The sequence below is a fragment of the Tessaracoccus sp. MC1865 genome (assembly GCF_017815535.1).
Taxonomy (GTDB): domain Bacteria; phylum Actinomycetota; class Actinomycetes; order Propionibacteriales; family Propionibacteriaceae; genus Arachnia.
The window spans coordinates 1,655,076-1,708,879 of record NZ_CP072596.1 but is presented as its reverse complement, the minus strand read 5'-3'; the positions used below and the strand labels follow the sequence as shown (position 1 = coordinate 1,708,879).

Sequence of the window (53,804 nt, the reverse complement as noted above, 5' to 3'; positions counted from 1 at the left end):
CACAGCAATGCTCGCGGAACCTGCCACTTCGGTGATGGCTCACCAGTGGTGGACGCCACCTTCACGCTGGTCCAGGAGCCCACCCCGGTGCACTCAGGCTCGCGCCACCTGGTGAGTGCTGAGCACGCCTATGCCGCCGAAGGCTCGTTCGATGCCACGGTGACCTTCTCCGATGGGCGCGTCGTGACCGGCAAGGTCGGCGTTGAGGCCGGGTACGCCGCTCCCGTCGAATGGTCGCCCGACGTGTGCGTCGCTCCGGGCGTCGACGTGCTGAACGCTGAAGCCACGATCCAGGACAACTCGCGCCTGGTCGCGGATCTTTCCGGCCTCACCCCCAACAGCTTGGTGACCATCCAACTCTCGCAGGAGCCCATCACAGCCCCCGCGCCGGGCGCGACCAAGTTCGAGGATGCTTTGATCCAGGGTCGGTTCATGACCGACGCTGACGGCACCGCCCATCTGGTGCTGCCGGTGGTGTATCGCACCCTCGCCGGTAAGCACCTGCGCCGCGTGACCGATGTGGACGGGCGCTTCTCGGAGCAGGTCATCACCGAAAACTCGTCGTGGGCGTCGCTCACCGGCGAGATCATCACCGGCGCGACAGCCGGTGGCCAAGACGCTGTCTGCGGGCAGGGCTGCCACGGACATTGACCTCGATGTGTCGGCGCGTTATGTGCGCATCGTGATCACGGAGAACCACTCCACGACGGATCCGCACGCCACCGTCGGCGAACTGGAGTTCCGCTCCGTGTCGAACGAGCCCCCGTGGTCGTCGATCCGGTGCCGGAGAGTTGTTCGGAGGACCCGAGAAGCGAGGCTGATCCACACCTGAGCCGGGCGTCCGCGCCCGGCCCGGGCGTTCAGCTGATCATTGACTGAAACGGAACCCCGGGCTTCAAAGCAGAACTGCTTGAAGCCCGGGGTTCTTTCGTGCCGTGCCCCCGCCTGCTACTTGGTGGGGCCGCCGAACATGATCTCGTCCCAGCTGGGAACCTTCGCCCGACGGCGACGGCGGCTGGGCTTCTGCTGCTCGTCCTCAGCCTCGACGAGGGCGTCCTGGGTGGGTTCATCCACCTCGGTCACCGGCTCCTCCTCGATCACCGTTGTGACCTCATCCTGCGGTGCCTCCTCGGCCGGGTTCTCGGGGGCGGTGAGGTCTCCAGCCGGTTCATCCACGACGGGTTCCTCGACGTCTTGTGCCTCGGGAGCGAGCACGGGGGCCTCCTCCGGCTGGACAGGGTCCAGGATGCCGGTGTAGATGCGTACCGAGTCTTCGCTGATGCCGCTCAACATGTCATACAGGCTGTCGAGTTCGGAGGTGTCCTCGTTGCTGTCGTGCATCAACTCCGACGAAGGCACCTCGTCGCCGGGGTGGGAAACGGGTTGCGTGGCCCGCACCAGGGCGAGCTCATCGTGGAAGTCGATGGTGTTCTCTTCCTCCGGGGGAGCGTCGCCGCGCGCCTCCTCGCCGATCATCCAGCGGGCGTCGGAGTTGTGGGCCACCGAGAAGCGACCCTTGGGGTCGAACACGAACTCGGCCAACCTTGACTCCGCCTCGACGTTGGATGTGAGGCGGGCGATGATGCGCCACTTGAGGTCTGACTGGCGCCACGCGTCCCACGTGACGTCGTCGGCGTCGATGCTGCGCGTGCGGAGCCTCGTGGCGATCAGTTCGCCGAGACGCCTGTGTGTGCCGGACTCGCCCCGACGGCGCACCGTGGACACCTGGGCCGTCTGGGCGACATGTTCGCGCTCCGCGAGCACTGGGCCGGCGAATGCGTCGATGCGCTCGGCCGGCATTCCGCTCTCCGCAACCAGATCTTCGATGGAGGCACCCGCACGGACACGGGTCTGGATCTCCCGTGGGGTCAGAGAGTGGTCCATTGGGCTCCTCGTACGGCTGGCTACTGTCTGGGACAACTTACCAGCGTACGCCCTCGTCGCGCGGTAGGCAGAGCGCTGGGAGTGCACATTCTCAACCACAGGCGCCGAGCGGGTATCCCACATTTTGGCGGGATGTGGTACACATAGCGCGATCGCGGCAACGAAAGGACATACACGGATGGCAACGGACTACGACGCTCCCCGCAAGACCGACGAGGAGATGAGCGAGGATTCGCTTGAGGAGTTGAAGTCGCGTCGCGCTGACAAGAACTCGGGCAAGGTTGACGAGGACGAGGTCGAGGCGGCCGAATCCTTCGAACTCCCGGGAGCTGACCTCTCCCACGAAGAACTGACCGTGCGCGTCCTGCCGCGGCAGGCGAACGAGTTCACGTGTGCTTCATGCTTCCTCGTGAAGGCCCGCCCGCAGCTCGCGGAGGAACGCAACGGCCAGTACTACTGCGTGGACTGCGTCTGAGAGCTGGGTCAGGTGAGGCGTGAGCGCAGCTTGCCCGGGCCGTTGTGGCTGTAATTGGCCATCCAGCGGCGATGCACGTAGCGGTTCATGACGAGCTGCGCCACTCCCACCCCCAGGCCGCTGGCGGCTGCCCAGATGAGGCCGTTGACCAGCGGGGCCTCCGGGTCATTGGGGTCCGGCGGCGGTTCACCGGTGGCGGCCTCCCAGACCTTCGTGATGGTCTTCTGCACCACCATCGTCGTGACGGCACCTGCAGCTCCCGCATAGAGCTTCCACATGATCTTCTCGGTCATTGCCATGAAGGTTCCTTTCGCCGGCACCAGATCCATGCCCATTATGCCCACGGGTTAAGGTGACTGTCGTGAGCTATTCCGAACGCCTGCACATCCCCTGGTGGTGGATCGTGATCGGCCTCCTGTTCGTGGCAAGTATCGCCGTCGCCGTGCTCGCCTACCTCGAACTGTGGTTGGCCATCAGCGTCGTCGCGTTGACCCTCGTGGGCGTCGGGCTGGGCCTCGTCGCCTACAGCGCCACCCGCCTGAGCGTCAACGGCGAAGCCTTCACCGCGGGGCGCAACAGGCTCGAGCGGGAATACATCGGCGAGGTGACCGCGCTCGAGGGCGAGGCGGCCCGTCAGGCGCTCGGCCCCGGCGCCGACAACCGCGAGTTCCTCTTCACCAGACCCTTCATCGACGGCCTGGTGCGGGTTGAGTTGGCGGACCCGGCAGACCCGCACTCGCGGTGGCTCGTCAGCACCCGGCGCCCCGCAGAACTCGCCGCAGCGCTCAGCGAGATTGCGCGATGAACATCAACACCGTCGCTGCCGACGGGCACCTCCCCAGCTACGCGCACCCGGGCGACGCCGGCGCTGATCTCCGTACGACGGAGGACGTGGTGTTGGCGCCGGGGGAGCGCCGCCTCGTGGGCACTGGAGTCGCGGTGGCCATCCCCGACGGTCACGTCGGGCTGGTCACGCCCCGGTCAGGTCTCGCGGCGCGCGCCGGTCTGAGCATCGTCAACTCACCCGGGGTCATCGACGCCGGCTACCGCGGCGAGATCAAGGTATGCCTCATCAACCTGGACCTGCACAACCCCATCCGGCTCCTCGCCGGGGACCGGGTCGCGCAGTTGCTGATCATGCCTTTCGTGACGGCCTCTTTCACGCCTGTGGACGATCTCGATGAGACTTCGCGCGGGATCGGTGGGTATGGTTCAACTGGTGGTTTCACCACACCCTGAGACCAGAAGGAAGACCTGTGATTTTCGGACGCAAGAAGCGCCCCGCTGAGGCCGAACAGAACCGGTCGGCCACTGAAGTGGTGGACGAGCGCATCGCGGAAGAAGTGGAAGACCGGCCGGCAGAAGCCGAGGCGCGGCCCGAAGTGACGCCGATCGAGGCCCAGGCGGCCCTGTGGGACGCCGAATTCGACCGTGACTGGGGCCCCTTCGACATCGAAGAGGTGGACCTTGAGGCCGACGCCGACGAGGTGCAGCGCCTGGATCTGGGCACGCTCGTGCTCACGCCCTTCGAAGGCATGTCCCTGCAGCTGCAGGTCAACAAGGACACCAACACTGTGCAGTCCCTGCTCGTGGGCGACGGTAACCAGTCGGCGCTTGAGGTGGCGGTCTTCGCCGGCCCCGGAAAGTCGTCGATGGTGCCTGAGATCCGCTCCGAGATCATCCGCGCCACCCAGCAGCAGAAGGGGCGCATCGAACTGGTCGAGGGTCCCTTCGGTGCCGAGGTCCGCCGGTCGCTGCCGATGACAGACCCGAACGGCAATCCCGCCATGCACGTGTCGCGCACCTGGTTGGTGCCCGGCCCCGGATGGGTGCTCCGGGGTGTTCTCCTGGGGAAGGCAACGTTCGAGCCCAACAATGAAGACATCCAGGTGGCGCTGCGGGAGTTCTTCAGCGCCCTCGTCGTCCGTCGCGGCACCGCGCCGGCAGCACCTGGCAGCCTGCTCCCCATGACGGTGCCGCAGCAGGCCCAGCAGCAGGCGGCGCAGGAGGACTGAGAAATGACTCGTACGTCGCTCCGAGAGCGGCTGCGGCGCTGGGTGACCCCGATCGAAGAGTTGGAGGCCACTGAGCTGATCCAGCGCGCCGAGGACAGCGGGGCACAGCAACTGGTACGGTGCGAGCCGCGCAGCCGTGTGAAGCTCCGCGGCGAGATCGTCTCCATCACCTCTGATGCCGAGAACGGTTGGCTCGAGGCGGAGGTCAACGACGGCTCCGGCACCGTCCGCCTCATCTGGATGGGCCGCAGCCGGCTCGAATGCCTCATGCCTGGGCGCCACATCCGCGTCGCGGGCAGGCTCGCCGACGAGGACGGAAATCCGGTGATCTACAACCCGGACTTCGAGATCATCCCCTAGCTTTCCTCAGGCTCGGATTCCGGGTCGAACAGCTCGGCCAGGTCCGGCTCCGATTCCTGGGTGACCAGGAACAGCAGTTCATCGCTCGCCTCGAAGGCACGGTCGCGTTCGGGCGTCAGCGGCGCCCCGTCGCGGATGATCGCGACGAGCACGGCATCGCCGGGCAGTTGGATGTCGCGGATGCGGTGGCCGATGAAGCGCGAACCCACGGGAAGCCGGATCTCAGAGAGATGCGTCGTCGACTTGGTGAAGGTGAGCAGCCGCACCAGGTCGCCGGTGGAGACGGCCTCCTCGACGAGGGCCGACATCAGGCGGGGGGTGGAGACGGAGACGTCGACGCCCCACTGGTCGTCGAACATCCATTCGTTGCCCGGGTGGTTGACCCGGCCCACGGTGCGGGGCACGCCGAATTCGGTCTTGGCGAGCAGGGAGTGGACGAGGTTGGCCTTGTCATCACCGGTGGCCGCGATGGCCACGTCGTAGCGGTCCAGCTCCGCCTCCTCGAGCGAGCTGAGCTCGCAGGCGTCAGCCTCGAGCCAGGTGGCACCGGGCACAGCCCCGCGGTGAATGGCGGAGCGGTCCTTCTCGATCAGTAGGACCTGGTGGCCGTTGGCGATCAGTTCACGGGCGATGGAGCGGCCCACGTTGCCTGCTCCCGCGATGGCGACGCGCATCTCGTCCTCCTAGTTCCGGCCGGGGGCGTTGGCGAAGAGCGTCTCGAGTTCATCGACCCGCTCGGTGTAGCAGGCGACGAAGATGAGGTCGCCGTCCTGATAGATCGTGTCGCGGTCCGGGACCAGGCCGCGTCCCACCCGCAGGAGGAACGGGATGGGCGCGTCGGCGGCCGCCGACAGCTCGCTGACCCGTCGGCCCACCCAGCCGTTGTGCACGTGGATCTGCATGAGGCGGGCGTCCCCGGTGGGGTCTGACCACACCGGCTGGCTGCCCGCGGGGAGCAGCCGGCGGAGCATCTGGGTCACGGTCCACTTGACCGTCGCGACAGTGGGGATGCCCAATCGTTCGAACACCTCGGCGCGGCCCTGATCGTAGATGCGGGCCACCACGTTGTCGACGTGGTAGTTCTCCCGCACCACGCGGGCCGAGAGGATGTTGGAGTTGTCGCCGGAGCTGACCGCAGCGAAGGCGTCTGCCCGCCGGATGCCGGCGGCCTCCAGCACCTCGCGGTCGAACCCGATACCTTCCACGGTGAGTCCCTTGAAGTCGTTGCCCAGCCGGCGGAACGCTTCAGGGTTCTGGTCGATGACCCCCACGCTGTGGCCCCGCTTCTCGAGACCCGTGGCGAGCATGGCCCCCACGCGGCCGCAGCCCATGATGACGATATGCACCCTTGTCTCCTCCGACGGTCGGGATGAGCACCCGTGTGTTCAGAACATAGCACCAGGGTGCGCCGATGACATTTGGGGGGAACAGGTCTACGTTGAGCGTTGTGAACGTGATCTCGGCGCTCAAGCGCATGGTGGTGGGACGACGTCTGGCCAACGCCCAGATGGGCGAGACGCTGCTGCCGAAACGCATCGCGCTGCCCGTGTTCGCCTCCGACGCGCTGAGCTCCGTGGCGTATGCGCCCGACGAGATCCTCATCACGCTGTCACTGGCAGGCATGGCGGGTTTCCTCTTCTCCTGGGAGATCGGCCTGCTGGTAGCCATCGTCGTGGCGGTGGTAGTCGCGTCGTATAGGCAGACCGTCCACGCCTATCCCGGCGGCGGCGGAGACTATGAAGTGGCGCGCGAGAACCTCGGCCGGCATGCCGCGCTGACGGTCGCGTCGGCCCTCATGGTGGATTACGTGCTGACCGTCGCGGTGTCGGTCTCCGCCGGCGTGATCAACGCCAAGGCTATGGCGCCGTTCCTGCAGGGCTACGAAGCCTGGACGGCGGTGGGCGTGATCGCGTTCCTCACCCTGGTGAACCTGCGCGGCGTGCGAGAGTCCGGCAGCGCGTTCGCGGTCCCCACCTACGTCTTCATGGTCTCCATGCTTTCGATGATCGCCATCGGTCTCCTGCGCATCTTCGTCCTGGGCCACGACCTCAAGTCGGAGACCGCAGACCTGATCGTCGTGCGGCCCGACGGCGCGGCCGACCTGGCCGGCTGGGCCCTGATCGCCATCCTCGCCCGCGCCTTCTCTTCGGGTTGCGCGGCGCTGACCGGCGTGGAGGCCATCAGCAACGGGGTGCCGGCGTTCCGGCCGCCCAAGAGCCGCAACGCCGCCACGGTGCTGGCGCTGCTGGGCCTCATGGCCATCACCATGCTGGTGGGCATCATCTCGCTGGCCAACCTCACCAAGGTGCACCTCATCGACGAGCTGACCGGCACCCACTACGTCGACGCCGCGGGCAACACCATCCACAGCGCCGCCACCACGGTGACGGGGCAGTTGGCCCGTGTGGTGTTCATGGACTGGTTCCAGCCCGGCTTCTACATCATGATCACGGCCACCATGCTGATCCTGTTCCTCGCGGCCAACACCGCCTTCAACGGGTTCCCCTCCCTGGCGTCGATCCTGGCCAAGGACGGGTACCTCCCACGCCAGCTGCACTCGCGCGGTGACCGGCTGGCGTACTCCAACGGCATCGTGATGCTGTCGCTGGGCGCCATCGCCCTGGTCCTGGCCTTCAACGCCTCGGTCACGGCCCTCATCCAGCTGTACGTCGTCGGGGTGTTCATCTCCTTCACGGTGGGGCAAGTTGGGATGGTGCGGCACTGGACCGTCGCGCTGCGTACCGAACACGACCCCGAGGCGCGCCGCCAGATGGTGCGGAGCCGGGTGATCAACTTCATCGGCGCCTCCCTCACCGGGATCGTGCTGCTCGTGGTGCTGATCTCCAAGTTCACGCACGGTGCGTACCTCGCCCTCGTCGCGATGGGCGCGATGTTCCTCGTCATGCTCGCCATCTCGAACCACTACAAGGCGGTGTCGAGGGAACTGGCCCTCACTCCGGAATCCGATCGCGCCCTCCCGAGCCGGGTCCGCGGGGTCATCCTCGTGCAGCGGGTCAACCTGCCCACGGTCAAGGCCATCGCGTTCGCCCGCGCCACCCGGCCCACGACGCTCACCGCGGTGACCGTCGCCATCGACGACGACGAGGTGGAGCAGATCCTGGACGAGTGGGAGGACGAGGACTTCGGCGTCCCGCTCAAGGTGATCGCGTCGCCCTACCGCGAGATCACGGGGCCTTTCATCCGGTACGTCAGTGAGCTTCGCTCGGAGAATCCGCGCGACGTCGTCAGCGTCTACATCCCCGAGTACGTCGTCGGACACTGGTGGGAACAGCTGCTGCACAACCAGACGGCGCTGCTCATCCGCACCAGGCTGCACTTCATGCAGGGCGTCATGGTGACGTCGGTGCCCTATCAGTTGCGCAGTTCGGGCAGGCGCCGCGACCTGACCCGTCGCGCGTCTCAACCAAGGATCGGTAGATGATGACCGAGGTCATGTTGGAGCGCGTGGCGCACGGCGGGTATATCGTCGGGCGGCTCGACGGGAAGGTCGTCTTCGTCACCGGCGGGTTGCCGGGGGAGCGGGTCCGGCTGGAGATCACGGACCGCGGCAGCAAGTTCGACCGCGGCCGCGTGACGGAGGTGCTCGACGCGGCGCCCGGGCGCGTGGTCCCGCCCTGCCCCATCGCAGGCAGGTGCGGTGGCTGCGACTGGCAGCACGCCGATGCCGACACGCAGCTCGCCCTCAAGACAGCGGTGGTGGCCGAGCAGCTCGAGCGGCTCGCCGGGCTCACCTGGGACGGCGAAGTCGAGGCGGTGCCCGGAGGTCTGCTCGACTGGCGCACCCGCGTTCGCTACGCCGTCGACGACGACGGCTCGGTCGGCCTCCGGGCCCGGCGCTCGCACGACATCGTGCCGCTGCCGGACCAGGGTTGCCTCATCGCCGCCCCCGGGCCCACTCTGGAAAAACTGCAGGCGTTCGCAGATCCCGGCGTCGACCTGGAGGTGACCGTGGCGGACCGGAGCGTGACGTTGATCAGCGGTCGTCGCCTCAAGGGACCGGATCCCGTGCAGCAGAAGGTGCTCGGACGGACCTACACCGTCGCCGCCAGCGGATTCTGGCAGGTGCACCCGGCCGCCGCCGAAACCCTGAGCCGAGCCGTGCTGGACGGGCTGCGTCCCGAGCCGGGGGAGCGGGCCATGGACCTCTACTGCGGCGTCGGCCTGTTCGCCGGTGCATTGGCCGACGCCGGCTGCCTGGTGCTGGGGGTCGAGGCTGGCCGCGGCGCAGTTGAACTGGCCAGGCGCAACGTACCCGAGGGCGAGTTCTACGCCCTGCCCGTCGAGCGCGCTGACCGGCAGTTGCCGGAGTGGGCGGACCTGATCGTGCTGGACCCACCGCGCAAGGGCGCGGGAGCCGGCGTGGTTCGGGCGGTGGCGGCCCGGCGCCCACGGGCCATCGCCTATGTCGCGTGCGACCCGGCTGCACTGGCGCGCGACCTGAAGACGTTCGCCGCTGAGGGCTACGCGCCCGTTTCCATCCGGGGCTTCGACCTGTTCCCGATGACGCACCACGTCGAGTGCGTCGCGATCCTCCACCCAGCCTCTTAGGCAGCGGCTGACCCCCTAGGATGGGCGAAGGATGGCGACGCCGCCGCGCGCCCGCAGCTTGTGCGGTATCTTGATATCAAGAGAACCTGGCGTCAGCCAAGTAAAGGAGAAGGATGAGCGTCAACAGTTTCGGGGCGAAGTCGAGCCTCGACGTCAACGGCACCTCGTACGAGATCTTCCGGCTCGACTCCGTGCCGGGCTCCGAGAAGTTGCCTTTCAGCCTCAAGGTCCTCCTGGAGAACCTGTTGCGCACCGAAGATGGTGCCAACATCACCAAGGAAGACATCGAGTTCCTGGGGAACTGGGACCCGACTGCGGAACCCGACCACGAGATCCAGTTCACGCCGGCGCGCGTGATCATGCAGGACTTCACCGGCGTACCCTGCGTCGTCGACCTGGCCACCATGCGCGAGGCCGTCGTCGCCCTGGGCGGTGACGCCTCCAAGGTCAACCCGCTGTCGCCGGCCGAGATGGTCATCGACCACTCCGTGATCGCCGACGTCTTCGGCACGCCCACCGCGTTCCAGCAGAACACCGACATCGAATACCAGCGCAACCGCGAGCGTTACCAGTTCCTCCGCTGGGGCCAGACCGCGTTCGACAACTTCAAGGTGGTGCCGCCCGGCACCGGCATCGTGCACCAGGTCAACATCGAGCACCTGGCCCGCGTCGTCTTCCCTCGCAGCGTCGACGGTGTGGTGCAGGCCTACCCCGACACCTGCGTGGGCACGGATTCGCACACCACCATGGTCAACGGCCTGGGCGTCGTCGGCTGGGGTGTGGGCGGCATCGAGGCGGAGGCGGCCATGCTGGGCCAGCCCGTCTCCATGCTCATCCCGCGCGTCGTCGGCTTCAAGCTGACCGGCAAGCTGAGCGAAGGCACCACCGCCACCGACCTCGTGCTGACCATCACGGAGATGCTGCGTGAGCACAAGGTGGTCGGCAAGTTCGTCGAGTTCTACGGTGACGGCGTGGCCGAGGTCCCGCTGGCCAACCGCGCCACCATCGGCAACATGAGCCCCGAATACGGCTCGACCATCGCCGTGTTCCCGATCGACGCGAAGACCACCGACTACCTGCGCCTGACCGGCCGTGATGAGGAGCAGATCGCCCTCGTCGAGACCTACGCCAAGGCCCAGGGCCTGTGGCACGACCCCTCGATCGAGCCCGTCTTCTCCGAGTACATCGAACTGGACCTCTCCACCGTCGTCCCGTCCATCGCCGGGCCCCGTCGCCCCCAGGACCGCATCAGGCTGGACCAGTCGAAGACCGCGTTCCATCAGGAACTGGTCGCCTACGTGGGCGAGCCGGAGGCCGACTACAACGGCTACGACAGGGCCGTGAACTCCACGATGGACGCCTCGGACCCCACCGAGCCCACTCCTGGCGAGACGGACAACTCGCCCGCGCCGCACGGCGCAGGGAACGGCGCCTCGCCTGACCGTGTGGTCAAGAAGGTGCCCGTCACGCTGGCGGACGGCTCGAGCTTCGATCTCGATCACGGCGCGGTCACCATCGCGTCGATCACCTCATGCACGAACACCTCGAACCCGAGCGTGATGATCGGCGCCGCACTGGTGGCCAAGAAGGCCGTCGAGAAGGGCCTCACCCGCAAGCCGTGGGTCAAGACTTCGCTGGCGCCGGGCTCACAGGTGGTCACGGACTACTACGAGAAGGCCGGCCTCACGCAGTACCTCGACGCCATCGGGTTCAACCTCGTCGGCTACGGCTGCGTCACCTGCATCGGCAACTCCGGTCCGCTCATCACCGAGGTCTCCGAGGCCATCAACGAGCACGACCTCGCCGTCTCGGCGGTGCTCTCGGGCAACCGCAACTTCGAGGGTCGCATCAACCCGGACGTGAAGATGAACTACCTGGCCAGCCCCATGCTGGTCATCGTCTACGCGCTCGCCGGCACGATGGACATCGACCTCTTCTCGGAGCCGCTCGGCCAGGACCAGGACGGCAATGACGTGTTCATGGCCGACATCTGGCCCACCCAGGCGGAGATCGAAGAGGTCGTCGCCGGGTCGATCAGCGCGGAGATGTTCTCCTCGCGCTACGCCGACGTGTTCAGCGGCGACGACCGCTGGCGCTCGCTGCCCACCCCGGACGGCGACACGTTCGAGTGGGAGCACGACTCCACCTACGTCCGCAAGCCCCCGTACTTCGAGGGCATGCCGGCCGACCCGGCGCCCGTCGAGGACGTCTCCGGCGCCCGGGTCCTGCTGAAGCTGGGCGACTCGGTCACCACGGACCACATCTCTCCGGCCGGCTCCATCAAGGCGGACTCGCCCGCCGGCGAGTACCTGACGGCCAATGGGGTCGAGCGTCGTGACTTCAACTCGTACGGTTCCCGTCGCGGCAACCACGAAGTGATGATCCGCGGCACGTTCGCCAACATCCGGCTGCGCAACCAGATCGCACCGGGCACCGAGGGCGGCTTCACACGTGACTTCACCCAGGCCGACGCCCCCGTCGCCACCGTCTACGACGCGGCCGTCAACTACGCCGAGCAGGGCACCCCGCTCGTCGTGCTGACGGGCAAGGAGTACGGCTCCGGTTCCTCGCGTGACTGGGCGGCCAAGGGCACCGCGCTGCTGGGCGTCAAGGTCGTCATCGCCGAGAGCTACGAGCGGATCCACCGCTCCAACCTCATCGGCATGGGCGTTCTCCCGCTGCAGTTCCCGGCGGGCGAGAGCGCCGATTCCCTGGGCCTGACCGGTGAGGAGACCTTCTCCTTCGAAGGCATCTCCGAGCTCAACAACAACGTGACGCCGAAGACCGTCAAGGTCACCGCGGTGAGCCCCGACGGCAAGGAGACCGTGTTCGAGGCTCTCGTCCGCATCGACACGCCGGGGGAGCGCAGTTACTTCCAGCACGGCGGCATCCTGCAGTACGTGCTGCGTAATCTGGCCAACGCCTGATCTGAGCACAGACGAACCGGGCCGGTTCCCTTTCGGGAGCCGGCCCGGTTCTCGTGTGGTGCCGCCCGGAGCGTTGCCGCATGGACATCTGGGCCACCAACATCGTGATGTTCAAGTAGCAGACGCTGAACGGGGGAGCATAAGCTCCCGTTCAGGAGAGTGGCCCCTTCAGCTAGGCGATGCCGGCTGCGGGGGCTGCCTGCTTCTGCGGGCATCATCCCCCTGCGCGCCCGGGAGGGTTTGAACATCGTCATCTGACCGACATCTGCAGTTCACGTCGCCGTGGGCGCCGCGTCATCTGGTCAGGTTCTGCTTGGAGGGAACCGATTGGAGGATCACATGTTCGCATCGATGAAGCGTTTCGTGTTGGTCGGCGCGGTCGCAGCGCTGATCGTTGGCTTGTTCACCGGCCCCGCGAAGGGGGGCACGGAGGGGACCCCGGAGATCCGGAGCTGAACCCCTGGCCTCGCGGAAAGGTGAGGTCGATTGGAGCAGGCACTCGATTTTGTCCGGGCGTTCAGCTTCAATAGAAGGTATGTTCGATGAAGATGAAGTTATCCGCGTGTACGTGCCGCCGGGTTGGCCCGGGGCCGTGCGCCCGCCGGGGTCCAGCGGCTGGCTGAAGACGGCGGAATCTTTCCTGCTGGACTCCTGCCCGTCGGAATACCGGGGGTACCAGGTGTTGCGCCGTCACCCTGTCGTGCTGGCCCGGATGGCGCGGGAGTTCGTCGCGGCCCAATTGGTGGCGACGCGCAGCAGTCTGGCGGGTGTGCGCACCTCGTTGTCGGGCGTGGTGGACACCGCAACGGTCGATCAGGCCGCGGTCGTCCTGCAGCAGGAAGAAGCCCGGCTGGTCCGGGTCGCCAGGGGAGTGGAACTCGTCGAACAGGCGCTCCGGGACGTGCGTTTCGTCCCCCGGCTGTGACCTCCGCCCGCACGTTGACCCGGCCCATTGGTTGTTAGGGCCTACTATTGACCGCATGTCTCTGTTGGATTCGGTGCACAGCCCCCATGACCTGCGGGCGCTGTCCAGGAAACAACTGGTGCAGTTGGCTGACGAGATCAGGCGCTTCCTGATCACGAAGGTCAGCCGCACCGGTGGGCACCTGGGCCCGAACCTCGGCGTCGTCGAATTGACCATGGCCATCCACAAGGTCTTCGATTCGCCGTCAGATCCCATCATCTTCGACACCGGTCACCAGAGCTACGTCCACAAGATTCTCACCGGCCGCGCCCCTCTCTTCGACACCCTCCGCCAGCAGGAGGGCATCTCCGGGTACCCGGAGCCCGATGAGTCGGAACACGACTGGGTGCGCAACTCGCACGCCTCTTCGGCCCTTTCATGGGCCGAGGGTCTGGCCAAGGGATTCCGGATCAGGGGGGAGGACCGCACCGTCGTGGCGGTCGTCGGCGACGGAGCGCTGACCGGCGGCATGGCCTGGGAGGCCCTCAACAACATCGCTGACGCCGGCGACCTACGCCTCGTGGTGATCGTCAACGACAACGGGCGCTCCTACACGCCCACCGTCGGCGGGTTGGCCAACCACCTGGCCGGCCTCCGCACGGATCACCGCTACGAGAAGACGCTGAGCGTCATCAAGCGCGGCGTGAAGCGCGTCCCCGTGTTCGGGCGGCCGGTCTATGACCTCATGCATGGTTTCAAGACCGGCGTGAAGGACGTCCTGGCGCCCCAGACGATGTTCTCGGACATCGGCATCAAGTACACCGGCCCCATCGACGGCCACGACATCACGGCCCTCACCAACCACCTTGAACAGGCACGCCAGTTCGGTGGCCCGGTGATCGTGCACTGCGTGACGCGCAAGGGTCGGGGCTTCCCGGCCGCTGAGGAGCACGAGGAGGACCGCTTCCACGCGGTCGGCAAGATCAACGAGTTCACCGGAGAGCCGCTGTCGGCGACGGTGCAGGCCACCTGGACGGACGCGTTCGCCGAAGCCATCGTGCAGCTCGGTCAGCGACGCCCAGACCTGGTGGCCATCACCGGGGCCATGCTCAACCCCACCGGGCTGGGCCGGTTCGCAGCGGCGTTCCCGGACCGGATCTTCGACGTCGGTATCGCCGAACAGCACGCCGTGGTCTCCGCTGCCGGCCTGGCGCGCGCCGGCCTGCATCCGGTGGTCGCCCTCTACGCCACGTTCCTGAACCGGGCCCTCGACCAGGTGCTCATGGACGCGGCGCTCCACAAGGCCGGCATCACACTGGTGCTGGACAGGGCCGGCGTGACCGGCACGGACGGGCCCAGCCACAACGGCATGTGGGACATGACGCTCCTGGGCATTGTGCCGCATCTCCAACTGGCCGCACCCCGCGACCAGACCCGTCTGGTGGCAGCGCTGGACCATGCCGTGGAGGTCGACGATGCGGTCACCGTCGTGCGCTACTCGAAGGAACGTCTGCCGGACGAAATGCCGGAGATCGCCCACGTGGGTGAGGGGATCAACCGCGTCGACGTGCTGATCCGGCCCGAAGAGGCGAAGGTCCTTATCGTGGGCTACGGGCAGTTCGTCGGGGTGGCGATGGATCTCGCCGAACGCCTCGATGACCAGGGGGTGTCCGCCGCAGTCGTGGACCCGCTGTGGGCCCTGCCGGTGAGCCCAGACCTCGTGGCCCTGGCCAGCGGCTACGACCTCGTGGTCACCTTGGAGGACAACCTCGTCGACGGTGGCGTCGGCCAGCGGCTCGGGGCACAGTTGGCGATGGAGGACGCACCGGTGAAGGTGCGCAACTTCGGCATCCCCAAGGAATTCCTCAAGCACGGCTCACGCGACGAGGTTCTGGAGCGCATCGGGCTCACCGCTGCCGCCACGGCGCTGTCGGTGCTGGGCGACCTGCTGTCTACCGAGGTGGCCGACGTCACCGTCGAGGACGCTCAGGCCTGACCGAGCGCCTCCGCGATGGCGGGGGCCAGGAAGTCAGCCTGCCACGGCCGCGCGCCCAGCTCCAGGAGCACCTCTCGCGTCACCTCTGAATGACGGTAGAGCGCCTCCTGCAGCACCGCAGGCGGTGCGATCAGGCTGGGCTGGAGCCCCCCCAGGTCGCAGGCCAATTCGTCGACGGCGGGCCGCACCGCTGCCCAGCGCAACGCTGCCTCAGGATTCGCCTTGTCCCAGGACCTGGGGTGCGGCACGCCGGGGGTGTGCAGGTGTTTGGCCGGGTACTGTTCGGGCGGCAGGTGCCGCACACGTTCGAGTGCGGCCAGCCAGTGCCGCACGTAGCGCTGCCCCGGCTGGGAGCTGAAGCCCGGGAGGTTCTGGACCTGCGCCGCGCTCGGTACCGTGTCGCGGGCCAGGGCGGCGACCGCCAACACGGCCGAATCATGGAGGATCCAGCCTGGCGGCCTGTCGCGGCGCCTGGCCACCTCGTCCCGCGCCAGCCACAGTTCGCGGGCCACGGCGTACTGCATCGGCGTCCTGAGGGTGGTGAGGCCGCTGAGGCGCCGCCAGGGGTCCTCACGGGGCTTCGGCGGCGTACTGAAACGCGCCAGCATGTCGTCGTTCTCCTGCGCGGACCATTCTTCGCGACCGGCCAGCACCAGGTGGGTGGCCAACACCTTGGACAGTTCGAGGAGGTAGTCCACGTCGAGTGCGGCGTAGATCAACCAGGATTCGGGCAGAGGTCGCCGCGACCAGTTGTCTGCGGAGTGCGCCTTGCGGAGTTTGATCCCGAGTTCGGCCTCGAGGAGGGCTCCGAGCGATGCGCCGGGTTTTGCGAGGAGACGCGCGGCGAGTTCGGTGTCGAAGATCCGCGGCGGGATGATGTTGATCTCCTGCATGCAGGGCAGGTCCTGGGTGGCGGCGTGGACGATCCAGGTGGCGGTGCCGCACGCGTCGACGAGTGAGCTGAGGTCAGCCAGTTCCCCGTCCTTCTCGAAGGCGATCGGATCGATCAGCCACGTCCCCGAGCCTTCACGGCGGATCTGGAGCAGATAGGCCTTCGCCCAGTACCGGTGGCCGTGCGCCCGCTCCGTGTCGAAGGCCACCGGCCCTCTGCCGGCGCGCAGGGCCGTGAGGCACTCCGCCAAGAGTTCAGGGGTGTCGACGACGGGCTTGAGGGGCTCGCGGCTGCTGTTCACATATGTCATAGGTTGCGGCCCACCGGCAGGGTGGCCACGCCCGGCGGCAGGGGAGGTTGCCCAGCCACCTGCCCCAACAGGTCCTGCCAGGCCGCGAGATGGGGCGTGAGGGAGTGTGCGCCGTCGAGTTGGGGGGTCCACGAGGAGCGCAGTTCGACGTCGGCCCTGTCCGGTTCCTGAACCATCTCGCCGAACCCTCGACCGTACGAGGCGGTCACCGTGCCGGCCAGCGCCGAGGCGTCGCAGCCGTGGCTCTCCAGCGCTTCGGTCAACCATGACCACGCCACTTCAGGGAGAAGCGGGTCTGTGACCATGTCCAGGTCCACCTCGGCGCGCACGTAGGTCACGAGGCGGAAGGTGCCGGCCCATGCGTCGTTGCCCGCGGGATCGTGGAGCAGGATCAGGCGCCCGGTTGCCAAGGGCTCGTCGTCGTCCAGCAGCTCGGCGGCGATGGCCACCGAGTAGGGCGCGATGCGCTGTGGAGAGCCGATCTCGTCCGCGGTGATGCCGGAACGCCAGTTCATGGCCGTCAACTCCCGGAGAGCGCGGCTGAACGGCTCTGGAGTGATGCTGGTGACATTCGCGGGCACGTCGCCACTCTAAGCGCGCCGCCGCCCTTTTCGGCGGTGGCGCGCCGAGAACGGCGGGTCAGGAACGGCGCAGGTTCAGGGATACGGAATTGATGCAGAAGCGCAGGTCGGTGGGCGTCTCATAACCCTCGCCCTCGAAGACGTGGCCAAGATGCCCGTCACAGTTGCTGCACCGCACCTCGACGCGGGGGCGACCGGGCAGCGACCTGTCCTCGATGTAGCGGACGCGTTCCTCCGCGAGCGGGGCGAAGAAGCTGGGCCAGCCGCAGTTTGAGTGGAACTTCTCATTGCTGCGGAACAGTTCCGCGCCGCAGCCCCGGCATTCGTAGACACCCTCGTCCTCGGTGTCGGTGTATTCGCCGGTGAACGGCCGCTCCGTGCCGGCCTCACGAAGGACGTGGTACTCCATCTTGCTGAGCTGCTCGCGCCATTCGGTATCCGGTTTGATCAGCTTCGGGACGTACTGGTCAGTCATGAAGACGATGATAATCGCCATCGCAAGCTGATCAGTCCTCCTCGCCCTCCAGGACCTCCGCGGACAGCTGGGTGGGGGTGCCGTCGAGCAGTTCCATCGCGCCGAACGCATAGCGGGCGAGGATGAGCTGCCTCAGATGGGGAGTGGGCCCGATGGGCGAGGTCACGGCGATGGCCCCAGCGCGCAGCGCCGCATGGGCGTGGGCCTGGTAGTCCGGCGTGGGGGCCAGGAAGACGCCTCCGACGGCTATGTGACGGCGCCCCTGCCCGCGCAGGGCGGCGACCGCGGAGGCGGTGGCCCTGCCGCTGCCCTCGTCGACCGCCAACTGAACCGGGATGCGGTGGTGGGCCGACCATTGCCGGGCGCGACGGGCCAGCAACGACGAGCCACGGACGTCGCCGCCGGCAGGCGCCGCGAGGATGAGTCCGTCGATCTCGAGGGCGCCGCCGCGGTGCAACGCTTCTCTGACCCGTTCGTCGAGGATGTTCAGCAGTTCGCTGGCCGGGCCCACGGGGCGACTGACAGCCAGGTGGATGTCTGGAGAACGCTGGAAAGTGTCGAGCACGGGGGCGTGATCTGCGGCGGAAACCAAGTCCAGGGGGATCAGCACCGCCTCTGCCACCTCGTCCGCGACGAGTTGGCTCACCACGTCTTCGAGCCGGGGCTCGGGGCCGCCGATGCGGCCGAGAAAGACCCGGAGGTCCCTGCGCGCAATGCGGAGGTCCTCGAGGATGGCCTCGAGAGACGAGTTCACAGCTTCGTCGTCGGGGCCGTCGGCCACGAGTACGATCGCGGGTGCTGTCATCGCCTCATTCCTCCGGGCCCTCGGTGGGCAAAACCAGCGTCGGAAAGCCCCACTAGAGTGGGCGATGGCGGTTTCGAACCGCCGACCTCTTCGGTGTGAACGAAGCGCGCTACCACTGCGCCAATCGCCCTAGCGAAGAAAAACTCTAGCGGATCGGAAACGAGAATGCGAACTGAGGTCCTGGAGGTCCCCACAACCACGGGAAATGCGCGGGCTCACGTGTCCTATCCGGCAGGCGCCGCGGGCCTCATGGTGCTCGGGCACGGGGCCGGCGGGGGAGTGGACACCGTAGATCTCAGGGCCGCACTGAAGGCGGGTCTGGAGGCGGGCTGCGTCGTGGCGCTGGTGGAGCAGCCCTACAGGGTCGCCGGTCGCAGGGTGCCGCCGCCCATCGCCAACGCCGAGCGGGCGTGGGTGCAGGTGGTCGGGCAGCTCCGGGCGCAGGTGCCCGGCGGCGTCCTGGTCGTGGGTGGTCGCTCGTTCGGGGCGCGGGTGGCGTGCCGGTCCGCGGCGGAGGTGGGTGCTTCGGCGGTGCTGTGCCTCGCTTTCCCGCTCGTGTCGCCCAAGGGCGCGGACCGGGGGTCCGAGTTGTACTCCGTGTCGGCCCCGGTGCTCGTCGTCCAAGGCAGGAAAGACCCGTTCGGGCTCCCGGAGGAGGGTGCGACGAGGCGCGTCGTCCTCGTGGACGGGACGCACACGCCGAGCCGGGAGCCCGAGCGGGTGGAGCAGGCGATCGCGGAATGGCTGGGTGAACGGGTCAGCGCCTGATCGCGCCGAGGAACCGACGATTTGCACTTTGCTGAATCCGTGGACTAATGTTCTCTACGCGCCGAACGCGGCAAACCGGAAGGGGAGCAGCGGTAGCGCAAGGCGGACGTAGCTCAGTTGGTAGAGCATCACCTTGCCAAGGTGAGGGTCGCGAGTTCGAATCTCGTCGTCCGCTCGGAGATCAAGGTCTCTCCCAGACCCACAAGGGGAGGGTAACCCTCCACCCGGTGGAGTGGCCGAGAGGCGAGGCAACGGACTGCAAATCCGTGTACACGGGTTCAAATCCCGTCTCCACCTCGGGCGGTTGGCGCAGTGGTAGCGCGCTTCCCTGACACGGAAGAGGTCGCTGGTTCAAACCCAGTACCGCCCACCAGATGTAACCCCTAGTCCGCTAGGGGTTACAGGTACCTTTTCACCACCTACACACCCCCTCATAGCAGGGGGTGTGTGCCATTTTGTGTGCCAATTGCGCGAGAGAGCACGAAACAGGGTGAGACTGTGTGCCGATTTCACGGTCTGAAGCGCCCCAGGTTTGATGCCGCTCCTGTTTGAGTCAAGGAGAATGAGCACCATGCCCAAGATGATCGATCCGGAGCTGAAGGCACGAGCTGTGCGTCTGGTGACCGAGCACGTGTCCGAGTATCCGTCGCTGACGGCCGCGGCAGCGGCCGTGGCGAAGCAGCTGGGGGTTGGGAAGGAGTCCGTGCGTCGCTGGGTGATCCAGGCCCAGGTCGATACCGGCGAACGCGACGGGATCACCACCGAGGAGCAGGCCGAGGTGAAGCGGTTGAAGGCCGAGAACCGACGCCTTCGAGAAGACGTCGCGATCCTGCGAGCGGCAACGACTTTCTTCGCGGGGGAACTCGACCCCCGCAACCGGTGATGGCCGGTTTCATCGACCAGATGAAGTCCGAGGGGTTCGCGGTCGAGTCGATCTGCCGGGTCCTGCGTGAGCAGGGCTGTCAGATCGCCGCGAGGACCTACCGCTCCTGGAAACGAGGTGGTGTGGCTGCCCGCACCCTCAGCGATGCGCACGTGGCCGACAAGGTCCGCGACCTGGCGTGGACCACCAAGCAGGCGCAGCGTCAGATGACCCCAGAGGGCCTCTACGGGCGTCGGAAGATGACCGCCCTGGTGCGTCGCCAGCCTGCCTTCGGTGACGCCTCGGCCGGCAGCGTGGACCGGGCCATGACCGTTCTCGGGCTCTCCGGGGTGCGGTGCGACAAGGGGATCCGCACCACTATCCCAGGCAAGGACGGAAACCGGGCAGGTGACCTGCTGGACCGGCTTCACCGCCCCGCGGCCGGATCACACGTGGGTTATGGACTTCACCTACGTCCGGACGTGGGCGGGGTTCTGCTACGTCGCGTTCATCGTCGATGTGTTCTCGCAACGCATCGTCGCCTGGCACGCCGCTGGCAGCATGCACACCGACCTGGTCCTTAGCCCGCTGCGGATGGCCGTGTGGCAACGAGACCGAGATGGCCGCCCGATCCAGCCCGGATCGTTGCGGGCGCACTCGGATGCCGGGTCGCAGTACACCTCGCTGCGCTACACCGAACGCCTGGCTCTGGAGCAGATACAGCCCTCGATCGGCAGCGTCGGGGACGCCTACGACAACGCCTTGATGGAATCCATCAACGGTCTCTACAAGGCCGAGTGCATCCGCACCACGATCTTCCATCCCGGCCCCTACAAGACCCTCGCCGACGTCGAGTACGCAACCGCCGGCTGGGTCGATTGGTACAACAACCGACGCCTCCACTCCAGCCTGGGATACGTTGCCCCTGTGGAGTACGAAACCGCCCACTACGCGACCCTCAACCGAGAGCCGCAACCCGCATGAGAGCGGCAGAGAACCTGGGGCGCTTCAGAACCGGCGGATCACACGCGGTGTTCAAGACCCCTTGGCCCGGTGATCCACGGGTGAACATCCAGAACAGCAACGGCCAGGCCAAGCCCTACCAGGTGCGGCAGGTGCTGGCCGCGATCGACAAGAAGGAGGCGAAGTGATGTCCCACACCGAAACGGCCGACGTGTCCCGCTACACCTACCGAGTGACATGGTCGGTCGAAGACAACGAGTTCGTCGCCACCTGCGCCGAGTTCCCCTCACTGTCATGGCTCGCCAACTCCCAGCCAGCTGCCCTGCAGGGACTGGTTGACCTGGTCGCAGACACCGTGGCCGACTTGGCGGCGGAGAGTGAGGCCGTCCCCGTACCGCTGTCGGAGCGGAGCTACTCGGGCAAGTTCAACCTCCGTGTCGGGGAAAGCCTGCACCGCCGCCTCGCCATCCGAGCTGCCGAAGAGCACCTCAGCCTCAACCAGTACGTCGTGCAACGCCTCTCAGAGGCCTCCTGAGCCACCTCTGGAACATCCGCAATTGCCGCTGGTGGTCAGTGCCAAGATGCGAGGCGGGCCGACACCTCCTGGTAGGTCGCGGTCCCGCTGGCGACCGCGATGACCAGGTCGTAGGCCTCGTCGTCGTGTGCATCCAGATCGATGCCGTTGAGTCCGTAGAACACCACCAGCGAGAGCCAGCCCAGGCGCTTGTTCCCGTCGACCAGGGCATGGTTACCGACCAACGATTCCAGGAGTACGGCTGCTTTGTCGTCGAGGCCGGGATACGCATCTCTGCCGAAGACGCTCACCCGTGGGCGGTGGACCGCGGAGTCGAGCAGTCCGATGTCGCGAACCGGGCCAACTCCGAGGTCTTCCACCAACGACAAGACGTCCTCGAGGGTGAGGTGCTCGATCACTGGCCCAACCGGTCGAGCAGGTCGGCGTAGCGCGTCCGAGCCGCGACGGACAGCAGCCGTACCTTGTCCTCACGGAGCCGTCGTGCGGCTGCTTCCCGGATAGCGCGCACGGTGGCCTCCTGTTTGCTCACCCCTTCGGCCTCGGCGAGCAGTGCGAGGGTCTTCTCGTCCTCAGGGTCCAGCCGGAGTGTCATAGCCATACCATCATGATACCAATGTGGTCTCTTGCTCATGCCGCCCCGGGGTTCGATCCTGCAGGGGAGTGATCGCCCGGGGCTCCCGTTCTGCAACCCTGGGCATCGGCCCGGGCCCGGCTTCCGCGTGGGACCGACGGCGGCAACTTAGGACGGGCTCGCGGGTCGGGAGGCAGGGTGTCGCCTGTTCTCGGCGGGTGAATCGCACTGGGCCTGATGGAGGCTCGGGCTATTGGATTCCGACCAGGTGTTGGTCGGTCCGTTTCGTAGCGTAGAGCGTTTCCTCGAACTCTGCTGGTGGGACGTCGGACAGATAGCTGTGCAAGCGCTGGTGGTTGTGCCAGTGGACCCAGCTCAGTGTGGCGAGTTCGACGTCTTCCACCGTCTTCCAGGGGCGTCCTTCACGGGCCGGGCCGCGGATCAACTCGGCCTTGTAGTAGCCGTTCACCGTCTCGGCGAGGGCATTGTCATACGAATCGCCGACGGTGCCGATCGAGGGCACCGCACCGATCTCAGCGAGGCGCTCGCCGTAGCGGATCGACGTGAACTGGGACCCGGCATCGGAGTGACACCGCAGCCCATCGAGCTGAGTGCCGCGTGACCAGCGGGCCATTTCGATGGCGTCGAGGACCATCGTGGTCCGCATGTGGGACGCGACCCGCCAACCGACGACCATTCTCGAGCAGGCGTCGATGATGAAGCAGACGTAGGCGATGCCGGCCCAGGTCGGCACGAACGTCAGGTCGGTGACCCACAGCTGGTTCGGTGCCGTGGCAGTGAAGTCGCGGCGGACCAGGTCGGGGTGCCGCGGCATGCCCGGGTCGGGCTTGGTGGTGCGGACCCGTTTGGTTCGCCGCACGCCTTCGATCCCGGCGGCGCGCATCAGTCGGGCGACCTGGTCGCGGCCCACGTCGTGACCTGCACGTCGGGCTGCCTTCCAGATCTTCCGCGCACCGTAGACGCGGTAGTTGTCCTCCCACAGCCGCCGCACGACTGGGCCCATCACCTCATCACGCTGAGCCCGTGCCGAGGGTTGCCGGCCCTTGATCGCGTAGTAGCTGCTTGGGGCCACCTGCAACACGCGGCAGATGAGCTCGACCCCCAAACGCCGTCCCGCGACGATGTCGTCGCGGTTGGCGTCGATGAACGCGGCTACTTCTTGTGCTGGCGGTCGAGCTCCGCCCCGAAGAAACTCGCTGCCCTCTTCAAGATTTCGTTGGCACGCCTGAGCTCACGGTTTTCCTGCTCAAGCGCCTTCAACCTCTCCGAATCGCCGGTGCTGACCCCGGCGACGTGGCCCTCATCGATGTCAGCTTGGCGAACCCAGGAACGCACCGATTCGGTGCCGTAACCGAGCTGGGCCGCGACGCGTTGCACCGTGCCGTGCCCGGTTCCCAACTCGGCACGCAGTGTCCTGACCATCCGCACCGCAGCGGCCTTCTCTTCAGGGCTGTAGCGACGCGTGGTCGGCTTCCCCGGGGTGGTGTCCTTCGGCATGAGACCATCCTCGTTTCAAAACGATGGAGACTCCAACCAACCCAGTGCGATTCAGGGCTGTTCGGGGTTACGGTGTGGGTATGTGTTGCGGAGCCTTCCGGGTTGGTTTTGCCCCCAAAGCGTCACGGGTCGCGTGGGGCTGGGCAAGCTCCAGCACCTGCCGTTTGTGTGCCAGTTGTGTGCCAAGCGGTTGTGGAAGAGCCTCTCGGAGGGGGTGTGTTCCGCACCCTGCTGAGCGTAAATGCGGCTCGATGAGACGAAAAGTGCTCTGCGGCGCATCCCTGACACGGAAGAGGTCGCTGGTTCAAACCCAGTACCGCCCACCAGAAGACACCCGGCCATGCCGGGTGTTTTTTCCATTTCCGGCTGATGCTCCACACTCAACATCGTGGTGTCAGGGGGCCCGTCCTGGGAATGGGTCGCCAGGGTTTCCCCATGGCGCCGCGGGCTTGATCCCCGTCGACCTCACGACTGATTCGGAGCGCGTCGTGTGGAACATGGACGTGATCGCCCTGGGCCGACGCGTCAGTGAACCGAGGCGGTAGCGCTCAGTCGTCGATGACCGGTCGACGGTCCTGGAGGCGCAGCAGACGGAGGCTGCGGAGGCTCAGCGCGACCTTCCGAAGTGCTTTGCGGCCGTCGACCGCCGAATCCTGGTACTCGAAGACGGGCAACCGCCAGCGGAACTTGATGGCCAGCATCCGCAGGGCGAAACCGCCGGCCAGGGTGACGGCCACCGCCACATTGTGGGCGACCCCCACCTCCAACAGACCCACGAAGAGCAGCGCGGCGATGACGGACACGGAGGCGTACAACTCCTCACGGAACACCAACGGGATCCGGTCACAGAACAGATCCCGCATGATGCCGCCCGCCACGCCGGTCACCACGGCACCGACGACCGCGATGATGATGCCCAGTTCCATGTCGAGGGCCACCCGCGCTCCGAGGATGGAGAAGACCACCAGCCCGAGACCATCGAGTGCGAGGAACAGTTGCCGGAAGTACTTCATGATCCCGGCGATAGAGATGGTGATGACGGCTGCGAGCACGACGAGCAACACGTACTCGGGATCGCGGACCCACGTGAGCGGATAGTGCCCGAACAGGACATCGCGGATGGATCCGCCACCGAGCGCCGTGACCAGCGCGACCATGATGACGCCGAAGAGGTCCATGCGTTCCCTGCCGGCGGCCAGGGCCCCGGTCATTCCCTCCGCAGTGATGCCGATGGCCCAGAGAATTGTGAGCACGTGTCTCCTCTCATGCAAGGACAATGATGCAGGACGGGGCGCGGTGGACAGAAAATGACCCGCCCCGGGGGCGGCGCCAGCCCGGCCAGCGCCTAGGGTGGCTGCGTGCACGTGCCAGACCACTTCAGCCTTCCCGAGGACCGCCTGCAGCAACTGCTCGCCGAGGTGCGTCCTGGCAATCTCGTGACCGTCCATGAAGACGGACCGCTGTCGACCTTCGTCCCCATGCACTGCGAATCCCGCGGCGGATCCCGCGTGCTGGTCACCCACCTGGTGCGCAACAACCCCCAGGCCCGGACCCCGATCACCGGCCGTGGGATGGCCATCTTGGACATCGCCGACGCGTACATCTCGCCCCACTGGTACGCCACCAACCAGGAACTGCCCAACGTCCCGACCTGGGATTACCTGACGATCCATGCCTGGGGCCCCGTCCGTATCGACCCGAGTCCCGAGGCAGCGCTTCGCGCCGCAAGCGCCCTCACCGAGCGGATGGAGGGGCCCGAAGTGCTCGACGCCGTCGGAGCGGAGAAATTGGGCCTCATGTCGCGCGCCATCGTCGGCGTTGAACTCACGATCGGCCGGATCGAGGCGAAGGCCAAGATGAGCCAGAACCGCCACCCCGACGACATCCGCAGCCTCATCCGGCACTTCGAGCAGCACGGTCCCGCAGAGGTGGCCGGCTACCTCCGCGAGGTGAGCCTCCCTCACGCAGAACGGCGTTTCGGCACTCTGGAGATGCTGGGCGACAAGGCTCGGCGCTGATGAGGTGGGACCGGCAAACCGCCCCGCCCGCGTAGAGTCGGGCCGTGCCCCGCCCCGTCGTCCTGGTCTTGATCGCCATCGCCTCCGTCCAGTTCGGGGCGGCGATCGCCAAGTCCATCTTCGACTCGGCCCATCCCGTCACCCTCGCGTTCCTGCGGGCCCTCATCGGCGCGGTCATCTTCCTCGCCTTCTCCCGGCCGCGGGTCACCGGACGCAGCGGTGGCGACTGGCTGGTCGTCGTCGCCTACGGCCTGTGCCTCTCGGGGATGAACATGCTGATCTACCTCAGCTTCCAGCGCATCCCCATTGGGCTGGCCGTCACGCTTGAATTCGTCGGCCCACTGGCCCTGGCCGTGCTCGGTTCACGCAGGTTGCTGGACATCCTCTGGGTCTCCCTCGCGGCGACCGGCGTGGTGCTGCTGGGCGCGGGCCCCACCGTCGTGGACCCGCTCGGCTTGGTGTTCGCCCTGGCTGCCGGCGCTCTCTGGGCGGGCTACATCGCCTTGGCGGGCCCCGTGGGCAGGCGGTGGGAGGGGATGAGTGGGCTCACCGTAGGCAGCCTCATCGGCGCCGCGGCCCTGGCCGTTCCGGGCACCCTGCTGGCCGACGGCGCATTCGGCGACCTCAGGGTGCTCGGTGTCATGGCCGCCGTGGCGCTGCTCAGCACCGTGATCCCGTATGCCATGGAACTGCAGGCCAGGCGCTCCCTGAAGGCCGCGTCGTTCTCGATCCTCATGAGCCTCGAGCCCGCTGCGGCCGCACTCTTCGCCTGGATGGTGCTGGGGGAGTGGCTGCGTTGGCCGGAATGGGTGGCGATGGCCTGCGTCATCGTCGCCTCCATCGGCGCGATCAGGACGGCGCGGCAGTGATGGGACCCAACTACCACGGTTGAGCTCCACGCGGCACAATGGGGGCGTCAGACCAACCGACCACACCACAAGGAGTGCCCCATGAGTGGAGTCATCACCGTCCACCGCAACGACCAGGCGGAACAGGTGGAGCTGACTACCACGACCACGGGGCTCGATCTCTTCGGTGAGGACCGCACGGTCGTCGCCATGCGTGTCGCCGGGGAACTCCTGGACCTGCAGCGCGAACTGGCCGACGGCGACGTTGTCGAGCCGGTCGCCATCGACAGCCCGGAGGGCCTCTCGATCCTGCGCCACTCGTGCGGCCACGTCACCGCGCAGGCGCTGCAGGACCTGCATGCCGACGCGCGGCTGGGTATCGGCCCGCCCATCACGGACGGCTTCTACTACGACTTCCAGGTGGACCCGCTGACCCCTGAAGATCTCAAGTCCATCGAGAAGAAGATGGGCCAGATCATCAAGGCACGCCAGCGTTTCGTGCGCCGCGTCGTGACAGACGAAGAGGCCCGCGCGGAGCTGGCTGACGAGCCGTTCAAGCTCGAACTCATCTCCGCAAAGTCCAGAGCTTCGGACGACGACGGCTCCTCCGTCGAGGTCGGCGCCGGCGAACTCACCATCTACGACAACCTCAACCGCGACGGCTCGGTGGCGTGGAAGGACCTCTGCAGGGGCCCCCACATCCCGCACACCGGCTACCTCGGCAACGGCTGGGCGCTCACCCGCACCTCCGCCGCCTACTGGCGCGGGGACCAGCGCAACGCCGGCCTCCAGCGCGTCTACGGCACCGCGTGGCCGTCGAAGGACGAACTGCAGGCCTACAAGACAAGGCTGGACGAGGCCGCCAAGCGCGACCACCGCAAGCTCGGCACCGAACTCGACCTGTTCAGCTTCCACGAGATGGTGGGCTCGGGCCTCCCGCTGTTCCACCCCCGCGGCGGGGTGATCAAGCGCGAAATGGAAGATTACGTGCGCACCCGCCACATCCAGGAGGGCTTCGACTACGTCGGCACGCCACACATCGCCAAGGAGGAACTCTTCTACACCTCCGGCCACCTGCCGTACTACGCCGATGGCATGTTCCCCCCCATCCTGGAGGACGCCGAGCGCGACGAGCAGGGCAACGTCGTGAAGGGTGGCCAGGCGTACCGCCTCAAGGCCATGAACTGCCCCATGCACAACCTGATCTTCTCGTCGCGTGGCCGTTCCTACCGGGACCTGCCGTTGCGCTTCTTCGAGTTCGGCACCGTGTACCGCGACGAGGCCTCGGGCGTGGTGCAGGGACTGACCCGCGTGCGCTCCATCACGCAGGACGACTCGCACAGCTACTGCACCAAGGAACAGGCGCCGGACGAGGTGCGCCACCTGCTGCGCTTCGTCCTGTCACTGCTCAACGATTTCGGGCTCACCGACGTCGCGCTGGAGGTCTCCACCCGCGACGAGGACGGCAAGAAGAAGGACAAGTTCATCGGTTCCGACGAGCAGTGGGCAGAGGCGACCGAGATCCTCGAAGGCATCGCCCGCGAATCCGGCCTGCCCGTGGTCGCAGACCCCGGTGGTGCCGCCTACTACGGCCCGAAGATCTCGATCCAGGCGAAGGACGCGATCGGGCGCACCTGGCAGATGTCGACCATCCAGTACGACTTCAACCAGCCGGAGCGCTTCAACCTGCACTACACGGCCTCCGACGGCTCGCACCAGCAGCCCGTGATGATCCACTCGGCGAAGTTCGGCTCCATCGAGCGGTTCATGGGCGTGCTCATCGAGCACTACGCCGGCGCGTTCCCCGCCTGGCTCTCGCCGGTCCAGGTCACCGCGATCCCGGTGGCCTCCGAGTTCGACGAGTACCTCGGCGGCGTCGTCGCTCAGTTGCAGGCGAAGGGCGTGCGGGTGGACTTCGACACCTCCGACGACCGGTTCGGCAAGAAGATCCGCAACGCCACGCAGGGCAAGGCCCCGTTCATCCTGATCGCGGGCGGCGAGGACCGCGACGGCGGCACTGTGTCGTTCCGGTTCCGTGACGGGTCACAGCGCAACGCTGTGAGTGTCGACGACGCGGTGACCACCATCGTCGACTTCATCGGGTCGCGCTCCAACGAGTCGCCCACCGCCGGCGAGTGACCATGGACGACATTGAGGCGTCCGGCACGCTGCCAGGTGTGCCGGACGCGTTCCAGCGCCTGTGGACCCCGCACCGCATGGTCTACATCGAGGGGGAGGGCAAACCCACGGGCGGTCACGACTGCCCCTTCTGCACCTCGCCCAAGCGCACGGACGACGACGGGTTGGTCGTCGCCCGCGGCGAGCACGCGTACGTGGTGATGAACCTGTTCCCGTACTCGCCCGGGCACCTGCTGGTGTGCCCCTACCGGCACGTCGCCGACTACACGGACCTGACGCCTGAGGAGACCCGCGAGGTCTCGGAGTTGACACAGCAGGCGATGCGCGTGGTGCGGTCCGTCTCGAAGCCCCACGGCTTCAACATCGGCATGAACCAGGGCGACGTGGCGGGGGCGGGCATCGCCATGCACCTGCACCAGCACATCGTCCCGCGTTGGAAGGGCGACATGAATTTCATGCCCGTCATCGCCCAGACCAAGGCCGTGCCACAACTCCTCGGCGACGCCCGCAGGCTGCTGGCCGAGGCCTGGCACCGCTGACGTGGACCTCAGCTCAGCTGTCTGGGCGGTGGGCCGACGGGTGCCCCGGCGGCTCGGCGACGCCTTCGCGCGCCTTGCCGCGCCACTCGTCTCGCTGAAGCGGCTGCCGGCCGTCGACGCGTGGGCGGATTCGGTGGAGCACGCAACCGGCGCCAGGCCGACGAGCGGGCAGCGCCGTCGGCTGCTGGCCAACTGGATCCGCAACAACCTCTGGTCACTGAGCCTCGCCGCGTGGAGCGACGAGGAGATCCTCCGGGTCGTGTCGATCGACGACGACCACCTGGCGAGGCTGCGGGAGTCCGTGGCCGGGCCCGGGCTGGTCCTGGCGCTGCCCCACATGGGTTCCTGGGATTTCGCCGGTGCCTGGGCGGCCAGGGTCGGGCTCAAGGTGGTCAGTGTCGCCGAACGCCTGCCCAACGGGGTCTACGAGCGTTTCGCCGAGGCCCGCGCCGGCATGGGCATGATCATCTACCCCGTCGACCAGCCGGATGTGATGCGTCTGCTGGCCGAGTACGTGACGGCCGGCCGGCTCGTCTGTCTGCTGGCCGACCGTGACCTCTCCTCCCGTGGCCTCAAGGTGCCGTGGCCGGGGGCCGACGCGCTCGTGGGCGTGCCTGCCGGTCCGGCGCTCCTCGCGCGGCGCACGGGGGCCGATCTCCGGGTCACCACCACGTATTTCGACGGTGACCGGCTCAGGCTGGAGGTCTCGGAACCCATCGAGGGTGACAGCGCCGAGGAACTGATGACGGGTGCCGTGGAGGTCTTCGCCGATGCAGTGCGGCGACACCCGGAGAGCTGGCTGATGCTGCGCAAGGTGTTCGTGTGAGCCTCCGCGTCGCGCTCGTGTGCCCGTACTCGCTGGACCAGCCTGGCGGCGTGGCGACGCACGTGCTCGGGCTCGCGGCCTGGCTCAGGAGCCGTGGCCACCGGCCCTTCGTGGTGGCACCGGGCACGGGGCCGTCGAGCGACGACGTGCACCTCCTGGGAAGGGCGGTCAGCCTGCCGTTCAACGGCTCAGTGGCGCACCTGGGCGTGCTGCCCGCTCAGGCGGTGAAGGCCCGCGCCGCGATCGACGGCGCCGACCTGGTCCACGTGCACGAGCCGCTGACGCCGGGAGTCGCCTACGCGGCGGCGCGGTCGGCTCGGGACAGGCTCGTGGTGACCCACCACGCCCACTTCCGGCCCGGCCTCCTCGCGGTTCCGCTCCGGCTCCGCGCGGCACTGCTGCCGCCCCGCCAGAGCGTCGCGGTGTCGGAAGCGGCCGCAGAGACGGCGCGCATTGTCACGGGCGCGGCTCCCGTCGTCGTGCCCAACGCGGTGGAGGTGCCGACCGGGCCGCCGGCGGCGAAGCAGGGCGACGTGGTGCTGTTCCTCGGCCGGCTCGACGAACCGAGGAAGGGGTACCCCACGTTCGCGGCCCTGGCCGATGTGGTTCCAGAGGCGACCTTTGTGGCCATCGGCCCCGGCACCGGGGGAGGGGCGCAGGTGCGAGAACTCGGCGCCCTCAGCAACGAGGAGCGCAACCGCTGGTTGGAGCAGGCCCGCGTGCTGGTGGCCCCCAACCGCTTCGGGGAGTCCTTCGGGATCATCCTGATCGAGGCGTTGGCCCGGGGGTGCGCGGTGGTGGCGAGCGACCTGCCCGCCTTCCGTGCGGTCGTCGACGACGACGCGGTGGCGTCCTTCTTCCCGCCGGACGACCTGGCCATGGCGTCGGCGCGGCTGCGCGCGAGGCTCGCCTCCCCGGCGGATCCGGTCACTGCCTGGCAGTCGGCGAGGCGCTTCTCGTGGGATGTGGTCGGACCGCAGATCGAGGACGTCTACGCCAAGGCACTCGCAGGCCCGTAGGCGGCGCGTCGAAACCGTCGGGCCTGTCTGCGCGATGGCCTAGGCTGGCAATGTGCAAGCATCGCTGGTTCCTCCTCAGGAGTTCGACACTGACGCGGTGCTCACCCTGCCCAACGTGCTGAGTTTCATCCGGCTCCTCGGCGTTCCGCTGTTCACGTGGCTGATCATCTCCGGGGAGGACGTCGCGGCCGTCGCGCTGCTGGCGGGGTTCGGGGCCACGGACTGGGTCGACGGCTTCCTCGCCCGCCGCCTCAAACAGCGCAGCCCGCTCGGAGCCAAGCTGGACCCCGTCGCAGACCGGCTGTACATCCTCGCCGCACTGGTGGCGCTGTTGGTGCGCGACATCGTGCCCGTCTACTTCGTGGTCGTGCTCGTGGCCCGCGACGTGATGCTGGCGCTCCTGGTGCCGGCGCTCAAGCGCCACGGCCTGGTTGCCCTGCCCGTCAACTGGGTGGGGAAGGCCGGCACCATGCTGCTGCTCCTCGCCTTCCCCCTGATCCTGCTGGGGGCCGGCTCGTCCCTCGGCTGGGCATGGGCGCACTGGACGGGGTGGAGCTTCGGCTGGGCCGGCGCCGTCGCGTACTGGGCAGCGGGTTCGTTGTACGTGCGCGAGACGATTCTTCTCGGGCGGGAGGCCCGGTGAGGCGTCGCCCCGATGCCAGCATGAGCCTGCTCACAGACCTGCAGGCTGAGGCGCTGGAGCCGGAGTACCGCAGCACAACCGCCCCCCGGAACCGGCCGGCGCGCCTGGCCGTGGCGGTGGCCCTCGTGGTGATCCTGCTCACCGTCGCCGTCCTCCAGACCACCCGGAGCACGGGCAGCGCGGCCGAGCAGCGGCAGGAACTGCTCGACAGGGTGGCCGGCGCGCGGGAGCGGCAGGCCGTCCTCGGCGACACCGCCTCGGAGCTCGAGGACGAGGTTCGCCAGCTGGGCGCCGAAGCCCTCGGAGACCCCGCTGAACGGGACCTCCTCCTGCTCCTGGACAGGCTCTCCGGCGCCTCGTCCGTCACGGGCCCCGGCATCATCGTGACCGTGGACGACGCAGATGACGCCACCTCCGCTCAGGGCATGGTGCTCGACGGCGATCTCACCCGCCTCGTCAACGGCCTGCGGCAGGCTGGGGCGGAGGCCATCAGCGTCAACGGCCGGCGGCTCAGTGTGCTCACGCCCATCCGCAGCGCCGGTGCCGCAATCACGGTTGACTACGTGTCCCTCAGCCCGCCGTACCGGCTGGAGGTCATCGGCAATCCTGATACGCTCCAGGCCAGATTCAACGAAACCACCGGGGCAGCGTGGTGGCACCTCATCGTGCAGAACTACGGGCTGTCCATGACCATCACCCAGGCCGACGACGACCTCACCCTTCCGGCTGACCCCGGCATGACGGTGCGCTACGCGAAACAGAAGTAGGGGACATTCCATGTACGCGATTCTCGGACTCATCGCCGGCGTGGTGCTCGGCGTCGTCCTCCAGCCCACGCTGCCGCCGGTGCTCGCCCCCTACCTGCCCATCGCGATCGTCGCGGCCTTCGACGCCATCCTGGGCGCCACCCGCGCCTACCTGGAGGGCATCTTCTCGGACCGGGTGTTCCTCGTGTCCTTCCTGTCGAACGTCGTGATCGCAGGCCTCATTGTGTTCGTGGGCGACCAGATCGGCGTCGGCTCCCAGCTCTCCACCGGCGTGGTGGTCGTCCTCGGGATCCGTATCTTCACCAATGCCGCGGCCATCCGTAGGGCGGTCCTGCATGCCTGAGCCCGTGGAAGAGGTGCCGGTGGAGGAGGCGCGGGAGCCGCGTCGGGCCGCCGCTAAGCCCCAGCGCAGTCTCCTGCGCGACTTCTTCCGGCCCAGCCGTGGCCAGTTCGTCGTCGGGCTCGCGTTGTTCCTGACGGCGCTGATCGTCGTGTTGACGCTGCGCTCGCAGGCCACCCAGCCGGAGTTCGCCAACGTCCGGCAGGCAGATCTCATCCAACTCCTGGACAACGTCACCGGTGAGACCCGCCGCCTCGAGGAACAGGTGCGTGAACTGGAGCGCTCGCGCACGGAACTGATGAGCGGCGCAGACCGCGACCAGGCGGCCCGCGAGGAGGCCGCCCGGCGTCTCGAGCAGGCCCGCATCATCGCCGGCACGGTTCCTGCAGTGGGTCCCGGGATCCGCATCGAGATCCAGGACCCGGGCGAGCGCGTCACAGCCGAGCTGCTGCTCAACGCCGTCGAGGAACTGCGCGACGCCGGCGCCGAGGTGATCGAGCTCAATGACGCCGTCCGGCTGGTGATGAACTCCTACTTCGCGACGGACGGAAGCGGGGCGGTGACGGCCGACGGGGTCGCTCTGGCTGAGCCCTACGTCATTGATGCGATCGGTGACCCGGCCACCCTGGAGGCCGGCGCGCGGTTCCGCGGCGGACTGGTGAGCGAGATCGAGGGAGAACGGGTCGGCGGCAGGGTGACGATCGAGCAACTGGAGGCGGTCGACATCTCCTCCGTGGTGGAAATTGCCGAGCCGCAGTTCGCGCGCCCCCGTTAACAGGCTTGCCCACGGGTGATAAGTTTCCTCACGTAGCCTTTCACATGGCCTGGACAGGGGAATGAGCCCACCCCGCTGAGACGAGGAAGTGACTCCGATGAAGTGCCGCACTTGTGGATCTGAGAGCCCGGTCGAGGCAAGGTTCTGCAGCAATTGCGGCGCCTCGCTGACTGACCCCACCGGTGACACCACCACGATGTTCCCGGTCACCGCCGAAGAACCCACTGAGTCCGTACAGCTGACAGACCAGGAGCGGGCAGCGGCCAAGACCCTGGCCGCCGGCAACGCCCTGCTGATCGTCAACCGTGGCCCCGGCAACTCGAACCGGTTCCTCATCGACTCGGACATCACCAATGTTGGTCGTCACCCGGAATCGGACATCTTCCTCGACGACATCACCGTCTCCAGGCACCACGCGAAGTTCGTCCGCAGCGGCGGCAAGCTGTACCTTGAGGACCTGGGGAGCCTCAACGGCACGTACGTCAACCGCACGCTCCTTGACGGGCGCACCGTGTTGCGCGAAGGTGACGAGATCCAGATCGGAAAGTACCGGGCCACGATCTCGCTGAGTGAGCCCGGACTGGGCTGATGTCGGGAGCGGCGCGGACCATCGGCGTCGTACTGGAGATGATCCGTCCCGAGTTCCCTGACATCTCCGTATCCAAGCTGAGGTACCTCGAGGCAGAGGGACTGATTTCACCGGATCGCCAACAGCCGTCCGGCTATCGCAGATTCTCCCAACAGGACGTGGACAGGCTGCTGTACGTGTTGCGTGCGCAGCGCGACCGCTACCTGCCGCTGAAAGTGATCCGTGAGGAACTGGAGGCGATCGACCGCGGTGAAGAGCCGCCGGACCACGATGCCCACCCGGTGGAGGAGTCGTCGGAGCCTAAGCAGCGGCGCGTTCCCAACACGGGGGTCGGGCTCATGGCCCGGCGACAGGTGCTCGCGGAGTCCGGCCTCGGCGAGGCCGCGCTGATCCAGTTGGAGCGGCTGCGCATCATCCAGCCGCGGCGGGGTTCCCAGCTGTACGGCCCGGAGGCGGTCGCGCTGGCCCGCTCCGCGAAGAAGCTCGCAGACTACGGGGTCGATCTGCGCCAGATGCGCGTGTTGCAGCAGGCGGCCGCGATGGAGGCTGCCCTGGTCGAGCAGATCCTCGAGCAGTACCGGCGCAGGCAGGGACCGCCCCCTGAGGTGGTGCGCGACCTCTACAGATCAGTGCTCCAGGCGCACGCCGCGCTGCTTCACGGCCAGATCCACTGAGCTAATGTGTGTCCATGATCGGCCTTGAAGTGCTCGGCATCCGGATCATTTCTCCGGAGGACCCGCCCGTGCTGCTGTTGCAGGAGGAGGGCGGTACCCGCTGCCTGCCTGTCTGGATCGGCGCCCCTGAGGCGGCGGCCATCGCGGTGGCCATGGAGGGCCGGCAGCCGGAGCGACCCATGACGCATGATCTGCTCGGTGCCGTCCTCCAACTCCTGGAACCGGGGGAGGGCATCGTCGTGATCGAGTCCGTCGACGACGGGGTGTACCAGGCCTCGATGCACGCAGGTGGTCACGAGATCGACGCCCGGCCCAGTGACCTGGTGGCTGTTGCTGTCCGGCTCGGCTGGCGCATCGAGTGCCCTCGGGCGCTGATGGACCGGGTGGGCGTCGAGGTTGACACCGCACCCACAGACGAGGTGGAGGCCTTCCGGGCGTTCCTGGACCGAGTCACCCCTGAGGATTTCGAAGACGATGGGAACCCGGAGCACTGACCATCGACGCGCAACCCTCAAGCTGAGGTCGAACCACATCGGTGTAAATATCACCGGTGTTGGGCGTGTCGTTGACCCGCGGCCAGAGGGACGGTTAGCGTCATAAGAGTCGTCGGTGATCCACCACCGGCGCGGTGAGCAAAGCGAGGAATCGTGACCAAGAAGGCAGCGCTGCAGGAAGTGCTCTTTGACGGCGATTTCGCCCCTGTGCCCAGCGACACGGGCTACCGGGGCCCCATCGCGCACCGCGTCGCCGGCATCACCTACCGGCAGCTCGACTACTGGGCCCGCACCGGGCTCGTCGTCCCCTCCATCCGTAACGCCGAGGGTTCCGGCACCCAGCGCCTCTACTCCTTCCGCGACATCCTGCTCCTGCGCGTGGTGAAGCGGTTCCTGGACGTGGGCATCTCGCTGCAGCAGATCCGGTTGGCCATCGAGCACCTGCGTGAGCGCGGCGTCGACGACCTGACGGAACTCACACTCGTGTCAGACGGCTTCAGCGTCTACGAAGTGACGTCCGCGAACGAGCTCTTCGACCTGTCCCGCGGCGGCCAGGGCATGTTCATGATCTCCGTCAGCAGCGTCTGGCGCGAGCTCGAGGGCACCCTCGCCGAACTGCCCGGGGAGCGAATCTCCGACGCGACCCCCGAGGATCATCCGGCGGACGAGCTGGCCATGCGCCGCCGTACCAGGGCCGTCTGAGCACCTGCCTGACCAAAGGGTCTGCCCGTAGCAACCGCTTCCCGGTAGTGTCCTTCGTGTGAAGGACTGGATCAAGAAGGTCACCAGCAAGCCCATGGTCGCCCATGCCATGGCGGCCAACGAGCGCTACGGCAAGCGGATGGGGCCACAGTTCGCCGGCGCCGTCACCTACTTCACCGTGCTGTCCATGGTGCCCATCCTCATGTTCGCCTTCGCCATGTTGGGCCTCACGCTCACGGTGCTGCGCCCAGATCTCCTGGAACAGGTCCAGAACGCCATCACCGCACAACTCGGCGACGAGGGCGTCGGCAAGGACATCGGGGAGTTCATCACAGAGACGCTTTCCGGCTGGCGCGGCATCTTCGGAATCGGCCTGCTGACCGCCGCCTACTCGGGAACCAACTGGGTGGGCAACCTCAAGCGCGCCGTGCGCGTCATGTGGGCGGACAAGTTCTCCGACGCCACGGTCAAGTCCAACTTCTTCGTCGAGCTGCTCATCAACCTGGCGATCTTCGTCGGCCTGCTCATCGCCATGGGCATCGGCGTGGGCGTGTCCCAGGTGGGCCACGGGCTCAGCCAACAGGTCATCGGCTGGCTGGGCTGGGAGGACGTCCCGGGGATCGGCATCCTGTGGCGACTCATCACCGTCGGGCTCACGTTCGTGGTGAGCTGGCTGCTGATGGCGTTCCTGTTCATCGTGATGCCGCGCAGGGCCGCGCGGCCCCGCGCCTGGCTCATCGGCACGCTGATCGGCGCCACGTTCCTGACGATCCTGCAATCAGTGGCTGGGCTCATCATGGGCGTCTTCCGCGGCAACGCGGCTGTCGGGGTGTTCGGCCCCATCATCGTGATGATGCTCGTGTTCAACCTCTTGGCCACCATCATCCTGATGACCGCCGCCTGGGTGGGCACCGATCACGTCTGGCAGGCCGAGAACGCCCGCAAGTACGCCGATGAGCACTCCGGGCTGGCCAACGAGATCGACATCGACACCGACGTCGAGCCGGTCCTCTCCGCTCGACGGGCCAGCCAGCGCTGGGCGGCTACCAAGACCCTCGACGATCTCCGCGGCGCCGCCGCCGCGCTCCCGGAACCGGACCCGGAGACCTATGTACGCCAGGACGTCGCGGCCCGTGGGATGAAGACCAACCTGGGGATCGGCTACGGCGTCGGCGCCGCCACGGGCCTCGGCATCGGCGCGCTGCTCGTCGGTCTCGTGCGCTTCGTGGTGCGCCGCTGAGAACCGGAAACCGGCCGCCCTGACGGGCGGCCGGTCTGTGCCCTCAGCGTCCGTTCAGACGAGCGGGCGGGTAAGGCTGGGTGCTCAGTGGGCCTGGGCCGGAGCCGGGAACTCCTGGCCGATGGCCGCCAGCATCTCCTTGTACCAGTCTTGGTTGATGTCGAAGGCCTTGCCTCCCTTGATGCGATCGAACGCGATGGCGGTGAGCACGTCGCCGTTCTCCTCGTCGTGGCCGATGACACCGGGTTCGCCGGCGAGGGCCTTGTCGACCGCCAGGTCCGTGCACTGCTTGATCAGCGCCAGGTCGGCGTCGTTGGCAGCGGCGGAGCGGCTGAAGTAGCCGGACTTCTGGATCAGCACCTTCTCTGCGTTGAGCTTCTTGGCGAACTGGTCGGCGAACCAGGCGCCGGGGTTCACGTCGTTGAGGCGGACGTGGCCGAAGGGATCGCGCGGCACCTCTTCGCCCGCTGCTTCCATCTCGGCGACGATCGAGTCGAGGCCGGCACCTTCCGACAGGAAGATGGTCACGTTGCCGACCTCATCCATGATCTTGTTCAGGCGCTCAGACTCCTTGGCGATGTTGATCTCGCCTTCCGGCACGTACACGCCGTGCACGTCCCACGCGTCCTTCGAGAGGCCGATCTCGGGGAGCCATTCCTGCTCGTTCAGCCATTCGCGGTACTTCTGCGCTGTGGCGGCGGTCAGCCAGCCGCAGTGGCGGCCCATGACCTCGTGCACGATCAGCATGCGCGAGCCGGAGTTGTGTTCAGCCACGACGTTCTGCGCGAAGATCGAGCCCTGCTCGGCCGCGGTCCAGGCGCCCAGCGACTGACGGATCGGGATGACGTCGTTGTCGATGGTCTTGGGCAGGCCCACGACAGTCAGGCCGTAGTCGTGCTCGGCCAGGTAGGCGGCCAGGTCTGCGGCCGTGGTGTTGGTGTCGTCGCCACCGATGGTGTGCAGCACCTCCACGCCGTCGGCGACGAGGCGGTCAGCGGCCACCTGGAGCGGGTTGGCGCCCTCTTCGACCAGGCCGCGCTTGACGAGGTCCTTGGCGTTGGTCAGCTTGACGCGGGAGTTGCCGACGGGGGAGCCGCCGAACTTGTGCAGGAGAGCGGCGTTCTTTCGGACGGTGTCGTCGACGACAAGGAAGTCGCCCTGGAGCAGGCCCTGGTACCCGTGGCGGTAGGCAATGATGTCAACCTCCGGCGCGACCTCGGTGTAGCGCTCGATGAGTCCGCCGATCGCCGAGGAAAGGCAGGGAGCGAAGCCGCCGGCCGTGAGGATGGCTACCTTCTTGACCATGAGTGTCCTTTCGTGTGTGGTGCGACGCGTAGCGCGTCAGAGGCCAGCCTATTGCACCGTCGAATGGGGCTCCTCATGGGGGCTTTGTCCACAGGCCGTCCGCGGACGCGGAACCTGACCCCTCCCATTGGAAGGATGGCGGGATGGGGCGACATAGAGACGAGCGTGGGCTGAGCAACTCGGTGCAGGCCGCCCTGCTATTCCCCGTGGGTCTCGGCCTGTTCCTCGCCCTGCTCCAGTGGGCGATGGTGTCGTGGGCGGAGGGCAGCGCCATCGCCGCAGCGCAGCAGGGCGCCTCCGTCGCAGCTGTGGAGGGCAACACGGCGGGGGAGGGCCGGGCCGCCGCCCTGCAGGCCGCCTCCAACGGCTCCCTGACGGGCGTCACGGCAGACGTCACCCGCGGCGCCCGGCTGACCACGGCCACGGTGACCGGGCGGGCGGTCGTGGTGGTGTGGCCCCGGGACATCAGCCGGACCGTCGTCGTGACGACGGAGCGGGTGACTCATTCATGATCCGAGGGGAGCGGGGCCTCGCGGTCTCGGTGGAGGCCTCCGTCGTGCTGCCTGCGCTGGTGCTGTTCATCGGCCTCCTGCTGACGTTGGCCCGGGGGGTGCTGGCGGAACAGCACGTCGGTGCCGCAGCGGCGGCCGGAGCGAGGGCCGCATCGTTGGAGCGGAGCGTGCCGGCGGCCCAGCGGGAGGCCCGCTCGGCCATCGAACAGGCTCTGCTGCAGCGCGACGTCGCGTGCCGGCACACGGCCGTGGACACCGACGCGACCGGGGTTGCGCGGGCGCTCGGCACCCAGGCGGCGGTCACGGTGTCGATCACCTGCGCCGTCGAGTTGGCCGACATCTCGCTGCCGTTCATTCCGGGCACGATTTCGGTGACAGCTGAACGTGCTTCCCCGGTCGACCCACTCCGGGGCAAGTAGCATCAGAGACATGGCAGCTCAGCAACGACGCATTGGACAGTTCTCCGTTTCACCCATCGGCCTGGGCGGGATGCCCGCCTCGTTCGAGGGGGCGCCGCGCGACAGGGGGATCGCTATGGTCCACGCGGCCCTGGACGCCGGGATCACCTTGATCGACACGGCCGACATCTACGCACCCTCGTGGGACACGATGGGCCACAACGAGCAACTCATCGCCGAGGCCCTGCGCGCCTACGGCGGCGACACCTCGAAGGTGGTGGTCGCGACGAAGGCCGGGATCACCCGCGCCGAGGGGGAGAAGTGGGGCCGCAACGGCTCCGCCGACTACCTGCGCAGCCGGCTCGAGGCGTCGCTCGAGAACCTCGGCGTCAGCCGGATCGACCTCTACTACCTCCACCGGCCGGACCGCAGCATCACGTACGCCGCCGAGGTGGAGGCCTTCGCCCAGTTCAAGCGCGAGGGCCTGGTGGGGGAGGTGGGCATCTCCAACGCCAATGTCGAGGAGATCGCCATCGCCCTCGAAGTGCTGGGCGACGGTGGGCTCGCCGCCGTCCAGAACGAGTTCTCGCCTCGCTTCAACCACACAAGCAAGCAGGAACTCGACTACTGCTCCGCCCGCGACATCGCCTTCCTGCCGTTCTCGCCCCTGGGTGGCACGGGCGGACCTGCCGCGAAGGTGGGCGAGAACTACCCGGTCCTCGCGGAGACGGGCGAGGCACACGGCGTGAGCCCTCAGCAGGCCCTACTGGCCTGGATGCTGGCGCTCGACGAGCACCTCATCCCCATCCCCGGCTCCTCACGGCCGGAGACCATCGCGGACTCGGCAGCCGCCATGAACCTCACTCTGACAGGCGATGAAGTTGCCAGGATCAGCCATGAACTCCTGGCCCGTGGGTAGCCTGGATCAATGGCTCAGTACTTCGATGTGCATCCTGACAACCCCCAGCCGCGCACCCTCGCGCAGGCTGCCCGGATCCTGGCCGACGGTGGCCTGATCGTCTACCCCACGGACTCCTGTTTCGCGCTCGGATGCGCCCTCGGCAACGCGGAGGGCATCGAACGCATCAGGCGCATCCGCAACCTGGATGACAAGCACCACTTCACGCTCGTCGTCGACGAGTTCGCCAAGCTGGGTGAGTACGTGCAGATGGACAACCGGGTGTTCCGGGCCGTGAAGGCGGCCACGCCCGGGCCGTACACGTTCATCCTGCAGGCCACCCGGGAAGTGCCCAAGATGATGATGCATCCAAAGAAGCGCACCGTCGGCGTCCGCATCCCCGATCATCGCACCACGCTGGATCTGCTGGCCACCTACGGTGCGCCCCTGTTGTCCTCGACCCTCCTGCTGCCCGGCCATGAGGAGGCGCAGACCGACGGGTGGGCCATCAAGGAACTGCTGGACCACCAGGTGGAAGCGGTGATCGACAGCGGTGACTGCGGCGTCGACCCCACCACGGTGATCGACATGACCGGCGATGTGCCGGAGGTCGCCCGGGTGGGCGCCGGAGACCCGGCGCCGTTCGAGGAGTAAGGCCTCAGGGAGGGGCGGGATCTCCGAACGGCAAGAGACTGCTCCCGGCCGAGCGTCGGCCCCGCCCCAGGAGGGGGAGCGCGAGGCCGGCCACGGAGCTCCTGAGGTGATCCCTGTCAGCGGCGCCCGCCGCCCAGCAGGTCTCCCAGAATCTGGCCGAGCACGCCGCCTCCGAGGCCGCCGCCGCTGGGCTGGTTGGTCTGCTGCGTCTGGGGGAGCGGGTTCTCGTCCTCGTCCGGGAACGGCATGGTGGGTGCACCGGGGGTGTTCGTCGGCGCGGGTGCCCGGAACTGCGGATCGGTCTGAGGGGTCGACGGCGGGGGAGCCTGCTCGCCTCGGCCGCCGCCCAACACCTGACCGAGGATGTCGCCGAGACCGCCACCGCCACGTCCTGTGGGTGTCGCTTCCGGCTGGCCCTGGCGCTCGTCACGGCCCATGAACTTGCCGGCGAGCCAGGACATGACGATGGGGGCGAGGATCGGGATGAGCTTCTGGATGAGGCCGCTGCCGCCGCCCAGCCCGCCGAGCTGATTCACGACCGCCTCTTCGTTGCGACCGAAGATGTTGTGGCTGATCTTGGCGCCCTCAGCGGTGTCCACCTGCGAGAGATTGACACCACCGCGCAGCAACGCGGGGTCGTGATCCTGCAACGCCCGGGCCAGGGATGCCTCGCCAGCAGGGTCCTGCGCGTTCGCACCGAGGCCCATGAGGAGGGCCGGCAGGGCGTTGCGCACGGCGTTCTCCACCTCGGCGCGCGGTTCTCCCACCTGGTGCGCGATCTGATCCATGGGGAGGTCGTCGAGGATCTCTTGATAGTCGAACATGGCAGGACTCCTTCGCTCGTCTGGTGCACGCGGGGTGCTGAGTCTCCACGCTACTCAAGGACGTTGACAAGGGAAGCGAAAATGGCGGATCAGGCCCGCAGGGGTAGCCTGAGGGATCACCCCATTGGTGGAGCACGACACCGGAGGACCTCGAGGAGTGTGGCCACATGGCGGACAAGGCCGTCAAGGGCTTCATGGAGGAGAACAACCTCACTCAGGAGCCGATGATCCACTCGAAGGCCATCACCGGGGGTGGCGCCTACTACAAGAAGGGCAAGGAGCCCAAGCCCTTCAACTACCTCACCGAGGACCAGTTCATGCAACTCGACATGGATCTGAGGAGCCTCGTGGCCGAATGCAAGGGCGACGACGGCAATGGCGAGGAAGAAGCCAGCTAAGCCGTGGTGATCTCCGGGGTGCGGGTTGCCCGGGGGAGTAGCCCGCACTCCTGAGCTCGCAGCACGGCAGAGAGCCGATCGTCGGCACCGAGCTTCCGGTACAGGTTCTCCTGGTGTTTGTGCACGGTGCGGGGCGAGATCAGCAGCTTGGCCGCAATGCCGCGGGCCGTGGAGCCCCGGGCCAGCATCGCGAGCACCACGCGTTCCCGCGAGGTCAGGTTCACCGTCGGATTCCCGTCGGGGTCGCCGAGGAGTTCGAGGTGTCTCTCCAGACCACGGATGAGCGATTGAAGTGCGCCGAGGGATTCTACGGCCGCGCGGGACATGGGGGTGTCACTGACGATCGTCCATCCGTGGTACCTCGCGTCCACCGGCTCCAAGGGCATCGAGACTTGGTGCGTGGTGAGGTGCAACCGCTCGATGATTTCCTGGGCTTTGCGCCTGAGAGAGCGCCCTGTGTGGAGGGCGTCCGCCATGAGCATGGGGCCATGGTGGCCGGTCTCGGCATGGAACCTGTGGAGCGGATGCGTCCTGATGTCGTCGGCCGACGGCAACACTGCCGAGGGCGGACGGGGGACCGATCCGAAGAATCCCCACACCACCTCGCCGTGGGTGGGTACCGTCATCCGAACGGCCTGGACGGCGCCGAGATGATCCGTGATGGCAGCGGCGAGGCGGGCGCGACCAGTGGTTGCGGTTGGCGCCTCGAGTATTTCCGCGGCGGCGTCGATCCAGTGCCGTCCCATGATCGTCCCCCGAACGCTCGTGAAGAAGGCCAGACTAGAACAGGGGAGGACGGCTCACAAGACCCCTGTCAAGTGACAGTTGGTTTGAGTAAGCCCTCCCGCGCCCCGCAGCTGCGAGCGTCGAGCCCAACCATATAGAATGACATAATGTTGCTTATCGGTCATACGGGTTGGGGTCGCCGGGAGGGGGCTTCTCCGCTCAGAGCGATGCAGCCAGCACCTTTGCCTGTCGTGCAATGGCATCAGTGTCTGCCGGCCTGCCGGGCTCGAACGGCAACTGCAGCCGGTCCTTGTTCTTGTCGCGGTAACGCGGGATCACGTGCAGGTGGAAATGAAAGACGGTTTGCCAGGCCGCCTCGCCGCTGCAGTTCAGCAGGTTGACGCCGTCGGCGCCGAGTTCGGACACCATGACTTTGGCGATCCGCTGCGCAGCGAGCGTGGTGGCCGCCAGATCGTCTCCGGCGATCTCCATGAGATCGGCGGTGTGCCGCTTCGGGATCACCAACAGGTGGCCCTCCGAACCGGGATCGATGTCCATGAAGGCGAACGTCGTGTCATCCTCGGCGACCTTGGCGCACGGGACCGCCCCGGCCACGATCCCGCAAAAGATGCATGCTGTCATGGGGACGATGCTAGCCACCTCCACGAGATGCCGGGGCCGTCGGACCCCCCAAGAAGTTGCGTGAGAAGATGATGTGAAACTGAGGAGTTTCCATGCAGATTCTGGCGCCATGTGCCGGCCATGTGATCGCGATGCGCGACGTAGATGACCCTGTCTTCAGTGAGCAGATCGTCGGTCCCGGCGTGGGGATTGAGCCGCTCGCCGGTCCCGCGCAGATCCTTGCTCCTGCCGACGGACGGCTGCTGAAGGTCGACCCCCATGCGTTCATCCTGATGGTCGACGACAGCGTCGGCATCCTCGTGCACATCGGGATCAACACCGTGCAACTCCACGGCGACGGCTTCGAGGTCCTCGCATCCAGGGGCGACTCCGTCAGCGCGGGCACGCCCATTGTCGCCTGGAACCCGGATGACATCGATCAGCCAGGAGTCTCCACGACGGTGGTCGTCGCCGTCATGGACCACGCACCGGATTCTGTGACGGGCGCGGCGGTCGGGGCCGACGTGGCTGTCGGCGATCCCCTGTTCACCGTCTGATCCACGGTCACCAGCAGCAGTAGCCGCCGTCGACCAACAGATCTGCACCAGTGATGTAGCTTGCGGCAGGGCTGAGCAGGAACAAGACGGGCAGGGCGATCTCGCGGGGTTCGGCCAGTCGTCCCATGGGGGTGGAGTCACGCCATATTGGCAGGAGGTCGCCTACGCGCTCCGGAGAGTTCATCGGTGTGGCGGTGTAGCCGGGGCTGACCACGTTGACCCTGATCCCCTTGCGCACCCACTCGACGGCCAACGACTTCGACAGGTGCACCACCCCGGCCTTCGCCGTGTTGTACGCGGCCTGATCGTGGTCCCGATTCGCTATGGTGGCGGAGATCGAGGCGATGTTGACGATCGCGCCGCGCCCGTTGGCGATCATCGCCCGGCCTTCTGCCTGACAACACCAGAACAGGCCGTCCAGGTTGGTCCCTTGGACAGAGCGCCAGAACTCGGGCGTGATGTCCAAGGCCGGTGTGGGCCCTGCGATGCCGGCGTTGTTGACCGCGAGCGTGAGCGGCCCGAGTTTCGCCTCGATCTCCGCGACTGCCTGGGCTGCTCGATCCGGATCACGGACATCCCAGGCCACCGCCAGCGCCACTCCCCCAGCGGCCTCGATCAACGCGACCGTCTCCGCAAGGGAGTCCTCCTGACGCGCCGTCACAGCGACTCGGGCACCGGCCTCCGCCAGAGCGACGGCGACCGCTTGGCCGATCCCCTTCGACGACCCGGTGACGACGGCCACCTCACCGTCGACGCGAAATCCCGGCGATCCAGTCATCTCCCGGCCCTCCCTTATGATGCCTTGAGCCTAGCCCGGCCCAGCCGGAGAAAGGCGAAACCCCACGGCACGGGGTGGCGTGGGGTTTCGCTGCAGCCTGAGCGCTCTCAGAAGTTGATCATCTGACCCGCGATGCCGTGGGCCGCTTCCTTCATGGCCTCCGACAGCGTGGGGTGCGCGTGGATGTTGTGGGCGATCTCCTCAGCAGTGAGGTCGTACGCCTGGGCCAGGGTGAGCTCGGGGAGGAGTTCCGTGACATCGGGGCCGATCATGTGGGCGCCGAGGATCTCTCCATAGGTGGCGTCCGCGACGATCTTGACGAAGCCGGTGGCGTCGCCCAGGCCCCAGGCCTTGCCGTTGGCGGCGAAGGGGAACTTCGCAACCTTGACGTCATAGCCCTTGTCCTTCGCCTGCTGCTCCGAGTAGCCGAAGGAGGCGATCTGCGGCTGACAGTAGGTGGCGCGCGGGATCATCTCGTAGTTGATCGGGTGTGGGTGCTCACCGGCGATCTGCTCGGCGGCGACGATGCCCTGGGCTTCCGCGGCGTGGGCGAGCATCATCTTGGCGGTGCAGTCCCCGATGGCGTAGATGTGCGGCACGTTGGTGGTCATGAAGTCGTCGATGGCGATGGCGCCGCGCTCGGTGAGCTCGACGCCGGTCTTCTCGAGGCCGTAGCCCTCTGTGCGGGGGGCGAACCCGATCGCGGAGAGGAAGCGGTCTGCCTCCAGCACCTGCTGGTCGCCACCCTTGGCGGGGCTGACCGTGACGCGCACGCCGGAGCCGGTGTCCTCGATGGCCTCGACCTTGGTGGAGGTCAGCACCTTGATCCCGAGCTTCTTGTAGGCCTTGGCCAGTTCCGTGGAGATCTCCGCGTCCTCTGTGGGGACCATGCGATCCAGGTATTCGACGATGGTGACGTCGACGCCGTACTGGCTCAGCACGTAGGCGAACTCCGTGCCGATGGCGCCGGAGCCGCCGACGATGATCGAGCCGGGCAGCGAGTCTGCGAGGATCTGCTCCTCGTAGGTCACGACGTTCGCGGAGCGCTGGGTGCCGGGCAGCATGCGGGTGACGGCGCCGGCGGCGATGATGCAGTTCTTGAAGGTGACGGTCTGCTTCTCCCCGCCATCCTTCTCGACCTCGATTGTGTTGGCGTCCGTGAAAGTGCCCCAACCGTCGATCTCGGTGATCTTGTTCTTCTTCATCAGGAAGTGGATGCCCTTGGTCATCCGCTCCGACACCGCGCGGCTGCGCGAGAAGGCCTTGCCGTAGTTGAACGTGACCTCGCCCTCGATGCCGTAGACATCGGCCTCATGGTGGAAGATGTGCGCCAGCTCAGCGTTGCGCAGCAGCGACTTCGTCGGGATGCATCCGACGTTGAGGCAGACCCCGCCCCAGTAACGCTTCTCGATGATGCCGACCTTCAGGCCGAGCTGGGCGGCGCGGATGGCGGCGACATAGCCACCTGGTCCAGCGCCGAGGACAACGACGTCGAATTCAGAGCTCATGACTGCCACTCTAGTGCTCTTTGATCTCCCCGTGACACCAAACCATCCTCGCGATACCCCGATTATCTCATCGATGAGATAACCTGTTTTGATGAGTGCAGCCACTAGTGAGTCCATCGGCCGGATGATCCGCGACGCCAGATCGTCGCGGGGCTGGTCCCAGCAGAAGCTGGCCGACGAACTGGGCACCGTCCAGAGCGCCGTACACCGCATCGAGAACGGGCAGCAGAACCTCTCGCTGAGCATGATCGGACGCCTCGCGGAAGCCCTGGAGATGCCACTGATCCAGACGGTGACCGAAGGTACGGTCAACTTCGAGATCGAGGGCGGCAACAAGCTGTCCGGCGAGATCGACGTGCGCACCTCCAAGAACGCAGCCATGGCCATCCTCTGCGCCAGCCTCCTCAACCACGGACGCACCGTGCTGCGGGGCATCGCGCGCATCGAGGAGGTGGACAGGATCTCCGAGGTACTGACCTCGATCGGCGTCGAGCTGACCTGGATCGGCGACAACGACCTCGAGATCAAGCGCCCCACCCAGCTCACCCCTGAAACCATCGATTCCCGCGCCGCCCGCCGCACCCGCTCCATCCTCATGCTGCTCGGGCCGCTGATGCACGAGTTCGATGAGTTCCGCCTCCCCTTCTCCGGAGGCTGCGACCTCGGCGCGCGCACCGTGCACCCCCACATGTCGGCGCTCGGCCGGATGGGGCTCACGGTCGAGGCGACGGAAGGTCATTACCACGCCACCATCGGCGACAGCACAGAGGAGCACCGCAGCATCACGCTGATCGAGCGCGGCGACACCGTGACGGAGAACGCCATCATGGCGGCCGCCCGGACCCCGGGCGTCACCACGCTGCGCAACGCCTCCGGCAATTACATGGTGCAGGACCTCTGCTTCTACCTGCAGATGCTCGGCGTGCGCATCGACGGCATCGGCACCACCACGCTGACCATCACGGGCGTGGACCGCATCGAGGCCGACGTCGAGTACGACATCTCCGAAGACCCCATCGAGGCGATGAGCCTGCTCACCGCCGGCATCGTGACCCGCTCCGAGATCACCGTGCGCCGCTGCCCCATCGAGTTCCTCGAGGTGGAGTTCGCCGTTCTGGACGAGATGGGCCAGGTTCTCCAGCGCTCTGCCGAGTACCGCAGCCGCAACGGTCAAACCCGCCTCGTCGACGTCACGGTCATCCCGTCAGACCTGACGGCGCCGCTGGACAAGATCCACCCCATGCCGTTTCCCGGCCTCAACATCGACAACCTGCCGTTCTTCGCGGTCATCTGCGCCACGGCCTCCGGCCAGAGCGTCATCTATGACTGGGTCTACGACAACCGGGCGATCCACCTGAAGAAGCTCTCCGAGTTCGGCGCGAACATCCAGTTGATGGACGCCCACCGCCTGCTGATCATCGGCCCGACGCGGTGGCGCGGCCGTCGGATCGAATCGCCTCCGGCGCTGCGCCCCGCCGTGTGCCTCCTGCTCGCGGCGCTCGCGGCCCGCGGCACCACCACCCTGATGGACGTCTACGTCATCAACCGCGGCTACGAGGACCTTCCCCAACGCCTCAACAAGCTGGGTGCCAGCATCAACACCTTCTGGGGCGAGCCGGCCCAGGCCTGAGGGGGTTCAGAGGCGCGTGGCCATGAAGACGAACCGTGGGTCCACCAGGTCGTTCTGTGCGGCCACGAGGCGCAGTTCCTCGTGGTCTGCCGCCGCCGTCGCCTCCAGCACCGAGTAGACGACGGAGGCTGTCTGGCCCAGCGCATCGCCCGAATCCTGCGTCTTCAGCCACTTCGCCAAGAACACGGCGGTGGTGAGGTCCCCGGAGCCGGTGAAGGTGCGGTCGATGACCGGGGTGGTGACTTCCCAGGCGCCCGAATCGTCGACGGCCACCATCCGCATGACGTCGGCCGAGGCGTCAGCCCCGACCACAGAGGTGACCACCACCACCCGCGGCCCTCTCGCCCGCAGTTCCTGCGCGGCCTCGATGACGCCGGCCATCGACGTGGTCTGCCTCCCGGTCAGGAACTCCAACTCGAACAGGTTCGGCGTCATGATGTCAACGGCCCCGACGACGTGATCGCGCCAGAACTCCGGGATGCCCGGGCGGGCGTAGAAGCCGCGACCGACGTCGCCCATCACCGGATCAGCGCAGAAGAGCGCCTTGGGGTTCTGCTCCTTGATGAGGGCACCGGCATCCAGGATCACCTTGCCGACCTCGGGCGCACCCATGTACCCGCACAGCAGGGCGTCGACCCTTCCCAGGACTCCCCTGTCGTTGATGCCCTGGACGACCTCCCACACGTCGTCCGCCGGGATCAGCGGACCCCTCCAACTGCCGTAGCCGGTGTGGTTGGAGAAGTTCACTGTGTGCACCGGCCACACGTCGACACCCAGGCGCTGGAGCGGGAAAACCGCCGATGAGTTCCCTGCGTGGCCGTAGGCGACGGCTGACTGGATGGACAGGACTGTGGTCATTGGCCCATTTTGACATCCCGGGGCCTCCGTAACCATTTGGGCACGACTGGCGGTCAATCCCCTCAGCCGGTGGCGAAACATGTGGTCACCCCATACGATGATCGATTATGGCGGCGGTGTATCCCGACTACCTTTCCCCCGAGTTCGTGGCGATGGCTCATCGAGGCGGGTCGTTCATGACCGCCAATCACGGGATCGAGAACACCACACGGGCCTTCGCCAACGCCGTGGCGCTGGGTTTCCGCTACCTCGAAACCGACGTGCACACCACGAGCGACGGGCACCTCGTGGCCTTCCACGACGTGAGCCTCGGCCGCGTCACAGATGTCGCCGGTTCGCTGCGCGACCTCACGCTGGCGGAACTGAGCGAGCTGCGTGTCGGCGACCGCGAGCCCATCCCGACGCTCGATGAACTCTTCGAGACGTTCCCCGACATCAACTTCAACATCGACATCAAGTCCGTCACCGCCGTGGACCCGTTGGTGCAGGCCATCGTCAAACACAACGCGGAGCGACGGGTGTGCGTCGGGTCATTCGCCCGTACCCGCATCCGGCGTTTCCGGAGCCTCCTCCCCCAGGTGCCCACGGCGGTGTCACCGACAGGGGTGGCGGCGCTCACCATGGGGGCCATCTCGCCCGGCGGCGACGTGTATCAGGTGCCACTGCAGCATCCGATCGGCCCGGTGACCGTGGACATCGTCACCCCCAAGAACATCGAGCGCATCCACGCCGCCGGCCGGAAGATCCACGTGTGGACCGTGGACGACCCCACCACCATGCATCGGCTGATCGACTGGGGCGTCGACGGCCTCGTCACAGACCGGCCGGACTTGCTCAAAGACGTCCTCCGTGCACGGGGGATGTGGTCTACTCAATAGGGAACCTTTCCGGTTCCCGGTTCGTTGACATTGGCAGACGAGGGAGGGAAGAAGATGGCTGATCGTGCATTGCGTGGCGTCGGTCTCGGCTCGAAGACTTTTGAAGACGAGCAGGGCATCGAGTTCGCAGAACGTCAGAACCTTGGATTCGACTGTCCAAAGGGACACCACTTCGAAGTGACCTTCGCCGCAGAGGCCGAACTCCCCACCGAATGGGAGTGCAAGCAGTGTGGCCTCATGGCCGTACGCTCCGACGGCGTCGTGGGCGAAGAGAAGGTCGAGAAGCCCGTGCGTACCCACTGGGACATGCTGCGGGAACGTCGCTCGATCCCTGAGCTGGAAGACATCCTCGAGGAGCAGCTGGCCAAGCTGCGCGAGTCTGACAGGCTCTACTAGAACTAGACCGACTCTTCATCGTCGAGGTCGCCGCGGATCACGTTTCCGCCGGCGGCCTCGTCGTTTTTCCTCGTGATGCCGGGAATGAGGGTTTCGGTGGCGGGGCCCCCCGCGGTGGCCTCACCCTTGATGACGGTGGGCGCCACGATCGACGTCGGCTTCAGGACGCGTGCCGCCCACCATGTGATGGCTGATCTGACGAACGGCCGGGTGAAGGGCAACAGGAGCAACAGACCGAGAACGTCCGTGAGAAGCCCGGGCACGGTCAGGAGAATGCCACCCGCCAGCACCAGGCTGGCGTCGGCCATCCGCCCGGTGGGCAACTGGCCGGAGCGAATGGCCTCGGACAGTGCCGTCCAGGCCTTCCGCCACTCCCGCTGCATCAGGTAGAAACCCAGGAACGTGGTGCCCACCATGAGGACGAGCGTCCACCAGCCGATCTCGCCGGCGACCCAGATGATGGCAGCAACTTCTGCCACCACGAGGAGCAGAAGCGCGATGGCGGTGACGCTGAGCGCCACAGCGCCGCGTCGGCCAGCCATTTAGCGGTCCTTGTTGCGTCCGCGCCCGAGCAGGCCCGACGCGGCGCGGCCGAGCTGGCCCAGCCGGTGATCGATGCCCCAGAGGGTGGTGCGGATGAGTGCTTCGACGACGATGCTGCGGTTCATCTTGGAGTCGCCGAATTCGCGCTCCACGAACTCGATGGGAACCTCGACCACCTTGAAACCATGCTTGATGGCCCGCCACACCAGGTCGATCTGGAAGCAGTAGCCAGCCGACGCCACTTCGTTGAGGTTCATGCCGCGCAACGTGGTGGCGCGGTAGGCGTTGAAGCCACCCGTGGCGTCCTTGACCGGGATGCCGAGCATCAGCCTGGTCCAGAGCGAACCGCCCTTGGAGATGAGCACGCGCGACGCCGGCCAGTTGACGATCGAGCCACCGCGCACCCAGCGCGAGCCCTTCACCATGTCCGCACCGTCATTGATGGCCTGCAGGAGGCGCGGCAGTTCTTCGGGCTGGTGTGAGCCGTCGGCGTCATGGGACACGAGGACGCCGTAGCCGCGCTCCAGCCCCCACTCGAAGCCGGCGAGATAGGCGGCCCCCAGACCCTGCTTGCCGGTGCGGTGCATCACGTGGACGTTCTCGTCCCCGCCTGCCAGCCTGTCGGCGATCTCACCGGTGCCGTCCGGCGAGTTGTCGTCCGCGATGAGGATGTGGGCGTGCGGCACGGCCTTGCGCAGCCGGTTCGTGATGCTCTCGATGTTCTGCGACTCGTTGTACGTCGGGATGATCACGAGCACCCGGTCGAGCGCGTCAGTGCTGGTCATGTGGCTGTCCTTGGGGTGAGTTGTTCCCGGCAATGCTACCGGCCTCCGGTCCACGGCGACGGTAGGCATAGGCCAAAGCCGCCAGCGTGACGATGAGCGCGGCCCAAGCCGGCGCGGAGCCCATCCTGACCGGCAGGCTGATGCTGTAGCGCAGCGGGACGGACACGATGCGGTTGGCCGCCTCGAACTCCGAGGTGAAGTCGTGCACCCGACCCCGCGTGTCGACGAGCCCAGTGAGCGAGTTGAGCGTGGAGACGACCACCTCGCGGCCGGTCTCCATGGCCCGCACCCGGTTGATGACCAACTGCTGGGCGGGCTGGAAGGTGCCACCGTAGGTGTTGGTGTTCGACTGGGAGACGATGATCTCGCCCCCGCCGCGCACCGCGTCGTAGCTGGTGTCGTCATAGGCGAGTTCGAAGCAGATGATGGTGCCCACCTGGAGGTGCGGGTTCTCCGCGATGGGGGCGTCGACGACCCCAGGCCCCTCGCCCGGGACCGACTGGCGGCCGATCTGACGCAGGATGGGCAACCTGGGCAGCAGCACGTCGCGGAACGGGATCCATTCGCCGAAGGGCACGAGGTCGCGCTTGTGGTAGATGTCTCCGGGCCCGTCCAACGGGTCCCACCAGAGGCTGGACGTCTGGCGGGTGTCCGGCTCGGGGCCGTTCATCACGGCGCCCACGAAGATCGGCACCTCCGCCAACAGCGCTGCCACCTCCACCATGCGGCGGGTCTCCGGATCCAGGATGGGGTCGACGTCCGTGGCGTTCTCCGGCCACAGCACGAAGTCCAGCGTGGGCCAGTCGCCGGTGCGGGCCTCAGCCAGCGCGAACACGGTTTCGCTCAGCGCGTTGTTGGTGACCGAGCGCGCGTACGACCCCGTGCCGTGTTCCTGCCGGTTCACGTTGGGCTGCACGACGGCGATCGTGACAGTGGTCTCGGGATCAGCGTGCGGGGTCAGGTTGAGCAGGCCGCCGACGACGAAGATGGCCAGGGCGCCTGCCAGCACCCTGACCCGGCGCGTGCGGTCCAAAGCCGCGAAGAGGAGCGAGTTGGCCACCAGGGCGACCAGATAGGACACCCCCGTGACGCCGACGAAACCCAGCCACCCGGACATCGGCTGGTCCACGACGGTGAACCCCAGCCTGGTCCACGAGAAGCCGCCGAACGGGATCTTGCCTGACACGAACTCCATGGCCACCCAGGCGGCGGGCACCAGCAGCGGCCAGAACCGAAGCCGCACCAGCCGCGACACCACCAGTGCGAGCAGCGCCCACCACAGCGACAGGAAGGCGACGAGGGCCACACCCACCCAGATGCCCAGCACCGAGACCCACGAGACCGTGAGGACGTTCATGGCCAGACCGATCAGGTAGCCGTAGCCGAAGGCCGTCCCCGGGCGGCGCGCGGCCATGAACCAGGTGAACAGCGCCAGGCCGGCGATCGTGGCTGGCCACACACCCATGGGCGCCTGACCGGCACCGATCAGCAGGCCGATGCAGACGGCCAGCAATGCTGAGACGCCGACGGGCAGGGCGGGTCGGGAGATCACGCGGGAAGCCTACCCCCAGTCACCCACTCCCCCGGTGTGCCACCATGGCCGGGTGAGCACCCTGATGATCTTCGACACCTCATATCTGTACTTCCGGGCGTTCTTCGGCGTCCCGGCTACGTTCCGCGCGCCGGACGGGCGCCCCGTCAATGCCGTACGGGGCACGCTCGACTTCATCTCCCGCCTGATGCAGCAGTACTCCCCCGACGAGATCGCCTGCGCCTGGGACATCAACTGGCGGCCCGACTGGCGGGTGGAGCTCATCCCCTCGTACAAGGCCCACCGCGTCGTCGAGGTGGCGGGCGCGGAGATCGAACAGGTCGACGACGACCTCACCATCCAAGTGCCCCTGATCCGGGCGGCACTGGAGGCCACCGGGATTCCCATCATCGGCGCGGAGGACCATGAGGCCGACGACGTGCTGGCCACGCTCGCCCGCCGGCACCAGGGCACCACGCTGGTGGTGACCGGCGACCGCGACCTGTTCCAGCTCGTCGACCCGCAGACCTCCGTCGTCTACGTGGCACGCGGCGTGGCCAAGCACGAACTGGTGACGCCGGAGGTGCTCGCCCAGAAGTATGGGCTCTCCGCCGACCGTTATGTCGACTTTGCGGTGTTGCGGGGCGATCCCTCCGACGGCCTTCCCGGGGTCAAGGGCATCGGCGACAAGAGCGCGGCCTCCCTGGTCAACGCTTATCCCAGCCTGGAGGCCATGGTGGAAGCAGCCGTCGAGCCGGGGTCGGGGATGTCGCCGTCCATGCGGTCCAAGCTCCTGGCCGACGTCGAGTACCTGGTGAAGGCCCGTGAGGTGGTCACCTGCGTTGACACGCTCGAGTTGCCGGCTCTCCAGAGAGGTGCCCTCAACGCCGAGCGGGCAGCTGAACTGAGCGAGGAACTGGCCCTCGGCGGCTCGATGGAGCGCCTGCTGAAGGTGTTGTCGCCCCAGGGCTAACGGCGGGC

The 53,804-nt window shown here is 67.2% G+C and carries 61 protein-coding genes, 4 tRNA genes, 1 pseudogene and 1 other annotated feature (1 of these 67 only partly in view); of the genes and pseudogenes, 42 read left to right on the top strand and 24 right to left on the bottom strand.

Annotated elements, in window-relative coordinates; all coding sequences use genetic code 11:
* Nucleotides 1-48 precede the first annotated feature (48 nt).
* Complete coding sequence (locus J7D54_RS07930) at nt 49-651, top strand: hypothetical protein (RefSeq protein ID WP_182763419.1); 603 nt, start codon at nt 49-51, stop codon at nt 649-651.
* Nucleotides 652-948: 297 nt separating this feature from the next.
* Here J7D54_RS07930 and sepH read toward each other — a convergent pair whose 3' ends face one another.
* Complete coding sequence (sepH, locus tag J7D54_RS07925; protein WP_255433605.1) at nt 949-2,007, bottom strand: septation protein SepH; 1,059 nt, start codon at nt 2,005-2,007, stop codon at nt 949-951.
* Nucleotides 2,008-2,062: 55 nt separating this feature from the next.
* On the opposite strand from sepH, the gene J7D54_RS07920 reads away from it, so the two are divergent.
* Nucleotides 2,063-2,359 carry a DUF4193 domain-containing protein gene (locus tag J7D54_RS07920; protein ID WP_076058767.1) on the top strand — a complete coding sequence of 99 codons (297 nt, stop codon included), beginning with the start codon at nt 2,063-2,065 and terminating at the stop codon, nt 2,357-2,359.
* A gap of 8 nt (nt 2,360-2,367) precedes the next feature.
* Here J7D54_RS07920 and J7D54_RS07915 read toward each other — a convergent pair whose 3' ends face one another.
* Entirely contained in the window at nt 2,368-2,658 is a 291-nt protein-coding gene (locus tag J7D54_RS07915; RefSeq protein ID WP_083665330.1) for a DUF4235 domain-containing protein, read from the bottom strand.
* A gap of 62 nt (nt 2,659-2,720) precedes the next feature.
* Between J7D54_RS07915 and J7D54_RS07910 the strand changes: the two genes are divergently transcribed.
* The 4 genes from J7D54_RS07910 to J7D54_RS07895 are packed head-to-tail and all read left to right on the top strand — an operon-like array spanning nt 2,721 to nt 4,734.
* A complete protein-coding gene (locus J7D54_RS07910; protein WP_182763417.1) occupies nt 2,721-3,164 on the top strand; it encodes a DUF3093 domain-containing protein in 444 nt (147 codons plus the stop codon).
* Nucleotides 3,161-3,598, top strand: a complete 438-nt coding sequence (gene dut / locus J7D54_RS07905) for a dUTP diphosphatase (RefSeq protein ID WP_182763416.1) — start codon at nt 3,161-3,163, stop codon at nt 3,596-3,598. Before J7D54_RS07910 ends, dut begins: the two co-directional genes overlap by 4 nt.
* A 17-nt stretch (nt 3,599-3,615) precedes the next feature.
* Complete coding sequence (locus J7D54_RS07900) at nt 3,616-4,374, top strand: DUF3710 domain-containing protein (RefSeq protein ID WP_182763415.1); 759 nt, start codon at nt 3,616-3,618, stop codon at nt 4,372-4,374.
* Between the two features lie 3 nt (nt 4,375-4,377).
* On the top strand, nt 4,378-4,734 hold the full coding sequence (locus J7D54_RS07895; RefSeq protein WP_182763414.1) for an OB-fold nucleic acid binding domain-containing protein: 357 nt from the start codon (nt 4,378-4,380) through the stop codon (nt 4,732-4,734).
* Here J7D54_RS07895 and J7D54_RS07890 read toward each other — a convergent pair.
* Together J7D54_RS07890 and J7D54_RS07885 are read right to left on the bottom strand one after the other, a co-directional pair.
* Nucleotides 4,731-5,408, bottom strand: coding sequence for a TrkA family potassium uptake protein (locus tag J7D54_RS07890; protein ID WP_076058776.1), 678 nt, complete (start codon nt 5,406-5,408; stop codon nt 4,731-4,733). The genes J7D54_RS07895 and J7D54_RS07890 overlap by 4 nt on opposite strands.
* A gap of 9 nt (nt 5,409-5,417) precedes the next feature.
* Nucleotides 5,418-6,065, bottom strand: coding sequence for a TrkA family potassium uptake protein (locus J7D54_RS07885; RefSeq protein WP_182763667.1), 648 nt, complete (start codon nt 6,063-6,065; stop codon nt 5,418-5,420).
* Nucleotides 6,066-6,181: 116 nt separating this feature from the next.
* On the opposite strand from J7D54_RS07885, the gene J7D54_RS07880 reads away from it, so the two are divergent.
* The 5 genes from J7D54_RS07880 to dxs all read left to right on the top strand — a co-directional run bounded on the left by J7D54_RS07880 (nt 6,182) and on the right by dxs (nt 15,130).
* The gene (locus J7D54_RS07880; RefSeq protein ID WP_182763413.1) at nt 6,182-8,176 is read left to right on the top strand and encodes an APC family permease; all 1,995 of its coding nucleotides are present in this window, start codon (nt 6,182-6,184) and stop codon (nt 8,174-8,176) included.
* A complete protein-coding gene (locus J7D54_RS07875) occupies nt 8,173-9,303 on the top strand; it encodes a class I SAM-dependent RNA methyltransferase (protein ID WP_182763412.1) in 1,131 nt (376 codons plus the stop codon). Before J7D54_RS07880 ends, J7D54_RS07875 begins: the two co-directional genes overlap by 4 nt.
* Before the next feature lie 113 nt (nt 9,304-9,416).
* Nucleotides 9,417-12,230 carry an aconitate hydratase gene (locus J7D54_RS07870; protein WP_182763411.1) on the top strand — a complete coding sequence of 938 codons (2,814 nt, stop codon included), beginning with the start codon at nt 9,417-9,419 and terminating at the stop codon, nt 12,228-12,230.
* A 535-nt stretch (nt 12,231-12,765) separates the two neighbouring features.
* Nucleotides 12,766-13,155, top strand: coding sequence for a hypothetical protein (locus J7D54_RS07865; RefSeq protein WP_182763410.1), 390 nt, complete (start codon nt 12,766-12,768; stop codon nt 13,153-13,155).
* 55 nt (nt 13,156-13,210) lie between these two features.
* Nucleotides 13,211-15,130 (top strand): 1-deoxy-D-xylulose-5-phosphate synthase, encoded by a 1,920-nt coding sequence (dxs, locus tag J7D54_RS07860; RefSeq protein WP_182763409.1) that lies wholly within the window; start codon nt 13,211-13,213, stop codon nt 15,128-15,130.
* Here dxs and J7D54_RS07855 read toward each other — a convergent pair.
* The 5 genes from J7D54_RS07855 to J7D54_RS07835 all read right to left on the bottom strand — a co-directional run bounded on the left by J7D54_RS07855 (nt 15,121) and on the right by J7D54_RS07835 (nt 18,323).
* On the bottom strand, nt 15,121-16,332 hold the full coding sequence (locus J7D54_RS07855; RefSeq protein ID WP_182763408.1) for an HRDC domain-containing protein: 1,212 nt from the start codon (nt 16,330-16,332) through the stop codon (nt 15,121-15,123). The two genes, dxs and J7D54_RS07855, sit on opposite strands and share 10 nt — an antisense overlap.
* The gene (locus tag J7D54_RS07850; RefSeq protein WP_245243911.1) at nt 16,329-16,913 is read right to left on the bottom strand and encodes a DUF3000 domain-containing protein; all 585 of its coding nucleotides are present in this window, start codon (nt 16,911-16,913) and stop codon (nt 16,329-16,331) included. The genes J7D54_RS07855 and J7D54_RS07850 overlap by 4 nt, the downstream gene beginning before the upstream one ends.
* A gap of 58 nt (nt 16,914-16,971) precedes the next feature.
* Complete coding sequence (msrB, locus tag J7D54_RS07845) at nt 16,972-17,388, bottom strand: peptide-methionine (R)-S-oxide reductase MsrB (RefSeq protein WP_182763407.1); 417 nt, start codon at nt 17,386-17,388, stop codon at nt 16,972-16,974.
* A 31-nt stretch (nt 17,389-17,419) separates the two neighbouring features.
* Nucleotides 17,420-18,193, bottom strand: coding sequence for a sirohydrochlorin chelatase (locus tag J7D54_RS07840; protein WP_182763406.1), 774 nt, complete (start codon nt 18,191-18,193; stop codon nt 17,420-17,422).
* 58 nt (nt 18,194-18,251) lie between these two features.
* A tRNA-Val gene (locus tag J7D54_RS07835) sits at nt 18,252-18,323 on the bottom strand.
* 89 nt (nt 18,324-18,412) lie between these two features.
* Between J7D54_RS07835 and J7D54_RS07830 the strand changes: the two genes are divergently transcribed.
* From J7D54_RS07830 to J7D54_RS07805, 6 genes and pseudogenes are all read left to right on the top strand, one after another.
* Nucleotides 18,413-18,961 (top strand): alpha/beta family hydrolase, encoded by a 549-nt coding sequence (locus tag J7D54_RS07830; protein WP_209455093.1) that lies wholly within the window; start codon nt 18,413-18,415, stop codon nt 18,959-18,961.
* A gap of 102 nt (nt 18,962-19,063) precedes the next feature.
* Nucleotides 19,064-19,136: transfer RNA gene (locus tag J7D54_RS07825), tRNA-Gly, on the top strand.
* A gap of 51 nt (nt 19,137-19,187) precedes the next feature.
* Nucleotides 19,188-19,258, top strand: a tRNA-Cys gene (locus tag J7D54_RS07820).
* Nucleotide 19,259: 1 nt separating this feature from the next.
* A tRNA-Val gene (locus J7D54_RS07815) sits at nt 19,260-19,334 on the top strand.
* A gap of 198 nt (nt 19,335-19,532) precedes the next feature.
* Nucleotides 19,533-20,807, top strand: a pseudogene (locus tag J7D54_RS07810) (IS3 family transposase).
* A gap of 166 nt (nt 20,808-20,973) precedes the next feature.
* The gene (locus J7D54_RS07805; protein ID WP_182763404.1) at nt 20,974-21,321 is read left to right on the top strand and encodes a type II toxin-antitoxin system HicB family antitoxin; all 348 of its coding nucleotides are present in this window, start codon (nt 20,974-20,976) and stop codon (nt 21,319-21,321) included.
* A gap of 35 nt (nt 21,322-21,356) precedes the next feature.
* On the opposite strand, the gene J7D54_RS07800 is transcribed toward J7D54_RS07805, so the two are convergent.
* The 4 genes from J7D54_RS07800 to J7D54_RS07785 all read right to left on the bottom strand — a co-directional run bounded on the left by J7D54_RS07800 (nt 21,357) and on the right by J7D54_RS07785 (nt 24,663).
* On the bottom strand, nt 21,357-21,719 hold the full coding sequence (locus J7D54_RS07800; protein WP_182763403.1) for a type II toxin-antitoxin system death-on-curing family toxin: 363 nt from the start codon (nt 21,717-21,719) through the stop codon (nt 21,357-21,359).
* Entirely contained in the window at nt 21,716-21,919 is a 204-nt protein-coding gene (locus J7D54_RS07795) for a CopG family transcriptional regulator (protein ID WP_182763402.1), read from the bottom strand. The genes J7D54_RS07800 and J7D54_RS07795 overlap by 4 nt, the downstream gene beginning before the upstream one ends.
* A gap of 223 nt (nt 21,920-22,142) precedes the next feature.
* A protein-coding gene (locus tag J7D54_RS07790) for an IS3 family transposase (protein WP_182764961.1) occupies nt 22,143-23,410 on the bottom strand; the annotation gives its coding sequence in 2 pieces (ribosomal slippage) (nt 22,143-23,107 and nt 23,107-23,410; 1,269 coding nt in all).
* Nucleotides 22,977-23,111, bottom strand: a sequence feature (AL1L pseudoknot). Its footprint overlaps the gene before it by 135 nt.
* A 548-nt stretch (nt 23,411-23,958) precedes the next feature.
* Complete coding sequence (locus tag J7D54_RS07785) at nt 23,959-24,663, bottom strand: trimeric intracellular cation channel family protein (protein ID WP_245243909.1); 705 nt, start codon at nt 24,661-24,663, stop codon at nt 23,959-23,961.
* Nucleotides 24,664-24,768: 105 nt separating this feature from the next.
* Between J7D54_RS07785 and J7D54_RS07780 the strand changes: the two genes are divergently transcribed.
* The 15 genes from J7D54_RS07780 to J7D54_RS07710 all read left to right on the top strand — a co-directional run bounded on the left by J7D54_RS07780 (nt 24,769) and on the right by J7D54_RS07710 (nt 37,023).
* On the top strand, nt 24,769-25,428 hold the full coding sequence (locus J7D54_RS07780; RefSeq protein WP_182764619.1) for an FMN-binding negative transcriptional regulator: 660 nt from the start codon (nt 24,769-24,771) through the stop codon (nt 25,426-25,428).
* Nucleotides 25,429-25,472: 44 nt separating this feature from the next.
* Entirely contained in the window at nt 25,473-26,297 is an 825-nt protein-coding gene (locus tag J7D54_RS07775) for a DMT family transporter (RefSeq protein WP_182764620.1), read from the top strand.
* 81 nt (nt 26,298-26,378) lie between these two features.
* Nucleotides 26,379-28,415: a threonine--tRNA ligase gene (thrS, locus tag J7D54_RS07770; protein WP_182764621.1), complete on the top strand. Its 2,037-nt coding sequence runs from the start codon at nt 26,379-26,381 to the stop codon at nt 28,413-28,415.
* On the top strand, nt 28,412-28,954 hold the full coding sequence (locus J7D54_RS07765; RefSeq protein ID WP_209455091.1) for an HIT domain-containing protein: 543 nt from the start codon (nt 28,412-28,414) through the stop codon (nt 28,952-28,954). Before thrS ends, J7D54_RS07765 begins: the two co-directional genes overlap by 4 nt.
* A gap of 1 nt (nt 28,955) precedes the next feature.
* Complete coding sequence (locus tag J7D54_RS07760) at nt 28,956-29,780, top strand: hypothetical protein (RefSeq protein WP_182764623.1); 825 nt, start codon at nt 28,956-28,958, stop codon at nt 29,778-29,780.
* Nucleotides 29,777-30,799: a glycosyltransferase family 4 protein gene (locus tag J7D54_RS07755; protein ID WP_182764624.1), complete on the top strand. Its 1,023-nt coding sequence runs from the start codon at nt 29,777-29,779 to the stop codon at nt 30,797-30,799. The genes J7D54_RS07760 and J7D54_RS07755 overlap by 4 nt, the downstream gene beginning before the upstream one ends.
* Before the next feature lie 52 nt (nt 30,800-30,851).
* Nucleotides 30,852-31,442, top strand: coding sequence for a CDP-alcohol phosphatidyltransferase family protein (locus J7D54_RS07750; protein ID WP_182764625.1), 591 nt, complete (start codon nt 30,852-30,854; stop codon nt 31,440-31,442).
* 20 nt (nt 31,443-31,462) lie between these two features.
* Nucleotides 31,463-32,209, top strand: coding sequence for a DUF881 domain-containing protein (locus tag J7D54_RS07745; protein WP_182764626.1), 747 nt, complete (start codon nt 31,463-31,465; stop codon nt 32,207-32,209).
* A 10-nt stretch (nt 32,210-32,219) separates the two neighbouring features.
* Nucleotides 32,220-32,552 carry a small basic family protein gene (locus J7D54_RS07740; protein ID WP_076058817.1) on the top strand — a complete coding sequence of 111 codons (333 nt, stop codon included), beginning with the start codon at nt 32,220-32,222 and terminating at the stop codon, nt 32,550-32,552.
* Nucleotides 32,545-33,324, top strand: coding sequence for a DUF881 domain-containing protein (locus tag J7D54_RS07735; RefSeq protein WP_182764627.1), 780 nt, complete (start codon nt 32,545-32,547; stop codon nt 33,322-33,324). The genes J7D54_RS07740 and J7D54_RS07735 overlap by 8 nt, the downstream gene beginning before the upstream one ends.
* Before the next feature lie 97 nt (nt 33,325-33,421).
* Nucleotides 33,422-33,913, top strand: coding sequence for an FHA domain-containing protein (locus tag J7D54_RS14450; RefSeq protein ID WP_182764628.1), 492 nt, complete (start codon nt 33,422-33,424; stop codon nt 33,911-33,913).
* Nucleotides 33,913-34,587 (top strand): MerR family transcriptional regulator, encoded by a 675-nt coding sequence (locus tag J7D54_RS07725; protein WP_182764629.1) that lies wholly within the window; start codon nt 33,913-33,915, stop codon nt 34,585-34,587. Before J7D54_RS14450 ends, J7D54_RS07725 begins: the two co-directional genes overlap by 1 nt.
* A 14-nt stretch (nt 34,588-34,601) precedes the next feature.
* Nucleotides 34,602-35,081 carry a bifunctional nuclease family protein gene (locus J7D54_RS07720; protein WP_182764630.1) on the top strand — a complete coding sequence of 160 codons (480 nt, stop codon included), beginning with the start codon at nt 34,602-34,604 and terminating at the stop codon, nt 35,079-35,081.
* A gap of 153 nt (nt 35,082-35,234) precedes the next feature.
* Nucleotides 35,235-35,783, top strand: coding sequence for a MerR family transcriptional regulator (locus J7D54_RS07715; RefSeq protein WP_305791384.1), 549 nt, complete (start codon nt 35,235-35,237; stop codon nt 35,781-35,783).
* Nucleotides 35,784-35,841: 58 nt separating this feature from the next.
* Nucleotides 35,842-37,023, top strand: a complete 1,182-nt coding sequence (locus J7D54_RS07710; protein ID WP_182764631.1) for a YihY/virulence factor BrkB family protein — start codon at nt 35,842-35,844, stop codon at nt 37,021-37,023.
* Nucleotides 37,024-37,107: 84 nt separating this feature from the next.
* Here J7D54_RS07710 and J7D54_RS07705 read toward each other — a convergent pair whose 3' ends face one another.
* Nucleotides 37,108-38,328, bottom strand: coding sequence for a pyrophosphate--fructose-6-phosphate 1-phosphotransferase (locus J7D54_RS07705; RefSeq protein WP_182764632.1), 1,221 nt, complete (start codon nt 38,326-38,328; stop codon nt 37,108-37,110).
* A 143-nt stretch (nt 38,329-38,471) separates the two neighbouring features.
* Here J7D54_RS07705 and J7D54_RS07700 point away from each other — a divergent pair, with 143 nt between their 5' ends.
* Genes J7D54_RS07700 through J7D54_RS07685 form a run of 4 tightly spaced genes read left to right on the top strand, consistent with a single transcriptional unit; the run spans nt 38,472 to nt 40,790 of the window.
* On the top strand, nt 38,472-38,840 hold the full coding sequence (locus J7D54_RS07700) for a TadE/TadG family type IV pilus assembly protein (RefSeq protein ID WP_182764633.1): 369 nt from the start codon (nt 38,472-38,474) through the stop codon (nt 38,838-38,840).
* Nucleotides 38,837-39,259 carry a TadE/TadG family type IV pilus assembly protein gene (locus tag J7D54_RS07695; RefSeq protein ID WP_182764634.1) on the top strand — a complete coding sequence of 141 codons (423 nt, stop codon included), beginning with the start codon at nt 38,837-38,839 and terminating at the stop codon, nt 39,257-39,259. The genes J7D54_RS07700 and J7D54_RS07695 overlap by 4 nt, the downstream gene beginning before the upstream one ends.
* A gap of 10 nt (nt 39,260-39,269) precedes the next feature.
* Complete coding sequence (locus J7D54_RS07690; protein ID WP_182764635.1) at nt 39,270-40,157, top strand: aldo/keto reductase; 888 nt, start codon at nt 39,270-39,272, stop codon at nt 40,155-40,157.
* A gap of 9 nt (nt 40,158-40,166) precedes the next feature.
* On the top strand, nt 40,167-40,790 hold the full coding sequence (locus tag J7D54_RS07685) for an L-threonylcarbamoyladenylate synthase (RefSeq protein WP_182764636.1): 624 nt from the start codon (nt 40,167-40,169) through the stop codon (nt 40,788-40,790).
* Nucleotides 40,791-40,906: 116 nt separating this feature from the next.
* On the opposite strand, the gene J7D54_RS07680 is transcribed toward J7D54_RS07685, so the two are convergent.
* The gene (locus J7D54_RS07680) at nt 40,907-41,614 is read right to left on the bottom strand and encodes a DUF937 domain-containing protein (RefSeq protein ID WP_182764637.1); all 708 of its coding nucleotides are present in this window, start codon (nt 41,612-41,614) and stop codon (nt 40,907-40,909) included.
* A 167-nt stretch (nt 41,615-41,781) separates the two neighbouring features.
* On the opposite strand from J7D54_RS07680, the gene J7D54_RS07675 reads away from it, so the two are divergent.
* Nucleotides 41,782-42,012, top strand: coding sequence for a hypothetical protein (locus tag J7D54_RS07675; protein ID WP_182764638.1), 231 nt, complete (start codon nt 41,782-41,784; stop codon nt 42,010-42,012).
* Here J7D54_RS07675 and J7D54_RS07670 read toward each other — a convergent pair.
* Together J7D54_RS07670 and J7D54_RS07665 are read right to left on the bottom strand one after the other, a co-directional pair.
* A complete protein-coding gene (locus J7D54_RS07670; RefSeq protein WP_182764639.1) occupies nt 42,009-42,758 on the bottom strand; it encodes a LuxR C-terminal-related transcriptional regulator in 750 nt (249 codons plus the stop codon). The two genes, J7D54_RS07675 and J7D54_RS07670, sit on opposite strands and share 4 nt — an antisense overlap.
* Nucleotides 42,759-42,957: 199 nt before the next feature.
* On the bottom strand, nt 42,958-43,380 hold the full coding sequence (locus tag J7D54_RS07665; RefSeq protein ID WP_182764640.1) for an HIT family protein: 423 nt from the start codon (nt 43,378-43,380) through the stop codon (nt 42,958-42,960).
* A 92-nt stretch (nt 43,381-43,472) separates the two neighbouring features.
* Here J7D54_RS07665 and J7D54_RS07660 point away from each other — a divergent pair, with 92 nt between their 5' ends.
* Nucleotides 43,473-43,916 carry a PTS glucose transporter subunit IIA gene (locus J7D54_RS07660; protein WP_182764641.1) on the top strand — a complete coding sequence of 148 codons (444 nt, stop codon included), beginning with the start codon at nt 43,473-43,475 and terminating at the stop codon, nt 43,914-43,916.
* A gap of 7 nt (nt 43,917-43,923) precedes the next feature.
* Here J7D54_RS07660 and J7D54_RS07655 read toward each other — a convergent pair whose 3' ends face one another.
* Nucleotides 43,924-44,694: an SDR family oxidoreductase gene (locus J7D54_RS07655; protein WP_182764642.1), complete on the bottom strand. Its 771-nt coding sequence runs from the start codon at nt 44,692-44,694 to the stop codon at nt 43,924-43,926.
* Between the two features lie 107 nt (nt 44,695-44,801).
* Complete coding sequence (lpdA, locus tag J7D54_RS07650; RefSeq protein ID WP_182764643.1) at nt 44,802-46,202, bottom strand: dihydrolipoyl dehydrogenase; 1,401 nt, start codon at nt 46,200-46,202, stop codon at nt 44,802-44,804.
* 91 nt (nt 46,203-46,293) lie between these two features.
* Here lpdA and J7D54_RS07645 point away from each other — a divergent pair, with 91 nt between their 5' ends.
* Nucleotides 46,294-47,832 carry a UDP-N-acetylglucosamine 1-carboxyvinyltransferase gene (locus J7D54_RS07645; protein WP_182764644.1) on the top strand — a complete coding sequence of 513 codons (1,539 nt, stop codon included), beginning with the start codon at nt 46,294-46,296 and terminating at the stop codon, nt 47,830-47,832.
* Between the two features lie 6 nt (nt 47,833-47,838).
* Here J7D54_RS07645 and pdxY read toward each other — a convergent pair whose 3' ends face one another.
* Nucleotides 47,839-48,690: a pyridoxal kinase PdxY gene (gene pdxY, locus J7D54_RS07640; RefSeq protein WP_182764645.1), complete on the bottom strand. Its 852-nt coding sequence runs from the start codon at nt 48,688-48,690 to the stop codon at nt 47,839-47,841.
* Between the two features lie 107 nt (nt 48,691-48,797).
* Here pdxY and J7D54_RS07635 point away from each other — a divergent pair, with 107 nt between their 5' ends.
* Together J7D54_RS07635 and J7D54_RS07630 are read left to right on the top strand one after the other, a co-directional pair.
* Nucleotides 48,798-49,568 carry a glycerophosphodiester phosphodiesterase gene (locus tag J7D54_RS07635; protein WP_182764646.1) on the top strand — a complete coding sequence of 257 codons (771 nt, stop codon included), beginning with the start codon at nt 48,798-48,800 and terminating at the stop codon, nt 49,566-49,568.
* Nucleotides 49,569-49,622: 54 nt separating this feature from the next.
* Nucleotides 49,623-49,964, top strand: a complete 342-nt coding sequence (locus tag J7D54_RS07630) for an RNA polymerase-binding protein RbpA (RefSeq protein ID WP_182764647.1) — start codon at nt 49,623-49,625, stop codon at nt 49,962-49,964.
* A gap of 2 nt (nt 49,965-49,966) precedes the next feature.
* Here J7D54_RS07630 and J7D54_RS07625 read toward each other — a convergent pair whose 3' ends face one another.
* Genes J7D54_RS07625 through lnt form a run of 3 tightly spaced genes read right to left on the bottom strand, consistent with a single transcriptional unit; the run spans nt 49,967 to nt 52,844 of the window.
* Nucleotides 49,967-50,506 (bottom strand): FxsA family protein, encoded by a 540-nt coding sequence (locus tag J7D54_RS07625; protein WP_182764648.1) that lies wholly within the window; start codon nt 50,504-50,506, stop codon nt 49,967-49,969.
* Complete coding sequence (locus tag J7D54_RS07620) at nt 50,507-51,292, bottom strand: polyprenol monophosphomannose synthase (protein WP_182764649.1); 786 nt, start codon at nt 51,290-51,292, stop codon at nt 50,507-50,509.
* On the bottom strand, nt 51,279-52,844 hold the full coding sequence (gene lnt, locus J7D54_RS07615) for an apolipoprotein N-acyltransferase (protein ID WP_182764650.1): 1,566 nt from the start codon (nt 52,842-52,844) through the stop codon (nt 51,279-51,281). The genes J7D54_RS07620 and lnt overlap by 14 nt, the downstream gene beginning before the upstream one ends.
* Before the next feature lie 52 nt (nt 52,845-52,896).
* On the opposite strand from lnt, the gene J7D54_RS07610 reads away from it, so the two are divergent.
* Nucleotides 52,897-53,796 carry a 5'-3' exonuclease gene (locus tag J7D54_RS07610; protein ID WP_245243906.1) on the top strand — a complete coding sequence of 300 codons (900 nt, stop codon included), beginning with the start codon at nt 52,897-52,899 and terminating at the stop codon, nt 53,794-53,796.
* On the opposite strand, the gene metW is transcribed toward J7D54_RS07610, so the two are convergent.
* Nucleotides 53,793-53,804 carry the end of a methionine biosynthesis protein MetW gene (metW, locus tag J7D54_RS07605; RefSeq protein ID WP_076058869.1) on the bottom strand. It continues 594 nt past the right edge of the window, so 12 of the gene's 606 nt are visible here — the last part of the coding sequence; its start codon lies beyond the right edge, outside the window; the stop codon is at nt 53,793-53,795. The two genes, J7D54_RS07610 and metW, sit on opposite strands and share 4 nt — an antisense overlap.

Coding starts and splice junctions, on each gene's coding strand:
- J7D54_RS07655 (WP_182764642.1), bottom strand. CDS start 44,694: ATGACTGGATCGCCGGGATTTCGCGTCGACGGTGAGGTGGCCGTCGTC.
- sepH (WP_255433605.1), bottom strand. CDS start 2,007: ATGTGGGATACCCGCTCGGCGCCTGTGGTTGAGAATGTGCACTCCCAG.
- thrS (WP_182764621.1), top strand. CDS start 26,379: ATGAGTGGAGTCATCACCGTCCACCGCAACGACCAGGCGGAACAGGTG.
- J7D54_RS07840 (WP_182763406.1), bottom strand. CDS start 18,193: ATGACAGCACCCGCGATCGTACTCGTGGCCGACGGCCCCGACGACGAA.
- J7D54_RS07805 (WP_182763404.1), top strand. CDS start 20,974: ATGTCCCACACCGAAACGGCCGACGTGTCCCGCTACACCTACCGAGTG.
- pdxY (WP_182764645.1), bottom strand. CDS start 48,690: ATGACCACAGTCCTGTCCATCCAGTCAGCCGTCGCCTACGGCCACGCA.
- J7D54_RS07895 (WP_182763414.1), top strand. CDS start 4,378: ATGACTCGTACGTCGCTCCGAGAGCGGCTGCGGCGCTGGGTGACCCCG.
- J7D54_RS07625 (WP_182764648.1), bottom strand. CDS start 50,506: ATGGCTGGCCGACGCGGCGCTGTGGCGCTCAGCGTCACCGCCATCGCG.
- J7D54_RS07795 (WP_182763402.1), bottom strand. CDS start 21,919: ATGGCTATGACACTCCGGCTGGACCCTGAGGACGAGAAGACCCTCGCA.
- J7D54_RS07915 (WP_083665330.1), bottom strand. CDS start 2,658: ATGGCAATGACCGAGAAGATCATGTGGAAGCTCTATGCGGGAGCTGCA.
- J7D54_RS07620 (WP_182764649.1), bottom strand. CDS start 51,292: ATGACCAGCACTGACGCGCTCGACCGGGTGCTCGTGATCATCCCGACG.
- J7D54_RS07725 (WP_182764629.1), top strand. CDS start 33,913: ATGTCGGGAGCGGCGCGGACCATCGGCGTCGTACTGGAGATGATCCGT.
- J7D54_RS07645 (WP_182764644.1), top strand. CDS start 46,294: ATGAGTGCAGCCACTAGTGAGTCCATCGGCCGGATGATCCGCGACGCC.
- J7D54_RS07720 (WP_182764630.1), top strand. CDS start 34,602: ATGATCGGCCTTGAAGTGCTCGGCATCCGGATCATTTCTCCGGAGGAC.
- lpdA (WP_182764643.1), bottom strand. CDS start 46,202: ATGAGCTCTGAATTCGACGTCGTTGTCCTCGGCGCTGGACCAGGTGGC.
- J7D54_RS07745 (WP_182764626.1), top strand. CDS start 31,463: ATGAGCCTGCTCACAGACCTGCAGGCTGAGGCGCTGGAGCCGGAGTAC.
- J7D54_RS07870 (WP_182763411.1), top strand. CDS start 9,417: ATGAGCGTCAACAGTTTCGGGGCGAAGTCGAGCCTCGACGTCAACGGC.
- J7D54_RS07630 (WP_182764647.1), top strand. CDS start 49,623: ATGGCTGATCGTGCATTGCGTGGCGTCGGTCTCGGCTCGAAGACTTTT.
- J7D54_RS07660 (WP_182764641.1), top strand. CDS start 43,473: ATGCAGATTCTGGCGCCATGTGCCGGCCATGTGATCGCGATGCGCGAC.
- J7D54_RS07675 (WP_182764638.1), top strand. CDS start 41,782: ATGGCGGACAAGGCCGTCAAGGGCTTCATGGAGGAGAACAACCTCACT.
- J7D54_RS07920 (WP_076058767.1), top strand. CDS start 2,063: ATGGCAACGGACTACGACGCTCCCCGCAAGACCGACGAGGAGATGAGC.
- J7D54_RS07875 (WP_182763412.1), top strand. CDS start 8,173: ATGATGACCGAGGTCATGTTGGAGCGCGTGGCGCACGGCGGGTATATC.
- J7D54_RS07700 (WP_182764633.1), top strand. CDS start 38,472: ATGGGGCGACATAGAGACGAGCGTGGGCTGAGCAACTCGGTGCAGGCC.
- J7D54_RS07735 (WP_182764627.1), top strand. CDS start 32,545: ATGCCTGAGCCCGTGGAAGAGGTGCCGGTGGAGGAGGCGCGGGAGCCG.
- J7D54_RS07680 (WP_182764637.1), bottom strand. CDS start 41,614: ATGTTCGACTATCAAGAGATCCTCGACGACCTCCCCATGGATCAGATC.
- J7D54_RS07890 (WP_076058776.1), bottom strand. CDS start 5,408: ATGCGCGTCGCCATCGCGGGAGCAGGCAACGTGGGCCGCTCCATCGCC.
- J7D54_RS07740 (WP_076058817.1), top strand. CDS start 32,220: ATGTACGCGATTCTCGGACTCATCGCCGGCGTGGTGCTCGGCGTCGTC.
- J7D54_RS07705 (WP_182764632.1), bottom strand. CDS start 38,328: ATGGTCAAGAAGGTAGCCATCCTCACGGCCGGCGGCTTCGCTCCCTGC.
- J7D54_RS07695 (WP_182764634.1), top strand. CDS start 38,837: ATGATCCGAGGGGAGCGGGGCCTCGCGGTCTCGGTGGAGGCCTCCGTC.
- J7D54_RS14450 (WP_182764628.1), top strand. CDS start 33,422: ATGAAGTGCCGCACTTGTGGATCTGAGAGCCCGGTCGAGGCAAGGTTC.
- msrB (WP_182763407.1), bottom strand. CDS start 17,388: ATGACTGACCAGTACGTCCCGAAGCTGATCAAACCGGATACCGAATGG.
- J7D54_RS07670 (WP_182764639.1), bottom strand. CDS start 42,758: ATGGGACGGCACTGGATCGACGCCGCCGCGGAAATACTCGAGGCGCCA.
- J7D54_RS07885 (WP_182763667.1), bottom strand. CDS start 6,065: ATGGGCTGCGGCCGCGTGGGGGCCATGCTCGCCACGGGTCTCGAGAAG.
- J7D54_RS07635 (WP_182764646.1), top strand. CDS start 48,798: ATGGCGGCGGTGTATCCCGACTACCTTTCCCCCGAGTTCGTGGCGATG.
- dut (WP_182763416.1), top strand. CDS start 3,161: ATGAACATCAACACCGTCGCTGCCGACGGGCACCTCCCCAGCTACGCG.
- dxs (WP_182763409.1), top strand. CDS start 13,211: ATGTCTCTGTTGGATTCGGTGCACAGCCCCCATGACCTGCGGGCGCTG.
- J7D54_RS07865 (WP_182763410.1), top strand. CDS start 12,766: ATGTTCGATGAAGATGAAGTTATCCGCGTGTACGTGCCGCCGGGTTGG.
- J7D54_RS07665 (WP_182764640.1), bottom strand. CDS start 43,380: ATGACAGCATGCATCTTTTGCGGGATCGTGGCCGGGGCGGTCCCGTGC.
- J7D54_RS07855 (WP_182763408.1), bottom strand. CDS start 16,332: ATGACATATGTGAACAGCAGCCGCGAGCCCCTCAAGCCCGTCGTCGAC.
- J7D54_RS07685 (WP_182764636.1), top strand. CDS start 40,167: ATGGCTCAGTACTTCGATGTGCATCCTGACAACCCCCAGCCGCGCACC.
- J7D54_RS07690 (WP_182764635.1), top strand. CDS start 39,270: ATGGCAGCTCAGCAACGACGCATTGGACAGTTCTCCGTTTCACCCATC.